Origin of the sequence: Microbulbifer sp. ALW1, assembly GCF_009903625.1 — a bacterium.
Classification (GTDB): domain Bacteria; phylum Pseudomonadota; class Gammaproteobacteria; order Pseudomonadales; family Cellvibrionaceae; genus Microbulbifer.
The window spans coordinates 2,272,501-2,330,171 of sequence record NZ_CP047569.1 but is presented as its reverse complement, the minus strand read 5'-3'; the positions used below and the strand labels follow the sequence as shown (position 1 = coordinate 2,330,171).

General features: G+C 55.0%; 51 protein-coding genes, 1 tRNA gene, 2 rRNA genes and 1 pseudogene (1 of these 55 running past the window's edge). 11 read left to right on the top strand and 44 right to left on the bottom strand.

Going from position 1 to position 57,671, the window contains the following annotated elements:
* Positions 1-228: 228 nt before the first annotated feature.
* The gene (locus GRX76_RS09630) at positions 229-1,170 is read left to right on the top strand and encodes an IS110 family transposase (protein WP_160153117.1); all 942 of its coding nucleotides are present in this window, start codon (positions 229-231) and stop codon (positions 1,168-1,170) included.
* 40 nt (positions 1,171-1,210) lie between these two features.
* Here GRX76_RS09630 and GRX76_RS09625 read toward each other — a convergent pair whose 3' ends face one another.
* The 7 genes from GRX76_RS09625 to GRX76_RS09595 all read right to left on the bottom strand — a co-directional run bounded on the left by GRX76_RS09625 (position 1,211) and on the right by GRX76_RS09595 (position 5,149).
* On the bottom strand, positions 1,211-1,510 hold the full coding sequence (locus GRX76_RS09625; RefSeq protein WP_160153116.1) for a hypothetical protein: 300 nt from the start codon (positions 1,508-1,510) through the stop codon (positions 1,211-1,213).
* 161 nt (positions 1,511-1,671) lie between these two features.
* Positions 1,672-2,169 (bottom strand): hypothetical protein, encoded by a 498-nt coding sequence (locus GRX76_RS09620; protein WP_236250617.1) that lies wholly within the window; start codon positions 2,167-2,169, stop codon positions 1,672-1,674.
* A gap of 131 nt (positions 2,170-2,300) precedes the next feature.
* Entirely contained in the window at positions 2,301-2,744 is a 444-nt protein-coding gene (locus tag GRX76_RS09615) for a hypothetical protein (RefSeq protein ID WP_160153114.1), read from the bottom strand.
* A gap of 223 nt (positions 2,745-2,967) precedes the next feature.
* A complete protein-coding gene (locus GRX76_RS09610; RefSeq protein ID WP_160153113.1) occupies positions 2,968-3,411 on the bottom strand; it encodes a hypothetical protein in 444 nt (147 codons plus the stop codon).
* A gap of 133 nt (positions 3,412-3,544) precedes the next feature.
* Entirely contained in the window at positions 3,545-3,988 is a 444-nt protein-coding gene (locus GRX76_RS09605) for a hypothetical protein (protein ID WP_160153112.1), read from the bottom strand.
* Positions 3,989-4,101: 113 nt separating this feature from the next.
* The gene (locus tag GRX76_RS09600) at positions 4,102-4,569 is read right to left on the bottom strand and encodes a hypothetical protein (protein WP_160153111.1); all 468 of its coding nucleotides are present in this window, start codon (positions 4,567-4,569) and stop codon (positions 4,102-4,104) included.
* 121 nt (positions 4,570-4,690) lie between these two features.
* A complete protein-coding gene (locus GRX76_RS09595; RefSeq protein ID WP_160153110.1) occupies positions 4,691-5,149 on the bottom strand; it encodes a hypothetical protein in 459 nt (152 codons plus the stop codon).
* A gap of 333 nt (positions 5,150-5,482) precedes the next feature.
* Here GRX76_RS09595 and GRX76_RS09590 point away from each other — a divergent pair, with 333 nt between their 5' ends.
* Positions 5,483-6,433 carry an IS110 family transposase gene (locus GRX76_RS09590; protein ID WP_160153109.1) on the top strand — a complete coding sequence of 317 codons (951 nt, stop codon included), beginning with the start codon at positions 5,483-5,485 and terminating at the stop codon, positions 6,431-6,433.
* 596 nt (positions 6,434-7,029) lie between these two features.
* Here GRX76_RS09590 and GRX76_RS09585 read toward each other — a convergent pair.
* The 5 genes from GRX76_RS09585 to GRX76_RS09565 all read right to left on the bottom strand — a co-directional run bounded on the left by GRX76_RS09585 (position 7,030) and on the right by GRX76_RS09565 (position 10,736).
* Positions 7,030-7,797, bottom strand: coding sequence for a hypothetical protein (locus GRX76_RS09585; protein WP_160153108.1), 768 nt, complete (start codon positions 7,795-7,797; stop codon positions 7,030-7,032).
* Between the two features lie 137 nt (positions 7,798-7,934).
* Entirely contained in the window at positions 7,935-8,396 is a 462-nt protein-coding gene (locus GRX76_RS09580; RefSeq protein WP_160153107.1) for a hypothetical protein, read from the bottom strand.
* 144 nt (positions 8,397-8,540) lie between these two features.
* Positions 8,541-8,825 carry a hypothetical protein gene (locus GRX76_RS09575; protein WP_160153106.1) on the bottom strand — a complete coding sequence of 95 codons (285 nt, stop codon included), beginning with the start codon at positions 8,823-8,825 and terminating at the stop codon, positions 8,541-8,543.
* A 917-nt stretch (positions 8,826-9,742) separates the two neighbouring features.
* Positions 9,743-10,126, bottom strand: a complete 384-nt coding sequence (locus GRX76_RS09570; RefSeq protein WP_160153105.1) for a hypothetical protein — start codon at positions 10,124-10,126, stop codon at positions 9,743-9,745.
* Between the two features lie 166 nt (positions 10,127-10,292).
* Entirely contained in the window at positions 10,293-10,736 is a 444-nt protein-coding gene (locus GRX76_RS09565) for a hypothetical protein (RefSeq protein ID WP_160153104.1), read from the bottom strand.
* A 360-nt stretch (positions 10,737-11,096) separates the two neighbouring features.
* Between GRX76_RS09565 and GRX76_RS09560 the strand changes: the two genes are divergently transcribed.
* The gene (locus tag GRX76_RS09560) at positions 11,097-12,077 is read left to right on the top strand and encodes an integron integrase (RefSeq protein WP_160153103.1); all 981 of its coding nucleotides are present in this window, start codon (positions 11,097-11,099) and stop codon (positions 12,075-12,077) included.
* A gap of 57 nt (positions 12,078-12,134) precedes the next feature.
* Here the strand turns inward: GRX76_RS09560 and groL are convergent, their stop codons facing one another.
* The 3 genes and pseudogenes from groL to GRX76_RS19440 form a co-directional block, all read right to left on the bottom strand.
* Positions 12,135-13,775 carry a chaperonin GroEL gene (gene groL / locus GRX76_RS09555; RefSeq protein ID WP_160153102.1) on the bottom strand — a complete coding sequence of 547 codons (1,641 nt, stop codon included), beginning with the start codon at positions 13,773-13,775 and terminating at the stop codon, positions 12,135-12,137.
* Positions 13,776-13,834: 59 nt separating this feature from the next.
* Complete coding sequence (gene groES / locus GRX76_RS09550) at positions 13,835-14,128, bottom strand: co-chaperone GroES (RefSeq protein ID WP_160153101.1); 294 nt, start codon at positions 14,126-14,128, stop codon at positions 13,835-13,837.
* Positions 14,129-14,595: 467 nt separating this feature from the next.
* Positions 14,596-14,932, bottom strand: a pseudogene (locus GRX76_RS19440) (FxsA family protein); the annotation flags it as partial.
* A gap of 189 nt (positions 14,933-15,121) precedes the next feature.
* On the opposite strand from GRX76_RS19440, the gene cfa reads away from it, so the two are divergent.
* Positions 15,122-16,264 (top strand): cyclopropane fatty acyl phospholipid synthase, encoded by a 1,143-nt coding sequence (cfa, locus tag GRX76_RS09540; RefSeq protein ID WP_201276949.1) that lies wholly within the window; start codon positions 15,122-15,124, stop codon positions 16,262-16,264.
* Positions 16,265-16,327: 63 nt separating this feature from the next.
* On the opposite strand, the gene GRX76_RS09535 is transcribed toward cfa, so the two are convergent.
* Together GRX76_RS09535 and GRX76_RS09530 are read right to left on the bottom strand one after the other, a co-directional pair.
* On the bottom strand, positions 16,328-17,089 hold the full coding sequence (locus GRX76_RS09535; protein ID WP_160153099.1) for an SDR family oxidoreductase: 762 nt from the start codon (positions 17,087-17,089) through the stop codon (positions 16,328-16,330).
* 56 nt (positions 17,090-17,145) lie between these two features.
* Positions 17,146-18,210 (bottom strand): DUF481 domain-containing protein, encoded by a 1,065-nt coding sequence (locus GRX76_RS09530; protein ID WP_236250616.1) that lies wholly within the window; start codon positions 18,208-18,210, stop codon positions 17,146-17,148.
* Positions 18,211-18,344: 134 nt separating this feature from the next.
* On the opposite strand from GRX76_RS09530, the gene GRX76_RS09525 reads away from it, so the two are divergent.
* Positions 18,345-18,635, top strand: a complete 291-nt coding sequence (locus GRX76_RS09525; protein WP_201276986.1) for an MGMT family protein — start codon at positions 18,345-18,347, stop codon at positions 18,633-18,635.
* 107 nt (positions 18,636-18,742) lie between these two features.
* Here the strand turns inward: GRX76_RS09525 and GRX76_RS09520 are convergent, their stop codons facing one another.
* The 7 genes from GRX76_RS09520 to GRX76_RS09490 all read right to left on the bottom strand — a co-directional run bounded on the left by GRX76_RS09520 (position 18,743) and on the right by GRX76_RS09490 (position 28,992).
* Complete coding sequence (locus GRX76_RS09520) at positions 18,743-20,104, bottom strand: MFS transporter (RefSeq protein WP_160153097.1); 1,362 nt, start codon at positions 20,102-20,104, stop codon at positions 18,743-18,745.
* A 69-nt stretch (positions 20,105-20,173) separates the two neighbouring features.
* Complete coding sequence (locus tag GRX76_RS09515; RefSeq protein ID WP_160153096.1) at positions 20,174-20,704, bottom strand: YbhB/YbcL family Raf kinase inhibitor-like protein; 531 nt, start codon at positions 20,702-20,704, stop codon at positions 20,174-20,176.
* A 173-nt stretch (positions 20,705-20,877) separates the two neighbouring features.
* On the bottom strand, positions 20,878-21,762 hold the full coding sequence (locus GRX76_RS09510; RefSeq protein WP_236250640.1) for a threonine/serine dehydratase: 885 nt from the start codon (positions 21,760-21,762) through the stop codon (positions 20,878-20,880).
* 138 nt (positions 21,763-21,900) lie between these two features.
* Complete coding sequence (gene ampE / locus GRX76_RS09505; protein WP_160153094.1) at positions 21,901-22,821, bottom strand: regulatory signaling modulator protein AmpE; 921 nt, start codon at positions 22,819-22,821, stop codon at positions 21,901-21,903.
* A gap of 92 nt (positions 22,822-22,913) precedes the next feature.
* Entirely contained in the window at positions 22,914-23,489 is a 576-nt protein-coding gene (gene ampD, locus GRX76_RS09500) for a 1,6-anhydro-N-acetylmuramyl-L-alanine amidase AmpD (protein ID WP_160153093.1), read from the bottom strand.
* A gap of 237 nt (positions 23,490-23,726) precedes the next feature.
* On the bottom strand, positions 23,727-26,105 hold the full coding sequence (locus GRX76_RS09495; protein ID WP_160153092.1) for a DUF1631 domain-containing protein: 2,379 nt from the start codon (positions 26,103-26,105) through the stop codon (positions 23,727-23,729).
* Between the two features lie 565 nt (positions 26,106-26,670).
* A complete protein-coding gene (locus GRX76_RS09490) occupies positions 26,671-28,992 on the bottom strand; it encodes a DUF1631 domain-containing protein (protein WP_160153091.1) in 2,322 nt (773 codons plus the stop codon).
* Between the two features lie 413 nt (positions 28,993-29,405).
* Between GRX76_RS09490 and nadC the strand changes: the two genes are divergently transcribed.
* Complete coding sequence (gene nadC / locus GRX76_RS09485; protein ID WP_160153090.1) at positions 29,406-30,263, top strand: carboxylating nicotinate-nucleotide diphosphorylase; 858 nt, start codon at positions 29,406-29,408, stop codon at positions 30,261-30,263.
* Between the two features lie 51 nt (positions 30,264-30,314).
* Here the strand turns inward: nadC and GRX76_RS09480 are convergent, their stop codons facing one another.
* The 14 genes from GRX76_RS09480 to GRX76_RS09415 form a co-directional block, all read right to left on the bottom strand.
* Positions 30,315-31,433 carry a glycosyltransferase family 2 protein gene (locus GRX76_RS09480; protein ID WP_160153089.1) on the bottom strand — a complete coding sequence of 373 codons (1,119 nt, stop codon included), beginning with the start codon at positions 31,431-31,433 and terminating at the stop codon, positions 30,315-30,317.
* On the bottom strand, positions 31,421-31,837 hold the full coding sequence (locus GRX76_RS09475; RefSeq protein WP_160153088.1) for a GtrA family protein: 417 nt from the start codon (positions 31,835-31,837) through the stop codon (positions 31,421-31,423). The genes GRX76_RS09480 and GRX76_RS09475 overlap by 13 nt, the downstream gene beginning before the upstream one ends.
* Positions 31,824-33,356, bottom strand: a complete 1,533-nt coding sequence (locus GRX76_RS09470; RefSeq protein ID WP_236250615.1) for a hypothetical protein — start codon at positions 33,354-33,356, stop codon at positions 31,824-31,826. Before GRX76_RS09470 ends, GRX76_RS09475 begins: the two co-directional genes overlap by 14 nt.
* Before the next feature lie 38 nt (positions 33,357-33,394).
* Complete coding sequence (locus GRX76_RS09465) at positions 33,395-34,882, bottom strand: isoprenylcysteine carboxylmethyltransferase family protein (RefSeq protein WP_236250614.1); 1,488 nt, start codon at positions 34,880-34,882, stop codon at positions 33,395-33,397.
* Positions 34,883-35,065: 183 nt separating this feature from the next.
* A complete protein-coding gene (locus tag GRX76_RS09460) occupies positions 35,066-35,959 on the bottom strand; it encodes a sulfite exporter TauE/SafE family protein (RefSeq protein ID WP_160153087.1) in 894 nt (297 codons plus the stop codon).
* Positions 35,959-36,216 (bottom strand): cbb3-type cytochrome oxidase assembly protein CcoS, encoded by a 258-nt coding sequence (ccoS, locus tag GRX76_RS09455; protein ID WP_160153086.1) that lies wholly within the window; start codon positions 36,214-36,216, stop codon positions 35,959-35,961. The genes GRX76_RS09460 and ccoS overlap by 1 nt, the downstream gene beginning before the upstream one ends.
* A 56-nt stretch (positions 36,217-36,272) precedes the next feature.
* Entirely contained in the window at positions 36,273-38,792 is a 2,520-nt protein-coding gene (locus GRX76_RS09450) for a heavy metal translocating P-type ATPase (protein ID WP_160153085.1), read from the bottom strand.
* A gap of 5 nt (positions 38,793-38,797) precedes the next feature.
* On the bottom strand, positions 38,798-39,328 hold the full coding sequence (locus GRX76_RS09445; RefSeq protein WP_236250613.1) for a FixH family protein: 531 nt from the start codon (positions 39,326-39,328) through the stop codon (positions 38,798-38,800).
* A 71-nt stretch (positions 39,329-39,399) separates the two neighbouring features.
* Complete coding sequence (ccoG, locus tag GRX76_RS09440) at positions 39,400-40,815, bottom strand: cytochrome c oxidase accessory protein CcoG (RefSeq protein ID WP_160153084.1); 1,416 nt, start codon at positions 40,813-40,815, stop codon at positions 39,400-39,402.
* 170 nt (positions 40,816-40,985) lie between these two features.
* Positions 40,986-41,894 (bottom strand): cytochrome-c oxidase, cbb3-type subunit III, encoded by a 909-nt coding sequence (gene ccoP / locus GRX76_RS09435; protein WP_201276948.1) that lies wholly within the window; start codon positions 41,892-41,894, stop codon positions 40,986-40,988.
* A complete protein-coding gene (locus GRX76_RS09430) occupies positions 41,891-42,115 on the bottom strand; it encodes a cbb3-type cytochrome c oxidase subunit 3 (protein ID WP_160153083.1) in 225 nt (74 codons plus the stop codon). Before GRX76_RS09430 ends, ccoP begins: the two co-directional genes overlap by 4 nt.
* A 13-nt stretch (positions 42,116-42,128) precedes the next feature.
* Positions 42,129-42,746: a cytochrome-c oxidase, cbb3-type subunit II gene (gene ccoO / locus GRX76_RS09425; protein WP_160153082.1), complete on the bottom strand. Its 618-nt coding sequence runs from the start codon at positions 42,744-42,746 to the stop codon at positions 42,129-42,131.
* Positions 42,747-42,758: 12 nt separating this feature from the next.
* Entirely contained in the window at positions 42,759-44,219 is a 1,461-nt protein-coding gene (gene ccoN, locus GRX76_RS09420; RefSeq protein WP_160153081.1) for a cytochrome-c oxidase, cbb3-type subunit I, read from the bottom strand.
* Between the two features lie 145 nt (positions 44,220-44,364).
* A complete protein-coding gene (locus GRX76_RS09415; protein WP_160153080.1) occupies positions 44,365-45,585 on the bottom strand; it encodes an argininosuccinate synthase in 1,221 nt (406 codons plus the stop codon).
* A gap of 360 nt (positions 45,586-45,945) precedes the next feature.
* Between GRX76_RS09415 and pyrC the strand changes: the two genes are divergently transcribed.
* The 4 genes from pyrC (at position 45,946) to GRX76_RS09395 (ending at position 49,216) form a co-directional block, all read left to right on the top strand.
* Complete coding sequence (gene pyrC, locus GRX76_RS09410; RefSeq protein WP_236250639.1) at positions 45,946-46,974, top strand: dihydroorotase; 1,029 nt, start codon at positions 45,946-45,948, stop codon at positions 46,972-46,974.
* A gap of 99 nt (positions 46,975-47,073) precedes the next feature.
* The gene (rnt, locus tag GRX76_RS09405) at positions 47,074-47,739 is read left to right on the top strand and encodes a ribonuclease T (protein ID WP_160153078.1); all 666 of its coding nucleotides are present in this window, start codon (positions 47,074-47,076) and stop codon (positions 47,737-47,739) included.
* Positions 47,740-47,845: 106 nt separating this feature from the next.
* Complete coding sequence (locus GRX76_RS09400) at positions 47,846-48,796, top strand: PHB depolymerase family esterase (protein WP_160153077.1); 951 nt, start codon at positions 47,846-47,848, stop codon at positions 48,794-48,796.
* Positions 48,797-49,018: 222 nt separating this feature from the next.
* Entirely contained in the window at positions 49,019-49,216 is a 198-nt protein-coding gene (locus tag GRX76_RS09395; protein WP_160153076.1) for a hypothetical protein, read from the top strand.
* A 239-nt stretch (positions 49,217-49,455) separates the two neighbouring features.
* Here GRX76_RS09395 and secF read toward each other — a convergent pair whose 3' ends face one another.
* The 4 genes from secF to queA all read right to left on the bottom strand — a co-directional run bounded on the left by secF (position 49,456) and on the right by queA (position 54,736).
* Positions 49,456-50,457, bottom strand: coding sequence for a protein translocase subunit SecF (gene secF, locus GRX76_RS09390; RefSeq protein WP_160153075.1), 1,002 nt, complete (start codon positions 50,455-50,457; stop codon positions 49,456-49,458).
* A gap of 10 nt (positions 50,458-50,467) precedes the next feature.
* Positions 50,468-52,336: a protein translocase subunit SecD gene (gene secD, locus GRX76_RS09385; protein WP_160153074.1), complete on the bottom strand. Its 1,869-nt coding sequence runs from the start codon at positions 52,334-52,336 to the stop codon at positions 50,468-50,470.
* A 167-nt stretch (positions 52,337-52,503) separates the two neighbouring features.
* The gene (gene tgt, locus GRX76_RS09380) at positions 52,504-53,637 is read right to left on the bottom strand and encodes a tRNA guanosine(34) transglycosylase Tgt (RefSeq protein ID WP_160153073.1); all 1,134 of its coding nucleotides are present in this window, start codon (positions 53,635-53,637) and stop codon (positions 52,504-52,506) included.
* 43 nt (positions 53,638-53,680) lie between these two features.
* Positions 53,681-54,736: a tRNA preQ1(34) S-adenosylmethionine ribosyltransferase-isomerase QueA gene (gene queA / locus GRX76_RS09375; RefSeq protein ID WP_160153072.1), complete on the bottom strand. Its 1,056-nt coding sequence runs from the start codon at positions 54,734-54,736 to the stop codon at positions 53,681-53,683.
* Positions 54,737-54,876: 140 nt separating this feature from the next.
* On the opposite strand from queA, the gene GRX76_RS09370 reads away from it, so the two are divergent.
* A tRNA-Leu gene (locus GRX76_RS09370) sits at positions 54,877-54,963 on the top strand.
* A gap of 454 nt (positions 54,964-55,417) precedes the next feature.
* Here the strand turns inward: GRX76_RS09370 and rrf are convergent.
* Together rrf and GRX76_RS09360 are read right to left on the bottom strand one after the other, a co-directional pair.
* Positions 55,418-55,533 (bottom strand): 5S ribosomal RNA (gene rrf, locus GRX76_RS09365).
* A gap of 221 nt (positions 55,534-55,754) precedes the next feature.
* Positions 55,755-57,671 (bottom strand): 23S ribosomal RNA (locus tag GRX76_RS09360) (it continues 964 nt past the right edge of the window).

The following is a 57,671-nucleotide window of genomic DNA, read 5'->3' as shown; positions in this document are numbered from 1 at the left end:
CTTGTATGGTTGTTCTTGTCTCATTTCGGCGTTGTACGCTCTTCTCGCTAACGGGTAAATTGAGACCCACCTTCGGCGGCCACCGAAGGCCTTGTTTATCACAGTTCGCTGCCCGGCCGGTTCATAAAGACCGATAACAAGTATGAACGTGACAAACACTCACTAGGCATAACTCGAATAGTCATGTGGGCCTCGAGCCCGAATAGCAAGGCGGAGATAGCTTATCTTATGGAATATAAAGAGATCAATGTCGGTATCGATACCAGCAGCAACCAACTCGATTTCTATGTGAGACCCACTGGCCAATTCTTTAGCGTCAATAACGATAGAGACGGTATTAAACAGGCTGTAGATAAAATACTGGCACTCAAACCCACTAGAGTATTGATTGAATCTACTGGACGACTGGAAATGGATTTTGTGTGCGCTGCCGATAAGCGAGGGCTGCCCATCGTTGTCTGCAACCCTTCGCAAATTCGGAACTTTGCAAAGTCATCAGGACGGATCGCTAAAACCGACAAGCTAGATGCCATGGATATTGCCCATTTTGGCGAGGCCATGAAACCAGCGCTAACAGTAATAAAGCCGGAAAAGCTGCGAGAAATCAGTGACTTACTTGCCGTCCGTAGCCAGTGTCTTGAGATGAGTACTATGCAGAAGAATCGTCTCAAGAGAATGCCGAAGTCAGTCCACGATCCTATCCGAAAAATCCTTACCGCGATCAAGAGCGAACTACTTAAAATCGACAAGCAACTCGACAAGTTAATCAGCAGCGTAACGGAGTGGAAGGAAAAGCGAGATTTGCTGCTAAGTGCGAAAGGTGTAGGCAACGTCCTGGCTTACACACTCATGAGCGAGCTTCCTGAACTTGGAAAACTTAATCGTAAGGAAATAGCTGCGCTTGTTGGTATCGCACCGATGAACCGCGACAGCGGGCGCTTTCAGGGGAAGCGGTTCATTCGGGGCGGGCGTCACCGTGTTAGAACGGTTCTATTTGTTTCGATGATGTCTGCGATCCAATGTCACCCAAAGCTGAAACCAATGTACGAGCGTATGGTTGCCGCTGGGAAACCAAAGAAAGTCGCTATCGTCGCGTGTATGCGCAAGCAACTCACAATCCTCAATACCATGGTTAAGAACAACACTCATTGGGATGAAAAAATGGCTTAATCACTTGACGGAGAACCATAGTCACTTGTTATGTGTGGCACTACGCATAGCGTGTTTTAAGATACTTGGCTAGAGCACCGATGGGAACCAAAATGGCTGACCAAATAACACTAAGCGCGAGAATTACCACTACGCCAGAGCCAGCTCCACCTTCGAGTTCAACGTTCATTAAAAACGCTGTAACTAAAGCCAGAATAAAACAAGCGACTGTCATTCTATACGGTGGGAGCTTATAAGCATCCGGCAACCACAAATATGCACATAGCCAAATTACAAGGCTAGGAGATAAAGCTACGCAAAGTAGAAGAAGCACAATCAAAACGTATAGAAAAATTTCCATGCTCTACTCTTGCCCTTACTTACACATAACGCCGCCGGCAGGGGCAGCTTACCTTGTGCGCCTTTTGCGCAAAAATGGGAGTGAAGCGACCTGCGCAAAAGGTGCACAAGGTAAGCTGTCCCGCGGAGGGCCACAGGCCCGTAGCAAATTGTACGGCCTTGTTAGGTGCACTTTTTGGTACTAAGCCAAACCATAGCACTATAAGTAGGCTGGTTGCCGCTATTACGAATAGTAAACTTCTCGAAGCTGGCCGATATGATGCGCTCGCACCTCGATTTGAGGGATGCGTTAATTCGCGTGACCAAGCTTGTAGACATCAAGGCCTCTTGAAACGCTGCGCGTAAAGCGACCACCTTAGGGTTGTGCATATTTCCAGCCGACGCTAAGGCTTCATTGTGAAGTTCTGGATATTTTGATGCTAAGAAATCATGCAGCTCATTTTGTATTTTAACATCCTCCACCGACGGAAATGTTCGAAAGTGCTTTAGCCAAACATCATCAGGAACAAGAGCGATTGCTTCTGACAGTGAGCCCTTCCCCTCATTGGTATCAGAAACCGTAGCCCAGCCATGCTCGCTAATGTATTTGCTCCAGCCAGTACTTTCACCGAATAGTGCAGGTGAAAAAATAAGGCTTAAGAGTAATACGAAGATTCTCATATGTACGAGCACCTAACGCCGCGCACAGGGGCGGCTTACTTTATGCGCGTTTTGCGCGAAAATGGGAGCGCAGCGACTAGCGCAAGACGTACATAAAGTAAGCCGTCCCTCTGCTGCGCTTTGTTAAGCCTTCATTCCCAGAGCTCTAGAAAGCTCTTACGAAGCTCTGCGTGTTCCTGCTCTGACATATTGGAAATTGCCAATCCTTTATTACATCTATTTTGAATAAGGTATTCTTGCCAGCTAGGTGGAGCCCCCGGAAGCCTTTCTTCTGGTTGTGGCCGTACAAAGTGGACCAGCTTAAGCGTAAAGTAACTAAACTCTTCTTCTTCACGCAAAATTTTGAAAGACTGCCAAAAGTGCAAATGGCCAAACAAAACAGAGATCATTAAAAATAACGAAACGAACGGTACAAACCGTAAGCTTTTTGAGAATACACCGATCAAAAGCTCAACAAACGACCAAATTAAGAGCAACAAGAATACTAGAGAATACATCCAAAATGGATTCAAGGTGTCATGGCGATAGTCCCATACATCTTCGAGGCTCCAACATTCAAATGGAGTCACTGTCATATAAATATGGGATCGAAAAAATATTAGAACTGCCGTAACTGACAGCACTAGTACCATGACTCTCCAACAGTTTGATTCTACGTATCTCATTCTTCTAGTGGCTTAACGCCGCCAGCAGGGGCAGCTTACCTTATGCGCGTATTGCGCGAAAATGAGAGCGCAGCGACCCGCGCAATACGCGCATAAGGTAAGCTGTCCCGCGGAGGGCCGAAGGCCCGGAGCTTTACTGCCTGGCATTGTTATGTGCGCGCTTAGGGAGGAGATCTGAAAGCTGGTATAAATGTGGCAATGGACCACAAGTAATTGGCTCCCCATTTTTTGGCGAATATTCGTACTTTATTGAGACCTGCGCCTTTTTAAGAAACTCTTCGCTTATATAAATGTGTGAAATCTTGTACTTACTTATATCTATGCCGCTGAAGTCTTCTTCCGCAGGTCTTATCTGTAAATCTGCCGAAATATAGTTTTCGCTCTCATCTTCAACGTTCAATATTATGTACGAAACTGGAACCCCATTGTATTCACTCGGATAGTAGATGGTTACACCCTCTTCAAAAGAATTTTGCCATCTGTCCATTAAAACTTTAGGGCCGATCTGGTCTTCATCATCACAACCAACTGCCAACGGTACGTTGACCAGAACTAAGAATAAGAGGAGGAATCTCATTTTTATCTGCTCACATAACGCCGTGCGCAGCGGCGGCTTACTTTATGCGTTTTTTGCGCGAAGATAGGAGCGAAGCGACTGCGCAAAAAATGCAAAAAGTAAGCCGTCAGCCTGCCGCACCTTGTTATGCATTTCATACTGCGCTCCGTGGCTTCCACACAGCAATTAGCCAAAACACGAAAAACACACCTGCAGAAAGCAATGAACCCGAAACAGAATTCCAGAAGTTAAGAACATAGCCGGCTTTGGTAACGTTTCCATCCTCCACGATCTGCGTCTGTGAATGATATAGCTCATCATAGCCACTGGCACTGAAAGTAGAGAAACCGAAGTACAATATGAGACACACAAAGAACATTACCACCGGATAATGCCACCCTTTGGTAAGGCAAAAAGTCTTCAGAATCACGTGCGAAACAGCAGCCGTGAAAAAGAACACGGTAAATGCAAAAAAAGTATTGATAACCACCCATTTGGAGAATGCGGAATGGCTAAGATACGGCAGCGACCATACAGCTACCAATATCCAAGGGCAAAAAATCATTCCAGCAATAGACCGATAACTTTCAGTTTTCATATGCATAACGCCGCAATCAGACGCGGCTTACTTTGTGTGCTTTTTGCACGAAAATGGGAGCGCAGCGACCGTGCAAAAAGTGCACAAAGTAAGACGTCGGCTGCATTGCTTTGTTAAGCGGGGTCTGGCTCCTCACCCTTTTTTAGGAAGTGGTTTACTATTGAAGGACCATATTGATGGTAAAGATCCATAGCCTTACGAGTTACATACCGGACTAGAAAATAGGAAATAATAATCCCTGGAATAATTACCCACCAATTGAAGTTGTATTGGTCCGGGTTTCTGAAAATATGCACTACTGAACCAAGCCCTAATCCGCCTAGCGCGCCTCCCACCATGAGCGAAAATAGGCCAAGCGCTCCATAGATTGCTCCTGATACCCACCCTATAGCTCCAAACACCACGAAAAAGGCTAAACCAGCGAGAGCACCAACGGTTCCGCCACCCAAGATATCGGCGAACATTTGGAAAAATGATTTTTTCTCTACACCAAACGTAAGAATTATCTGAAGGCAGACCCACGTCGATGCACCAAGCACCGAGTACCTTACGATTTTTTCTGCGATTTTCTTTTGGTTCATTCTTATACTCGCTTAACGCCGCAATCAGGCGCGGCTTACTTTGTGTGCTTTTTGCACAAAAATGGGAGCGCAGCGACCGTGCAAAAAGTGCATAAAGTAAGACGTCGGCTGCATTGCATTGTTAGGCAGCGGGACCTTCCGCCACCACCTCTACCTCTTTGTAGCAAGAATCTTCGATGCTCTTATAGTTGAGAACGTTCTCACAGAAAGCTTTGTTTTCATTGTTACAAAATAAATCTAACGGCTCTAGCTGGATGAAATGACCAAATGACTCTCCATTCTCAGTAATGCGTATTCCCATATAAGGCGGCAGATCTGTAATTTCACTGTGATACCAAGATGCAGTTATGGAAATTTTATAATTTTCAGTCTTTGGAAAAAATTGGCCATAGCAACTAGGTACTACTAATCGTTTCCCAGCGATAGAAAATGAATGTTTCTCTAAATCTAAGACTGCAGGCTGATACTTTTCTGGCAACCCGACAAGCTGATTTCCTCGCAATTCAATGAGTCTATCTTGATGCGCCCAGGAAGAGCTATAAGCCGACATGAATAAAAGTATATAAAGTATTTTTTTCATTCTCACTGCCTAACGCCCGCAACAGGGGCGACCAATGCTATGCACATTTTGTGCGAAACTGGGAGCGCAGCGAGCTGCACAAAATGTGCATAGCGTTGGGCGTCCCGCGCAGGCCCGAAGGGCCGTAGCATACTGCTTGCGCTTGTATGGCCTAATTCCCCAAATATTCGGTAAGGTGAGACCCGTAACTTACCGTCATAAGTTACCGGCCTGGCAGCCCGATGAGCGATTGGTCAAAAGACCGTTAACAAGCGTGGGCGCCGGGCCGACCCGATTTGCAAACTCGAACAGTCGAATGGGCCTCGAGCCCGAATTTAGCAAGGAAGAGTCATCATGACAAACCAAAAGCTAACGAAGTCCAGGGTTAATGTCGGTGTCGATGTTGGAAAGTGGAGTTTGGATATCTGCATCCACGAGAAGGAGCTGGTATGGCAGGTGGAGAACACGCCAGAAGGCATCCGATCACTAATGAATCGCCTTTCACGATATCACGTTGAACGAATCGTTATGGAAGCGACCGGCAGATATGAATTCGCACTGGCGGAAGCGGCCTATGATAAGGGCTTACCGGTATGTATAGCTAAGCCGACCTCTGTCAGGAAGTATGCTGGCGCTATAGAGCAACTCGCAAAGACGGATCGCATTGACGCTCAGGTAATTGCGGAGTATGCGGCGGTAATCAAGCCCCGCGTGACGCCAGAAAAAAGTAAGAATCTTATAGCTATCAAAGACTTACTCGCCAGGCGTCGTCAAATACTGAGTCTTCGAACTCAAGAAATCAATCGTCGACACATTATGGACGGTGGGATCAAGCGCTCCTGTCGTCGACTGATAAAGTGCTTTGATGCTGAGATTGTCTGGGTCGAAAAAAGGCTTGAGAAGCTTGTAGAAACAGAGTCCGAATGGTCAGAGAAGCGAGAGATTCTAGAGTCAGCACCTGGTGTTGGGAAAACGCTTGCGTTCACCCTGTTAGCCGATATGCCAGAACTTGGCAGTTTGACGAACAAGCAGGCCTCTGCGCTCGTCGGAGTAGCAGCGATCAATCGTGATAGCGGAAAGATGCGCGGGAAACGACGGATTCAGGGAGGACGAGCCTCGGTCCGCACAACGCTTTATATGGCGACACTGAGTGCAACTCAATGCAACCCTGCGATCAAGGCTTTCTACAAAAATCTCGTAGCCCAAGGGAAGCACAAGAAAGTTGCTTTGACCGCCTGTATGCGAAAATTTATTACTATCCTGAATGCGATGATTCGAGAAAAACAAGCGTGGTGTGCAACTTAAATTTGGGGTGGTTGACACCACAGTCGCTTGTTAGGGCGGTTCACACCTTGGACTTCACAAACAGTAATATACATGATGCAAAGCATGTTATTAGAAATAGAAATGGATAAACAACTGCGCCAAACATTAGCGGCGCCCCAATTAAGCTCAGCATGCTAGTTTGCTCCCCAACTTTACCAAAAATCAAATAAATTGGAGCAAGGACCAGACCAGTTAACAACAATGAAAGGCCAGGAATCAAAAGAGAATTATAAAAAACCCAAATATACGAAACCCACCGACTAGAACTAAATATGAACGGACCAAGATAGAACCCACATAAACCCGCGAATATTGTAGCCAATATGTACCACTGTGGTTCGAAGCGAGCCACCATCAATCCAGAAAAAATCGCAGCTGCGGAATAAGTCACGGCACTTATAATTTTTATCCGTGTTTTTTCTTCCACATGGTTGTGAATCACTTTTTAGCCCTAACGCCGCAATCAGACGCGGCTTACTTTGTGTGCTTTTTGCACGAAAATGGGAGCGCAGCGACCGTGCAAAAAGCACACAAAGTAAGACGTCGGCTGCATTGCTTTGTTATATGCAGAACTATCAGTGCTCTCTGGCTTTTATTATTTCTCCAAGGGCCTTTAACGTTGGAGTTGATTCTTTTATTGCTTTCTGCACTTCTTTGTATGAAGCAATGGCTGAGCCAAAGGTTGGCGCCTGCTCCTCATGGCTAAGTGAAAAGAAGCTTGACCCAGTAGATGTAGCTTTTGCCACCTGTCCAGAAACGCTTTTGCTTCTCTCTAAGAGACTAGCCTGAACGACATTCTGTATATCTTCTCCACAGGAAGACTTTAGCTTTTGGGTAACCTGATGTATTTCCGTGTATATTTTTTCAGCAAACTTTTCAACCTCGTCAGGTGACGGGATGTAACCTTTATGGATCACCTTATTCCTAAATTCAATGATGTCCATATTGATTTGGTAGTTTACGCCAAACTCCATTAAATAAAGATATAGAAAGGCGCCAAGCTGTCGTTCTGACTGCCTAGAAACTTGCTTAAATGTCTTTGCCAATTCATCTTTATCAACTTTTTGTTTTGAGCAGAAGACGCTAATTACGAACTCAAAAAATCTTTCGTATGCGGATGAGAAAGTAGACGAAGCCTCTAGTGTATAACCTGCAAGTAATGCGTTAACAGCTGACTCAAGTAGAATTTCGAACTTTTGACTTTGTAACATCAAAGCACATTTGTGCCCTCTCCCACATTCGAAATGAGCCACAGGCTCATCATAATAATCTGCGAGAATTGGTTCGAATGATGGGTGCCCTAACTCTTTTTGACACTCCATACACATGGTAAAAATTTTCATATTTACTCTCTACTTACTAGGGCATATAACGCCGCGCTCAGCCGCAGCTAACTTTGTGCACATTTTGCGCGAAAATTGGGAGCGACAGCGACCGCGCAAAAGGTGCACAAAGTTAGCTGTCGGTCTGCAGCGCCTTGTTAAGGCAGTTTTCCAAAGTGGCTAAGTAAATGCTTGATCTTAGCCCCAGAATAGACATCAACCCGGCTAGACATTTCCTGGAGATCTTCGAGGCTCCGCGTTCTCGGGCCTACAGGAATTAACTCGCGACAAAAGGTTAACTCACTGTAACCGAACAAGAAAAAAACGTAGCTTTCGCCCAAGGTTACCCCTTCAAAGAGAGAGTCAAAACCGGTAGTTAAAGTAACACTTTTTTCCTTAATTCCTTTGAATGAGTGGTTTACCGCCACTTCTAATTTTGTTTCATTTCCATATTTTTTATTTGGGTCATAGACACCAGAAACAACTTGGCCCAGAAAAACATCTGTTGCTAGGTCTGCATGCGCTCCGATTTCCTGGTTGTATTTATTCTCATTATTGCATTCCCATGCAGTTGCATAGATTGAGAACAAGAGAAGAGCTAACCCTATTACTTTATTCATGGTTTGCCTTAACGCCCGCAACAGGGGCGACCAACGCTATGCACATTTTGTGCGAAACTGGGAGCGCAGCGACCCGCACAAAATGTGCATAGCGTTGGGCGTCCCGCGGAGGCCCGAAGGGCCGTAGCATACTGCTTGCGATTGTTAAGCATGTTCTTGCTCTATCGCTTGCTCTAGGGAATGTACGGCTGAGCTAACCGACGGGTGCCTACGAACCCAAAACTCACCCAAATACTCGCTTATTGATCTACTTGCGAGTAACGCTTCCATAGCTTTGCCTGTACGAGCCTGTAAAAGCTCATGAGCCAGATCCATTACGCCTTCGCTTTGCTCCGCTTGGGGAGTGCCAGCCTCTTCGTTCCATTCTTTTTGAATTGCTGAGATTAGCTTTCCCGCTGCCTTTTCTGAGTCAGATTTTTCTCTGGGCATGTTCTGATGCTTAACGCTGCTAGCAGGGGCGGCCGACGCGTAGCGTTGGACGTCCAGCCCAACCCCGAAGGGGATGGGCGAGCCTGCCTAGCCTGGTTATGGCTGACGCGCTCCGGACCAACTACTAGCACTTTGCCAGCCACGGCTTGGCTGGCCACTGCCCGAAAATTACAAGGAAAGAATATCGCACTTTCCCCAACCTATTTTTATCTTACCGGCACGCCACAACTCTGCAGCGGACTGCCCTCTTCTATCGAACCCGAGCGAACACTCTAGGAACGAAGCTGCTTGAATGTGCCATGGCACGAAGCCAAATACTGGACACAAAAACTGTGCGTAAAAGCTTGAGACGCACAGATACTAATTTTTACCGACCGGCACCATAACGCCGCGCTCAGGGGCGGCTTACTTTGTGCGCTTGATTGCGCAAAAATGGGAGCGAAGCGACCGCGCAATAAAGTGCACAAAGTAAGCCGTCGCCCTGCAGCGCCTTGTTATGGTATGCCGCACTCCGCGCTCGCTTTCCGGCACTTTGCCAGCCACGACTTGGCTGGCCACCGCCCATTTGAAAGTGGAAAGAATACCGTACTTTCCCCAACCTATAATTATCTTACCGGCACGCGACAATACTGCAGCGGACTACCCTATTCTACCGAACCAGAGCGAACACTCTAGGAACGAAACTGCTTGAATGTGTCCTGGCAAAACGCGAAATGCTGTATGCCAAAATAATGCGCAAACCTTGCAGCACCACAAAAACCTATTTTTACCGACCGGCACCATAACGCCGCCAGCAGGGGCAGCTTACCTTGAGCGCGTTTTGCGCAAAAATGGGAGCGCAGCGACCCGCGCAAAGCGTGCACAAGGTAAGCTGTCCCGCGGAGGGCCGAAGGCCCGCAGCATCCTGCCTGGCTTTGTTAACTGTTGCCTGGCAACAGGTCGTAGCGCCGAAATAGAGCATAAATGGCATAGGCCAAAAGTACGTAAACTGAACCTATTACAACACTAGTCGGAACAGCGAAGAGTGCTACCACCGCAAGAAATTTTAACCCTTCAACTGCGCCTGCATCCATAGCCGCTAAAAATGGAAACACCACCAATACAACGCTTAGAAAAACAATTGGTGCAAAACTGACCAGAACCATCATGCGAACATCTGGCTGGAACCAAATGTAAGTTCCATAGGCAACTGCAAATGGCACATAAAGCCAAACCCATAAATCCTGGAAGTGCTCCAATGGAATTAAAGCCGAAATTACCGGCATTAAAAAAACCGTGAACAAGTACAGAGCTTTTTTCATGCTTACAGTTAACGCCCACAGCAGGGGCGGCTTACTTTGTGCGCATTTTGCGCGAAACTGGGAGCGAAGCGACCCGCGCAAAAGGTGCACAAGGTAAGACGTCCCGCGGAAGCCCGGAGGGCTGTAGCAAACTGCCTGTGATTGTTATGGCTAATTGGCACGAAACCTACTCACTACCGTCTTTTATTAGCTTGGAAAGCACCAACTCACGTGTATCGAGACACAAAGCACTTCCGGTAGTTATCACCCCATTGCCGTTTAATTTTACCGATGGCCGCGGTTTTACATTTAGAAATACCCGAGAATTTTCTATGTATTCCTTTGAGACACACATAGATAGAAGCACATTACCGAAGCCTGGACGCTCCAACTCTGGGGCGAATTGAGCTACTACTTTATTGTTTTCATCAATAATATTTAAGTACGCAGAATCAATATATCGATTTTTATTCTCTACAAATTCACTGAGAAGTATCTGAAAGGATGTACAAGTTTGCCCCTGATGCTGATATACCTTTACATCTCGCACAAAAATTTCCGCGTCAGACTCTTCACATGCAAAGCTCTGATTTGCAAAGACAGCAAAAATCCCCAGCAGTATGTTTTTCATTATTCTCTCTATGAACCTGGCCTTAACCATAACATTTTAATCCTAGCCTCCAAGGCTACTATTCTTTGATTCTTATTCCTAGCGCCTTTTAACACCATAGTTGATCAAAATCCTAGTTAATTCAACGGTTTAGGGCCATTAATATCATTTAGCCCGCGACCATAAATCGCTCTGCTCGACCACTATCTTCAGCTCCCACAAAATACACAACTTATTGATTTTTCTATCTTTTTAGTCTTTTTCGACTGGGTCAGACGGAATAGTGGTCGGCATGCTGAAAATACAGGTTGATTCTTAGTCAAGTTTTGCCAAAATACTGTATAAAAATACACTCCTTGTCTTTGTGCAAAGGATTGCAGAATGGACGATATACCAACTCCCCTACCGGCCCGCCCAACTCGATTTATGGATCGATTCCGAGCGTTCATGCGTTCACGTCACATGGCGTACAAAACGGAGAAGACCTACTGTTTTTGGGTAAAGGACTTTATCCGGTTTCACAAGATGCAGCGCCCTGATGAGATGGGGACGAAGCATGTAGATGAGTGGCTGGGTTATTTGGCGAATCGCCGTGCAGTTTCTATCAACACTCAAAAGACGGCACTCAATGCGGTGGTCTTTTTATACAAGCAGTTTTTGAGTATCGACCTTGGTGATCTCCAGTTCGAGCGAACCAGTAAAGGGAAAAGACTACCCGTAGTGTTTACTCATGAAGAAGCGGTCGCTGTATTAGGGGAAATGCGGGGACATCATAAACTTGCCGCCAGCCTGATGTATGGTTCTGGCTTGCGGGTGATGGAAACGGTCAGGCTACGCGTACAGGATGTGGACTTTGGCCATCAATGCCTGTTTGTGCGTGAAAGCAAAGGCGAAAAATGGCGGCGAACCTTATTACCAAATTCACTTTTGCAGCCACTGAAAACCCAGGTGGAGTTTGCGCTGGCATTGCACCGACGCGATCTGGAAGAGGGTTTTGGAGAGGTATATTTACCGGGTGCCCTTGCCAAGAAATATCCGCGTGCTGCAACCAGTCCTGGCTGGCAGTACGTATTTCCTGCCCCAGAGAGAGCTACAGACCCCCGCAGCGGGGTAATTCGTCGTCATCACATTGGTGAGCAGCAAGTTCGCAGAGCAGTGGCAAATGCTCTGAGACTCACAGGCATCCGTAAGAAAGCCAGTTGCCATACATTTCGTCACTCTTTTGCCACCAACTTGCTGTCCAAAGGCACAGATATACGCAACATTCAGGAGCTATTGGGGCATAGTGACGTCAACACCACAATGATTTACACCCACGTAATCGGTGTGCATGAACGCGGTGTCGTCAGTCCGCTGGACTGAACCAATAAAAAACCCCGCATAAGCGGGGTTTTTTATTGGTTTGGCTGCAAGGCCGGCTTACATCATGCCGCCCATACCACCCATACCGCCCATGCCGCCCATATCAGGCATTGCAGGCTTGTCTTCAGGGATGTCAGCAACCATGGCTTCGGTGGTGATCATCAGGCCGGCGATAGAGGCAGCCGCTTGCAGTGCAGAGCGGGTTACCTTGGCCGGATCGAGGATACCCATTTCCAGCATATCACCGTATACACCGGTACCAGCGTTGTAGCCGAAGTTGCCTTCGCCCTGCTTCACCTTATCGACAACAACAGAGGCTTCGTCACCAGCATTGGTTACGATCTGACGCAGCGGCATTTCCATAGCGCGCAGCGCAGCAGCGATACCGTGGTTCTGGTCTTCGTTGTCGCCTTGAACAGAGATCGCCTGGATAGCGCGAACCAGAGCGGTACCGCCGCCAGGAACAACACCCTCTTCTACTGCAGCGCGGGTTGCGTGCAGGGCGTCTTCAACGCGGGCTTTCTTCTCTTTCATTTCGACTTCGGTGGCAGCGCCAACCTTGATCACCGCAACACCACCAGCCAGCTTGGCTACGCGCTCTTGCAGTTTCTCTTTGTCGTAATCGGAAGAAGATTCTTCGATCTGGGCACGGATTTGCTTCACACGTGCTTCGATGTCGCCAACATTGCCGGCGCCGTCAACGATCACGGTGTTTTCTTTGGACAGGGTTACGCGCTTGGCGGTGCCCAGGTGCTCCAGAGTGGCGCTTTCCAGCTCCAGACCAACTTCTTCAGAAATCACAGTGCCGCCGGTCAGGATGGCGATGTCTTGCAGCATGGCTTTGCGACGGTCGCCGAAGCCCGGTGCTTTCACCGCGGCAACTTTAACGATACCGCGCATGCTGTTTACAACCAGCGTCGCCAGCGCTTCGCCTTCTACGTCTTCAGCGATGATCAGCAGCGGCTTGGAAGCCTTGGCTACTTGCTCCAGCAGCGGCAGCAGGTCGCGGATGTTGGAGATTTTCTTGTCAACCAGCAGGATGAACGGGCTGTCCAGCTCGGCAGTCATGTTTTCCTGGTTGGTGATGAAGTAAGGAGACAGGTAGCCGCGGTCGAACTGCATACCTTCTACCACGTCCAGCTCGTTCTCGAGACCGGAACCTTCCTCAACGGTGATTACACCTTCTTTGCCCACTTTTTCCATCGCTTCCGCGATGATGGTGCCTACGTGCTCGTCGCTGTTGGCGGAGATGGTACCTACCTGGGCGATGGACTTGCTGTCTTCACAGGGAGTGGCCAGGCTGGCGATGTGCTCAACGGCCGCCGCAACGGCTTTGTCGATACCGCGCTTCAGGTCCATCGGGTTGAAGCCTGCAGCTACGGACTTGAGACCTTCGGTCACAATGGCTTGGGCCAGTACGGTAGCGGTAGTGGTGCCGTCACCAGCGGTGTCGGAGGCTTTGGAAGCAACTTCCTTCACCATCTGCGCGCCCATGTTTTCGAACTTGTCTTTCAGTTCGATTTCTTTGGCTACGGATACACCGTCTTTGGTTACGGTAGGCGCGCCGAAGGACTTGTCCAGTACCACGTTGCGGCCTTTCGGGCCCAGGGTGGTTTTTACGGCGTCAGCCAGGATGTTTACGCCGTTCAGCATTTTCTGGCGAGCGTCATCACCAAATTTAACGTCTTTTGCTGCCATGGTCTTAATTCCTCAATTCTGTTCGTGGTTGTCCGGTACCGGGGGCTATTTACCGAGTCTTAGCCTTCCAGTACGCCGTAGATGTCGCCTTCGCTCATGATGATCAGCTCTTCGCCGTCCACCTTGAGGGTGTTGCTGTCGGCATAACGGCCGAACACTACGGTGTCACCCACTTTTACAGACAGAGCGCGCACGTCGCCGTTATCCAGCAGCTTGCCTTCGCCTACCGCTACCACTTCGCCCTGGTTCGGCTTTTCTTTCGCGGCACCCGGCAGCACGATGCCACCGGCAGATTTGGCTTCTTCTTCCTTACGGCGTACGACGACGCGATCGTGCAAAGGACGAATTTTCATGGATTTGCTCTCCATTGAGTTATTTAGGGTTGCAATGTCAAGTGCCCTGGGCACGTTTGGCCCCGGGCAGGTCCGCCCCCTTTGGGGGGCAGGACAAAAACTTGGGGTGGAGCCTATCTGAGGGCTGGGAGGAGGATTTCAACAGTGGCAGAGAAAAAAAATGACGGGGCCCGGAAATCCGGGCAAAACGCAGGAGATACGCGTAATTTTTGATCAGATTTAGCGGGATTCATCCCGGTCATTGTGATCTTTGCCCTGATCTTTGCCCTGATCTTTGCCCTGATCTTCACGTTGATCTTTTCGCTGGTCTTCTCGTTGGTCTTCTCGTTGGTCTTCTCGTTGGTCTTCCCGTTGATAGTCCCCCTCGATCACGTCGTGAGAACCCTGCCCTCCCGGCCCATTGCTGGAGCCCGGGCCTGGCGGCGAGTATGGGCCGTAGCTGCTGCTCTGAACGACCACGATTCGACTGAGCAACTTGCCCAGTACCAGCTGCCGCAATCCAGGCACCAGGCAGGCGAAGCCGATCGCGTCGGTAATAAACCCCGGGGTCAGCAATAAAGCCCCGCCAACCGCAAGGAAAATCCCCTCCGCCATTTCCCGTGCGGGCATCTCCCCCGCCTGCATCTTCTGCTGGGCGCGCATAACGGTGGAAATTCCCTGATGGCGCAATAAAGCCAGGCCCACCACCGCCGTCAGCAACACCAGGCCGATGGTAGGCAGTGCCCCTATCTCCTGGCCGACGCTGATCAGCACCCACATTTCCAGAATCGGCATCACAATAAACAGGATCAACAATGGACGCATGGGGCTCTCCGCGGCTGAGAACAAGTCGGAATCCTGTGGCACAGGCGAACTTGGGCTTTTCCGATATGCTTAAGGGTCTAGTAGTCGACTTTCCTGGGGCGGGAATGGCCGTCATCAGGATACAGGCTCGCAGTTTAGCCACTGACCCTTGTGACGCGCAAATCGCCTCCAGCGACTATGGAGTCCACCATGGAAAGCGAAAGTAATCCAATGGCCCCAACGATCGACCGCCGCCGCCATTTTCTCGATGAGCTGTTCGCCCTGGCCGATATCCGGATTAACGGTGACAGGCCCTGGGACATGCAGCTTCACCGCAGCGCCGCACTGGATGAAATCGTTGCCAGGCACAGCCTCGGTCTCGGTGAGACCTATATGCGCGGCGACTGGAGCAGTCCAGCGCTGGACCAGTTTTTCCACAAGCTCCTGCGCGCCGACCTGCACAAAAAAGCCAAGCCTTTCCGCAATTTGTGGCGAATCGCCCGCGCCTATCTGGTCAATCTGCAAAGCCGCGGTCGCGCTTTCCAGGTCGGTGAGCAGCACTACGATCTCGGCAATGATTTCTACCAGGCAATGCTCGACAGCCGCATGACTTACAGCTGTGGCTACTGGCGAGAAGCACAGGATCTGGAAGACGCGCAGACAGCCAAACTGGACTTGATCTGCCGGAAACTGGGGTTACAACCCGGCATGCGCCTGCTGGATATCGGTTGTGGCTGGGGCAGTCTCCTCGGGTATGCAGCGGAGAAATACGGCGTCGAATGTGTCGGGGTCAGCGTTTCACGGGAACAGTGTCATTACATTGAGCAAACCTACGCCGAGCTCCCCATTGAGGTACACCTGCAGGACTACCGATCGCTCAACCGGCAATTTGACCGCGTTGCCAGCGTTGGTATGTTCGAGCATGTCGGTCGCAAGAATCACCGAGCCTTCATGCAGGTTGCCCGGCGTTGCCTGAACAAAGACGGATTGCTGCTGTTACACACCATTGGCAAAAATCAGCGTTTTTCCACCACCGATGCCTGGATCGATAAATATATCTTCCCCAATGGCGACCTGCCCTCTTCCGGGCAGATCTGCGACGGCGCGGAAGACCTTTTTATTGAGGAGGATCTGCACAACTTTGGCAGTGACTACGACAAAACCCTGATGGCCTGGCACCGGAATTTTGAAGCACGCTGGGACAACTTTGCAGATACCTTCGACCAGACGTTTTACCGCATGTGGCGCTATTACCTGCTGTCTTGCGCCGGCGCTTTTCGAGCGCGCCACATACAGCTCTGGCAGTGGATATTTTCCAACAAGCGGGAGGGTGGTGTGACCCGCGTTGTCTAGCGCTCAAAAACAAAAAAGGCGAGCCTGCAAGACTCGCCTTTTCAACTGACATCCAGTGTGCATTTACATGCGTGCACCGCCATCAATCTCGATCACGCGACCGGTCAGGTAGTCATTTTCAACAATGAACGACACGGTGCTCGCAATTTCATCCGGCTCGCCGATACGGCGCAGGGGCACCTGCTTGACCAGGCCTTCGAGAATTTCCGGTCGCATCTGCGCCACCATATCGGTGCCGATGAAACCGGGCGCAATGGCTGCTACCCGCACCCCATAGCGCGCCAACTCTCTTGCCCAGGTGACGGTCATGGTGGCGACACCCGCTTTCGACGCGGAATAGTTGGTCTGCCCCATATTCCCCGCGCGGGACACGCTGGAAATATTGACGATCACACCCCCATTTCCGCTTTCCGCCATAATCGCACCGGCAGCGCGAGTGCAGAGGAAAACACCGGTCAGGTTGACATCAATGACGGACTGCCACTGCGCCAGCGACATACGCTCGGTCACTTTGCCATCTTTTACCTTGAGCAACATGCCATCACGCATGATGCCGGCATTGTTCACCAGTACATCCAGTCCGCCAAAGTCCGCGGCGATGGCAGTAAAGCACTGGTCAACCGCCGCCTCGTCCGCGACATTGACCACATAGCTCCGCACCTCGGCATTATGAGCCTGGCACACCGTCACACTCTCATCCAGCCCCTGCTGGTTAACATCCAGCAACGCCAGGCGCGCACCGCGCTCTGCCAGATAAACCGCCATGGAACGGCCGAGTCCCTGCCCGGCGCCAGTAATGGCAATAATGCTATTTGCTACTTGCATGTGTACCTCAAAATTCAATCTTCATTGGCAACACGAGCCAATGAAAGCGTTACCCTTTACCAGGAATAGCCGACGCCAACGGTCATCTTGGTGTCTTCTTTTGCACTTTCGAGCGATGGGGTATTGTCGTACTGCCAAGCGTACTTCACTTCCATCAGAATGCCCTTCACCAGCGGTGTACGCACGCCAATTTCCGCATTGCTCTGGTAGTCCTCACTGCTATCCAGAGACTGCAGTAACTCCTGGTTGTAATAAACCTCCGGACCCAGGTCAAACTTGTAACGGAAATCCCAGGCCGTACGACCCGCGGCATAGCGCTTGCCAGATTTATCATTCAGGCTCGGGTCAATAAAGTCTTCCCGCAGGCTGTTCACACCACCCTGAATGGAAAAAGCAGATTTATCCGTATCGAAAAACAGATAACCGAGACCGAGACCCATCGTTGAGCTGAGGTCAATGTTCCGCGCTTCTTCATGCAGGAAAGCGCTGTTACCCGCGGCAAACCATTTCTCGGCAAAGATCCAGCGCAGATCGTAGCTGAGCCGGTACTTCTCCAGGTTGGTCACATCCGCACTGTTCTGATTCTGATACTGGGTACCGATCAGGTGATGGAAGTCACCATTGCGCACATCGAAATTGGCACTCACATCCCAGTCTTCACGCTCCCGGTTACCATCTTCGAAGACACCGGAAGCCGCCACGTTACCGCGAAAGATGATCGGGTCACCGACAAAGTTGATATAGGGTTCCGCGTGATCGATCGCCGGGAAATCCATCACCCAGCCCGAGCCTTCATCACAGTACAGTTCCCACTGCTGACGGCGGTGGCCGGCCAGTGCACAGGGCTCCTCGCGGCCGGCAATCTTCAGGTCTTTATCGGTTTCCAGAGACAGGATTTTGCTCTTTTCTACGGTAATATCGCCGAAGGTTTCGGACTTCCAAACCACGTGGTCACGCTCTACCACCACCAGCTCGCCGTGTACCCGGTCCCCATTGGTCAGGCTGAGAACACCGGCATCAGCCAGCGGCGCTACCAGTGCCGCTACTGCGAACAGCGCGTTTCGGGCAGGAGGTGCGGTAAAGCAGAAAGAGGAAAAGAGTCGGGATACAACAGAAAACACGAAACAACCTTTCGATAGCCTGGAGTTATTAATTAAAAGTGCGCAATAAGACCAAAAAAAATGGAAATAGTGCAACTTCAGGGCCTGATAAGGCGCAGGAGACCGTAACAGGCGGCCATGATGCCACAAGTCGCATCTGCCTTGCACTGGCACAGGTCCCGTCTGGGCGGGTAGTCACCTATGGTGGACTGGCGGAATTGGCCGGGCTACCGCGAGCGGCAAGGCTGGTGGGCCAGACATTGCGCAAGCTGCCCAAAGATACCCGCCTGCCCTGGCACCGGGTGCTGAACGCACAGGGCCGAATTTCATTGCCAGAACCCGGCGCCCAGCGGCAGATCCGGCGGCTTGAATCTGAGGGTATTGTGCTGATTAAAGGAAGAGTGGATCTGGGTCGCTATCGCTGGCCGCAGCCGGGAGAGCTCTGACGACCTCCACAAAGCAACCCCGCCAAAGCAGTCCCGACAAGCCCCCCGATAAACTGGGGCAATCGGAGCCCAACGGCGCCCCCGACAATTTGCCGGCCAAGGCACAATCAGGAAGTGGACGCAGCCCCTGCCTCCTCAGCCTCCTCCTTGCGGCTTCGCAACCACAGGTATACCGCCAGGATGATGGCTGGCAGCCCTAGTATCGCGGCATAGACAAAGAAGTGGGTATATCCCTGCGCATCGACCACAATACCGGAAAAACCGGCCACAATTTTCCCCGGCAACTTCATGATTGAGCTGAACAAGGCGTACTGTGTAGCGGTATAGGACTGATTCACCAGGCTCGAGAGGTAGGCAATAAAGACCGAGTTCGCAAGGCCACCACTAATGTTGTCGGCGCTAATGACAAATGCCAACCACATTTTGTCGGGTCCTTGCTGCGCCATATAGGCAAACAGGAGGTTGGTGACCGTGAGCATGCAGGCCCCCAGGATCAGCGGGCGCATGATTCCGTAACGGACCACCAACGCCCCGCCGAGAAAGGCGCCGGCGATGGTACAGAAGAAGCCAAATACCTTAGTAATCTGCGCGATATCGGTCTTGGAAAAGCCCAGATCCAGGTAGAAAGGATTGGCCATGATCCCCATGACGATATCGCTCAGAAGGTAAATACTGACAAAAAACAGCAGCAGTATCGAAAAGCGGCCGTTGCGCTGAAAAAATTCCAGGAAAGGACTGGCGACAGCGCGCACAAACCACTCTTTTACCCGGCTGTGTTGACCACTACCCAACACCTTCTCGACCCATTCGTGCTCGAACGTTTCGGCCTCCTCCTGCATCTTCCGGTGATCCGGCTCCTTGATGATGAATGTGGTAATAATGCCCACACACATGAGTGCCGCCATCGTGGTATAGGAAACGTACCAGTTGAGCTGGTCGGCAATCACCAGAGCACCGGCACCGGAGATAAGCACGGCCACCCGATAGCCGAACACATAATTCGCCGCCATGGCTCCCTGGAATTCCTGCTCTACCGCTTCAATCCGGTAGGCATCCACCACCACATCTTGTGATGCGGAGAAAAATGCGACCGCCAGTGAAACCAGTGCCACCTGCAGGATCGCCAGCTGCGGATTCAGATTCGCCATCCCGTAAAGCCCAATCGCCAGGCCTATTTGGGAAACCAACATCCAACTACGACGTTTACCCATCTTCCGGGTAAGCCAGGGGATCGGAACCGCATCGATAAAGGGAGCGATGACAAATTTGAACGCAAAAATGACCCCAACCCAGGCAAAAAAACCGATGGCGGTACGGCTGATACCGAAATCGCGCAGCCAGGCGGCAAGAGTGGAAAACACCAGGGCATAAGGCAGGCCGGAGGAAAACCCGAGGAAAAACATCGCCAACACCCGGGGCTTAAAGTACACCAGGAATGCTTCCAGCCAACCGACTTGTTGCTTCACCATCTAGAGCGATTCCTTATTGTCCGTTTTTGAGTGAGCGATTCTAAAAGAGCAGGACAGCAACGCCGCTTGTCAGCGGCCAAACTTCGCTTCCAGTGTTGCTTCCGCCAGTTTGCTGCTGTTGATGAGAGCAATGACCTCTGCAACCGAGCTGTTATCACCCAATGGCAATTGCTCGATATTGAGCGCATACACCTTGAACTGGTAGCGGTGGTCGCCATGACCTTCCGGTGGGCAGGCGCCACCGTATCCGGGACTGCCGAAGTCTGTGCGGCTCTGCGTAGCCTCGGGAATCAGGCCGGCCTTGAGCTCCCCAGCACCCTCGGGCAAATCGGTAACACCCGCTGGAATGTTGAATACAATCCAGTGCCACCAGCCGCCCTCTTTGGGCGCATCCGGGTCATGCATCACCAGCGCATAACTTCGGGTTCCTTCCGGTGCCCCCCGCCAGCTCAATTGCGGCGAAATGTTCTCACCGCCACAATCAGGGCCGGAGTAAAGCTGGGCCCGACGCAAGCGTTCGCCTTCGGCGATGGTCGTCGATGACAAGGTAAATTCACCTGCGACGACCAATCCCGAGCCCCCGAACAGCGCAATCATCATCAAGGCTTGCAAGAGTTTAGCAGTCCCATTACTGCGAATAAGCCCGCCTCTGAATCCGGATTTGATACTACTGAACATAGAGATAAATCCCTGGAGCTAAATCCTGGTGCTAAATACGGAGGTAAAGCCGGAGATAAACCCTCGAAGTAAGCCCCCCGGGCCGAGAGCGGTGCTCACCGCATAAGATCGCCAACGGTCGCCAGATCCATATTCCCGCCGGTCAGTACCAACACCACCCGCTTGTTTTTGAAGCGTGCCGGATGCGCCAGTACCGCCGCCAGGCTTACTGCGGCGGAAGGTTCCACCAGCTGCTTGGTACGACGCCAAATCAACTTCATCGCCGCCAGGATATCCGCCTCGGAAACCGTCACCACATCGTTTATGGTCCTGCGAATCAGGACAAAGTTCCGCAGGCCCAGAGTGGTACGCAGGCCATCGGCCATGGTATCCGGGCTCTGCTCCGTGACCCGCTGCCCGCTGCGAAACGAACGCTGGGCGTCATCTGCCCCCGCTGGTTCCGCACCCAGTACTTTGACTTCCGGCGCCAGCGCAGAAATGGCCAAGCCTACCCCCGCCAGCAGCCCGCCGCCGCCCACTGGCGCCACGACCAGATCCGGCGTAAAACCTTGCTCCCGGCACTGACCGATGATTTCCTGCGCGACCGTTCCCTGGCCAGCGATAATACGGCGGTCGTCGAACGGAGGTACCACGTGGGCCCCAGTGCGCGCCACTACATCGGCCAGGGTGCTTTCCCGCGCTTCCAGTGTCGGCGCACAATAAATGATATCCGCACCATAAGCCGCGACGGCCTCGCGCTTCGCGAGCGGGGCATTGTCCGGCATAACGACCGTACACTTCATCCCTCGCTCCGCCGCAGCCCAGGCTAGCGCCGCGCCATGATTACCTGAACTATGGGTCGCGACCAGCGAAGTGCCTGCCGGTAAAAGCGCAACCGCATTGGCAGCCCCGCGCGCCTTAAACGCGCCTACTTTTTGCAAGTGCTCACATTTAAAAAAGATTTCCGCGCCGGCCGCCGCATTAATAGCGCGACTGGTCATCAGGGGCGTACGATGTATTTTCCCCGTCAGCCGCTGCGCAGCGGCAAACACTTCCGCCGCTTCGGGAATATCGGCTACGACAGAAGTATTCGTGTCGGCATCGAAAGCTGGAATCTCTGACATCAATCAATACCACTCTCAGCTAACAAAAATCACGTAAAGCGCAATCACCGTCAACCACATCAGTAGCGCCCGGGATAACAGGCTTTGCAGCGCTTCCAGTTCCGCGCCACAGAGTCGCTGCCCCTCACTGACCGCCACTCCGGCGCTGCACTCGCTACTTTCAATACCGCCCAACGCGCCTTCGAGATAGTATTCGAGCACGTCCGCCGAACCGCTCTCTTTACAGGTCAGGTGCTCCCGCCAGGCCCGGTAGCAACCGGCAAAATTGCCCACGATCGCCAGCGTAAAGCCCAGTACCCGCACCGGGAGCCACTCAAGTAACCACAACCACTTTTGTGCCAGCTGGACATCAACCCCGACGGCAGCCACAGCCTCATCCGATTCCGCTGGGGACGGTGCAGCGGTTGTGTCCACATAGAGCTGACTCACCCGGTACAGCACGGCCCCGGGAACACCCAGTAGCAGGAACCAGAACAACACCGCGAACAGTCGCTCGAAGGCCCGGTAGGCTGCGGCGCGAAACACAATCCGGTGCAGAGACTGGGCGTCGCTGGGCGCCTCTTTCTGCACCCCTTTCAGCAGGGGCTCCGCTTCGATATAAGCGCCTTCCAGATCATTCCGGTACCAGGCGCGCAGATAGCTGGAAAGTGCATCGTTGAAGTTACCGCGACCAAAGCTATACAGCAGCAGTGGCACACTCACCAGTAACACCCCCAGACCACCGAGCATGGATTCAGCAAACGCCAGAACGACCGCCGCTAACAATACGGGCAGTAGGACAACAACACCGAACTCAAGTCCCTGCTTTTGGGCAAAGGTCTGCTGCCGCGCCACCGCCTGTCGCCAGCGCAAAAACCAGCCATCCCGATGGAGTGGGCCTCCAGAGCCCCAGACCTGCACCAGTCCCAATGCAAACAGCACAATCAAAAGCGCCATAGCACTCCCCAAATGTAGTTTTAATTTTCAAATAAACACAGGTAAACGCAGGTTTCGCCCTAATGCCTCACCTGACGCTCAAACCGCAGGTCTCAGACAAGTGGCGTATCGCCCGTCAATTGATCCAACTGCTCAAAATACAACGTCCAGTCAAATCCAGGCCCCGGATCCAGCTTGCGACCCGGGGCAATTTCCGAGTGACCGGTAATGCGCGATTTATCGATGGTCGGGTAGGCCTCCATGATCGCGACCGACACCTCCGCCAGTGACGCATATTGCGCGGGTGTATAAATATCGGTGTCCAAGCCTTCCAGCTCGATACCGATGGAGAAATCATTGCAGTTTTCCCGGCCACAAAACGTCGATTGCCCCGCATGCCAGGCGCGATCATCAAACGGGACATATTGCGTGACTCGTCCATTGCGATCGATCAACAGATGCGCAGAAACCTGCAGGGTGCCAATTTCCGAGAAATAAGGATGCGCATCTATATCCAGATGGCCGAGGAAAAACTCATCGATGTAGGAGCCGCCGTACTGCCCCGGCGGCAAGCTGATGCTGTGAATTACCAACAGGTCTATTTCTGCATTGTCCGGGCGACTATTGCAGTGCGGACTCGGCACCCGGCGAACACCGGACAACCAACCTGACTGGACCTGATATTTCACAAACGCGACTCCGCTGAGCTAAAGCAGAGGGTTATTCTATGGAAGCGACGAAGTAACTGCCAATAGCTGATACCCATTCCCGGCAACAAGGTGGGTATTCCCAAGCTTAGCTAAGAAAAACGAACGAAAAACAAACAAAAAAAACCGGGGAAGCCCCGGTTCTTTCGTGAATCGATCCCTCACAGCACACTTTGCCAGCGAAGCCGCCGCACGCTGCGCTGGCTAGTCCTGCGGGTATCACACGGTAATGGCTATTTTGCTCTCGCCGAAATTGCCCACCACATACTCGAGCGCTCGCTCAAACAGTGGCCCCTGCTCCAGCGGCAACAACTCTTCACTGCGCAGCGCGTGGGCCAGTTCCAGCCGGGAGTAGACGCCAACCTTGGCCCCCTGGCGATTAACAAACATGAACTGATCCAGGTCGCTGATGATCGCCGCAAGTCGACAGCGCACCGGCAACTTTTCCGGGTGACGCAGCAGAAACCAGCTGTCTTTCAGGTGGTACGTCTGCTGCCAGTGGCTGTCTCCCTGAGGTAGTGGCTGCAGCTTCTCTGACTTCGGCATCACGGCGGCGGTTACCACCTGTTGAATTTGCTCCACTTCAGGCAGCGCGGGCTGTGAGGCATACAGCTCGCGAGACTCATCTGCTGCCGTATCGACAACGTCGGTCACAGGCGCGGCGGTTGCTGCCACTTCCGCCTCGGGAATCGCCAGGACACTGTCCGCCTCCCGTCGCAACTCCTGAACCAGACGCTCACGAGTGCGACGCTCGCGTTCACACGCCACCCGCTCTCCGAGCTTCTGCCGCTCACGGTACAACACTTCCAATCCACCCAGTAGGCGCTGGCAGTCACCGTTACTCAAAGACAGGGATTGCGCCCCCTCTTCCAGTCGTTTTTTCAGTACCGGAAGCAGGCGCTGCATTTTAACGCTGCTTTCAGGCATAGGAGCCACCACGCTCCAGATCAGATCACGCGCGGTCAGTACGTGCTGGCGCCATACGCCGCTGTCAGTCCCCTCTTTCAGGCAGGTCCTGAAAAGCACGCTGCTCCACACGCGGTTCAACCACTCGTACACAATTTTTGGCAACTTCCGCTCAGCGGTAAGCGCATCAAATACCGCGGCTACCCGCGCCTTCGCCGCTTCCACGCGCGCAGTGCCCTGCGCCTCATCAATAGTCCGCCGTTCCATCACCGCGGCACGTTTGCGCTCCCGTACGGAAAATTCCCGGAACGTTTCCAGCAGGCGCACAAATACCGATTCATCTTCATTGTATTCCGCAAGCACACCTTCAACGATGGTGCAGACTTCACGATACAGCGGGTCGTTCAGGAAATTTTCCCCGGGCTGCCAGCCGATGGCCGCATCGGCCAGTTCATTCAGCAATCGCCGCGCGGGGTGCCCGCCCTTGCTGAAAAAGGCTTTGTCTGCCACCGCCAATTTCAGCATCGGCAACTGCAATCGGATCAACTGAACCTTGATGGGCTCAGCCAGGTTGCGATCCTCCAGCATGAAGGAAAACAGCATATCCACCAGCCGAATGACTTCACTGTCCAGCTCGTGCAGTGAAGCGCTCTGCTTGGCCGTAACCAGGCGCTCTTCCAGCATGCTGGACACATCAACCAGTTGCCCGGTTACCCCCGATTGGGCAGGCAGCGCCATTTGCAGCTGCCCCAGGTGTTGCAACAGAGTTGGCGTGGCCATGGGGGCAACCCCCATACCTGCGGGCATCAGCCCCGGTGCAAAGTGGCCGCCGGTGGTACCGCGATCCAATGGGTTGCCAGTCAATCCGCTGCCTGCAACCCCCGACATAGCGCCGGCATACCCCATACCCGCCTGAGGCGGCACCGCGGCCGAGGTCGCTGAGATCATCGGAGCATCGGAGCCGGCCAGCGACTCTTCGCCCAGCGCGCCAGACGGTGCACCTGGCACGCGATCAGCAGCCTGACTGGGCGAAATATTGCGGCCCTTGTGGTGGCGCAGCGGGTCCTCAATGGTCGGCAGCACACCCTGCTCAATCAGGAGGGCGTTACACGCCTCATACAACTCACCCAGCCGGCCCACCAGATGCTGTTCAAATTTCTTGAACACCGTCATGCGTACCCGCAGAGACACGTCCAGATCCGTCAGCACCTCTGCAAAGGCCGCGCACACGGTGCCCGGTCCGAGCGGCAGGTTTTCATCGTAAATTTTGTGCGGCAGCAGGGTATCCAGGCGCAGAGAAAGCGCGGCAATGGCTTCCGCATGATCCCGTTTGACATTGGAAATCATGGTGCGGATAACCACCTGCTGCTCCAGCTCATCATTATTGAGTAACGACAGGCTTTTCAGCGACGCGGGCGACTGGGTTGGATCTTCACCGGGGGCATCATTGCGCGGGGTGTGGAATCGGTCTTCAACGCCATCGCAAAAACCGTCGATCAAATCGCCAAGCTCAACCCGCAGTACTCGAATTGCCTGAAAAAGGCGATCCTGTTCCTCTTGCTGGTGTGCCTTTTCGGCCATGGCAAACAGCGAGTCATCAACTTGCGCAAAGACCTCTTGTGCGCGCGACTCCAGCCATTGTGCAGTTTTCTGATTAACAAGACTTACGGTCTTGGAAAGCTGCCGGGGCATGCTATTTCGGCTATCCGCTCGAAACCTGGTGCCGGTACTTGGGCCTGACTCACCGCCACCGCCAGTGATGACAAATAATTCGTTATTCTTTCTATCCATATCGTCCATGCTCACTCGAATATGCCCTCCTGGCAGCGGCTCAGAATGCACCTATCGCAGAGTCAGCCCCTCTTAATCTCAATACTCCGCAACAAAGTGCTTTCTTGGTTTGCTGGAATTTGGCGTTCGCCTCTCACCACAACAACCTCTACCCACCACTGCAATTCCATCAGCAACTGGCACTCGAACGCATACATCGGGAAATTCAGGCGCCATTTGGCAGGTAAGCCCAATAGAATTGGAACTATTTCTCAATATCCTGCAAACCTAAGCGACACGCAAGTGCCAAATAGGGCCAATTTTCGTGATTTTCCTTGAAAATAGCAGGGATTTAACAGCAAGACAGGAGAGTCATAGAGGGAAGTGTGGCGACCAAGGGAAAAGGCCGCCAGCGGTGTTCTGAGCGCAAGGTTTTGCTACAAAATCATGACACTGTGCAATTCGTCATCCGCCGGTTGCACAGAGTTTATTTCATTTCACCCCGGGACTTGCGCACGGTACCGATTACAGACTGCAGCGCCCGCTCAAACAACATGCCGTCATCCAGAGGCATCAACTGGGCATTGCGCAAGGCGTGTGCCAGCTCCAGGCGGGTAAATTCTGCCACCTTGGCGCCATTGCGATTAACAAAAATAAATTGATCAATATCCTTGATCACTGCCGCCAGGCGACAGCGGAACTGCTCTTCATCACCGCGCTTGAGTTCAAACCAGCTTCCCTGGGCCAGCCGGTAAGTCTGCTGCCAGTAAGAGTCAGACTCTGGCATGGCTTCAACACCGGCTTTCTCCTCAACGTGAAGCTCTGCCGCTGCAACCACCTGTTCCAGCTCTTCCATTTGTGGAAGCTCGACGACCACCGGCTCAACGACTTCAGGGGCTGCCACAGCGGCAACCTCTGGCGCCTCCTCTACAGGCGTCGCCAACGGGGTGTGCGTTTCGGTTTCTTTGCGCGCCTGCTCAAGGGCTTTCTGACTGCGCTCCTCGGCGATACGCTGCGCCAACGCGAAGCGCTCCCGGTAAACCTCTTTCAGGCCAGTGAACATGCGTCGCGCGTCAAATGTATTCAGGGAAACCACTTCGACGCCCGCTTTCAGACGCTCCTGCAGGGTCGGCAACAAACCCAGCAACTGTTTGCGGCTGTCCGGCATGGGCGCATGTACACTCCAGACCAGGTCGCGCGCGGTGCGTACATCGCGGCTCCAGCTCTCGCTGTCGGTACCCTCTTTGATGCAGGTCAGGAACAGCATATTGGCCCAGACTTTTTCCAACCACTCCGATACGACTGGCGGCAAATCCCGCTCGGCCATCAGGGCGTCCATCACCGCCGCCACGCGTGCGCGCGCCGCCTGGGTTTTCGCCTTGCCGTCGGCCTCGTCGACGATGCGCTGCTCAAGTCGCTCCGCGCGCTTGCGCTCCCGCTGGATAAATTCGCGGAAGGATTCCAGTAACAGGGAGAAAATATTGATATCGCGGTCGAACTCGGCCAGTACCCGGGCCACCACTTCGCTGATTTTCTTGAACAGCGGATCGGATTCGTAATTGTCTTTTGCCTGCCAACCGGTGCTGGCGTCCGCCAGTTCATTCAGCAGTTTGCGCGCGGGGTGGCCCCCCTTGCTGAAAAACGAGCGATCGCCAATCGCCACTTTCAGCAGGGGCAATTGCAGGCGTCCCAGCTGGGACTTGATCGGCTCAGCAAGATTGCGATCTTCCAGAATAAAGGAGAACAGCATTTCCACCAGCTTGATGACGTCGCTATCCATCTTCGCCAGCGCCGCTGATTGACGCACCTCCACGAGGCGCTCCTGCAGCAGGCTGTTCACATTCAACAGCTGGATTTCACCATCCGCGTAACTCTGGGGCACATGAGACTGCAGCGCACCCAGGTGAGAAAGCAGGTCCTGTGCGCCCATTGGCGCAACCCCGGAGCCCAGCGGCACCAGGCCATGGCCGCCGGAAACGCCGGCCGCGTGACCGGCACCGAGGTGTCCTTCGACGTACTGCCCAGCAGTCGGGCTGGCGGTACTGTGATACTGGCCCTGGCTGGGTACGCCCCCGGACAGCGGACGCGAGGCCGGCGCTACCGGGCGCTGACGTGCCGCTCTGCGCTGTTGTTTCAGGGAAGGCAGCACGCCCTGCTCTACAAACAGGTCATTGCACTGCTCGTACAGCTTGCCAAGATTCACCATCACCAGCTGCTCAAATTTTTTCAGCAGGGTGAGGCGAGCGCGAATATGCAGATCCAGGCCACGAGACGCTTCGACAAATGCATCGCAGATGCTGTCAGGACCCAGGGGATTGTTCTTGTCGTAGATTTTTACGGAAAGCAGGGTATTCAGGCGCAGGGAAATTTCGGTCAGCGGCTCAGCAAAGTCGCGCTTGGCACTGGCAACCATGGTGTCGATTGCTACCAGTTGCTCAAGGTCGTCGTTGTGCACCAGCGACAGGCTATCTGCCGAATAGGGATCATCCCCATCAATAGAGGACTCCCGTACGTGGAAAGCCTGGGCAACATTATCCGCAAACTGCTCCACCACTTTGCGCCGTTCTACACGCAACAGGCGCAGCGCCTGGAAGAGACCGTCCTGCTCATTCTGCCCATGCGCTTTTTCGGCCATGGCAAACAGGGAGTCATCCACTTTGGCAAACACCAACTTGGCCTGCTCTAGCAGCAGTGCCCGCGACCGGTCTCGCACCGCAACAACCGCTGCTGGCAGTTGAGAGCTTCGTTTCATCTCCCGCTGCTCACGCTGCGCACCTTGCATGGATACCACGTTGTTGGAATCTTTCATTGCCACATAGCCCTGGCCGGCGGCCTCGCGAGATCGCCGTATGATGCAACCGCAACGGCTCTGGGAAGCCGCCTGCGAACCTGATTGTATTTCTTTTATAAGTGCGCCTATATAGATATAGGTCGACCGCCGATTCTACGGACTTAGGCGCCAGTAGCACAACTGAGGCCGAAGTGGCACGGGCATTTTTGCGACCATTGTCACAGGGATCCTCCACTGGACCCGAGAAAAATGCGCTGATTTGCCTGATTGGCAGTGCCGAGAGGTGCCCTCGGCCGCACAGAAAGCCAATTCCAGCTGACACACGCCATTGATTTGCTAGTATTGGCGCCCCTGATTGAGCTCCCCGCCCTCAACTACGCGAGAACTACGTGAGAACTATGCGAGGAGCACCACACAAACCGAGATTTACCATGACGCCAGCCAGCACCCGCATCCCCAATTTGATTCAGGATATCGAGCGCGCCGTCGCGAATGCCCTGGCGGAAGATGTCGGTGACGGCGACATTACCGCTCAGCTGATCCCGGCAGAGCGCCAGGCCAGGGCGCGGGTAATTACCCGGGAAGACTGCGTCTTCTGCGGCAAAGCCTGGGTTGAAGAAGTGTTTCGCCAGCTGGATCCGGACATGACAATCCACTGGCTGGTTGAAGACGGGCAGCAGGTAACGGCAGACAGTACGCTGTTCGAACTGAGCGGCAATGCGAGATCCATCCTGACCGGTGAGCGCTGCGCACTCAATTTTGTGCAGACCCTGTCCGGTACCGCTTCCACCGCCGCCCGCTACGCCGCCCTGGCCGCAGGCACGGAAATCAAAATCCTAGACACCCGCAAAACCATTCCCGGCCTGCGTACTGCGCAGAAATACGCGGTGCTTTGCGGCGGCTGCAAAAATCACCGCATCGGTCTCTACGACGCCTTCCTGATCAAGGAAAACCATATTGCCGCAGCCGGTGGTATTGCCAATGCCATCGCGCAGGCCCACAAAATCAAACCCGGTGCGCTGGTAGAAGTGGAAGTGGAGAGCCTGGAGGAACTGCAACAGGCACTGGACGCCAATGCCGACGTCATCATGCTGGATGAGTTCACCGATGAGCAGACCGCAGAGGCACTCGAACTTGCCCGCGGTCGCGCAAAAATCGAGATCTCCGGCAGTGTGGATAGCGAGCGACTTGCACAATTGTCCGGGCTGGCAGTGGACTACATTTCATCCGGCAGCCTGACCAAGCACTTGCGGGCGATCGACCTGTCATTGCGCCTGCTGTCCGAATAACGCCAGCCAAGCCACTCTCGCCAGCCGACCGGTAAAATCCGGGGCAGCGGCTCAATCCGCAAGCTGCCCCGAAACCTTCGATTGCCGCATTTCTGTCGTATCTGCGCTCGTCTTACCGCCCGCAATGCGCCCGCCCCTTGCCTGCAACTCACCAGTCTCGCCACCGACTACCTCGCGCAAATGGAAGCGGGGACGCCGCTTGACCTCTTCATAAATTTTCCCGAGATACTCGCCAATCACCCCCAGGCAGAGTAACTGCACGCTGCCAATAAACAGCACCGGCACCATGATCGAGGCCCAACCCGGCACCACGCTGTCGGAAAACATTTTTACGATCAGTACCCAGGCGATCAACCCCAGGGAAACCCCACCGGAAATCAGCCCCAGCAATGTAATTGCCCGCAGCGGGGCAATGGAAAACGCGGTTACCCCCTTCCAGGCCAGGGACAGCATACGCCGCAGTGGATACTTACTCTCCCCTGCCAGGCGGGGCCTGCGTGCATAGGCAACAGAGGCTGAACGGAAACCCAGCTCCCGCACCATGCCACGTAAAAACAGATTGGTTTCCGGATATTGCAGCAAGGTATCCACCGCGCGGCGCGACATCAGGCGAAAATCCGCATGGTTGAACACCAAATCCACGCCCAGGCTCTGCATAACGCGGTAATAGCCTTCCGCCGTCATACGCTTGAACCAGGTATCGCTGTCGCGCTGGTTGCGCACCCCGTAAACCACCTCATTGCCCTCGCAATAGGCCGCGATCATCGGGGCAATATTCTCAGGACCATCCTGCAGGTCTGCGTCGATACTCACCACCATATCTTCTACGGTATGAGCGAGCCCGGCGTAAAGTGCATTCTGATGGCCGCGATTGCGTGAAAGCGCCAGCGAGACAATACGTGCATTGTCGCGGGCGAGTTGCTCCAGCATTGGCCAGGTGGCATCGCGACTGCCGTCGTCCACAAAATAGATTTTGGATAAATGCCCAATGTGCCCCTCGCGCTCCAACCTATTCAGCGTCTCCAACAGTTCGGCTACCGTATCTGCCAACACCGCTTCTTCGTTGTAACAGGGCACGACGATGGCCAGCGTGGGCGCTCCTCCAGCAGAACCTCCCGAGGCCAACGGTTCGTTATCGGTGTGCGCTGGTTGCGTGTTTACGAATTCCATTGCGGCTCCCGGTAAATCCAGAATTGATGCAGGAGAAAATTGCCGATAAGCGTCACCAGGGTGGCACAAACCTGTGCCAGCAAATACGGCAGTATCGACAGGGTCAGGGAGAAAATCAGGGTATTCATGGCAAGCCCGATAACAGCCACCAACACAAACCTGGGCAGTGCTTCGCGGTGGCGAGCGCGGCCAGCGAAGGTGAGGTAAAAGTTCAGCCAGTAATTCACCGCCGCCGACAGCAAAAAGGCCAAAACAGAGGACGGCACCTCGGCGACACCAATAAACTCCACCAGCGCCACCAACAACAAGTATTGCACCCCCGTTGCCACACCGCCCACCGCGGCAAACCGACCGGCGCGGCCGAGCAGCGGTTTTAAAAACGCTGGAGTATCAGGCAGTCGCATCGTGATTTTCCCGTTGGGGCAATGACGTTTGCGTATCCCGGGACAAGGCCGACGAAGCCGTTGACGGCGCAGATGAAATAGTCGATGTAAGGAAAGCGGGCAACCCCTGCTCGATCTCCGACGCTTGCTGGTCGCGGCCTGCTCGCCGGCGACGCACCACCGCAGCCAGCAGTATCACCTGTACCAACAATAACCCCTCAGCCGGTTTGCGGTAACGCCCTTCATTGACCGCAATGGGCAACAGCCCCTGCACCAGAATCCAGGTCATCAGCAGCACACTGAATAATCGCGCGCCCTGCATTCTCCGCCAGTAAAGTGCGGAGGCAATCAACAGCAAAAACGTCAGCGGTGCCCATATCCAGCGGCTGTGGTGATTCACGGTTTCCAGCCAGCGTTCGCGGTTGTTGTCCGGCCAGGAGGAACCAAAAAATAGATACACCAGGTTTTCTTTGGTCAGCGCCAGATAGCGCTCTGCGGTCAGTGGATAATTGGCCAGGGCCTTGTGCCAATCTTCCGCACCCTTTTCGATATGAATACGCGCGTGCACCTGACCGTCGCGGGCCGTCGTCCAGTCGCTCAGGGGGGCCAGCGGCTTTTCCCCGGTGGAGGGAGACCCAAACCAGTAATTCCACTGCGCCCCTTCGCGGCTGTAATGCACATGGATCTCACGCTTCCCGGAGCGCAGATACAGTGCAACCAGTTGCCCGATCCCGTGAGGAGAAACCATGCTCATGGCGGCATAGCTGCGATACGCCAGAGGCCCCATTACCAGCCCGAGTATTAGCAGGCTGAAACCGGCCTTCGCTATTTTCTGTGGCTGCACCAGCCACAACCAGCTTGTCACCACCGCTGCCAGCGGAATCGCTATCCCCCGGGTCAATCCCGCCAGCATCCAAAGTGCCACCATCAGCAAAAAGCTGGCCAGTGTCTGCTTGCGCCGGCAACGCCAGCTGGCATACAGCGCCGCTCCCAGCAGAGGCAGCAGTAAGGTTTCCTGCATGAAATAGCTGTAAATCGCGATCCAACCCGGCAGCAGGGAGATAGCAGCCCATACCGCTGTCGCCTGCAGACGACCAGGCAGAAGTTCACGGGCAAACCGGTACCAGACCCAGGGTGTCAGGCAGGCAAGCAGAGCGGTATACAGAGCAACCAGAAAGGGTTCACCAAGGGTCAATTTGGCCAATACACCGATATACACCTGATACATCACCGGGTCGGTCATGGTCATGGGGTCCCGGCGCAAGGTTTCGGTGCCCTGCTCCCAGTGCCGCTGGGGGTCACTCCAGATATGGTCCATCGGGTTAAAGGTGAAGATGTGTTCCACCCGCAGCCAGATGCCCAGTGCAATCAGCAGGTACAGGCCCGCATAAGCCCACCAGCGGCGGTCGATACGATATGCGCCGGGCGGTATCCAGGCCATCATGACCTCGCAGATACGGGCCCTATCCCAGCCGTTGATTTCAGACTTGGCACGCTGCCACCAGTAACCCGGCAGCAGCCGATGACTCCCCCAACCCATGTCACACTACCTCTTTATTTTTGATTTTTTTGTAGCTGTCAGGCGCCGGCCGAGCCGGCCTCAGCCTGATGAGCAGGCGCCGCTGGCGAAGTTGCCGGGGGCTTGCCGGCCGCCTCACTGGGAGAGTGGAACAGGCGACCATTGCCGAACCGCAGCACCGGGAACCAACGCCCAAGGAACGCAAACAGACCCCGCTCGGCAATGTAATTGGCGTAAGCCACATAGGTCGGATCCCAGGACAGGTGCCGCTCCTCGGTGCGCGCGCGCATGAAGTAAATGAAGTTCACCATCAATAGCAGCAATGAGTGGCGCAGGGCCTCCGGCACCGTGGCACTCACCATGAACGGCATGGAGATCATCCACCAGGACAGGTTTTTACTGATATAGGCCGGGTGCTTGGTATAGCGGTAAGGGCCATTGGTCAGAATACCGCGGTGAGTCAGGTTTGAGAAACGAATGCCGAACGGAATGCTGGCCCAGACATATATCGCGATCAACAGCAGGATGCCGCTGCCCCAGATGCCATACACCAGCGGCGTGTCCCAGAACCAGTAACCCCAGGCTGGGGCATCGTCGTACTTGAGATAGGTACCGGAAAACAGGCTCCAGAACGGCTGGTAACCAATCAACGCCACGCCCCACCCGAGAAAGCTGGGTTCGGCAGTACGGATATGCGCGTCGAACAGTCGCAGTGTGCATACGTAACCCACGGTGACGAACAGCAGGTCGATGTAAAACAGGAAGTTGAACGTGAAGTCGAATACCGCCTTGAAGCTGCCCAACAAGCGGGCAAAGTCGAAGTTCAACAGGGTATTCAGGTTATTGCCCAGGTAGACAAACATCAGTGGCAGGAAGAACAGCTTCACCAGCCAGCCGAGGTAGAGCTGACCAATCGCCTTGCCGGACACACCTTCGCGCTGCCCGAGGATCCAGCGCCCCAGTTGCCAGTAACTGTCTTTGGGTTGCGCCATGGCGCCATCGAGCAGGTAAAAATACGGGACTGCCAGCAGCATCCACCAGGGCAAGACGGCGCGCACCACGGAAAAGTAGTTGTCGTAGAAGGAACCGTGATACTCCGGGAACAGCCAGTAAACGAACGCCACTGAGCCCACACTCACATAGAAACCCAGCAGTTTTACTGCCGTTCTGGGCATGCTGTGATTTGCCCGGCGAAAGTCCAGCCCCGCAGAGGGGTTGCGATAGGGCTTGAGGAAGAACCACTCAAGCACAATGATGGGTAGCGCCAGCGCCACGGCAACCACCACCAGGGACTGGGTTTTGACGTCCAGATCCCGGCCGAATTCCCGCAGCCAGTAAACCGCGGCCAGGGAAACTGCCAGTGCGACCAAATTGATCCAGATACTGGTAGGCGCGCTCGGGCAGGCGGGAGCCTGGAGTGCATTCGAGGTGGGAGCGCCCTTGTCATGGCGATGATCGCCACTCTGGCTGCGACCCTGGCTGCTACCCTGACCGCTATTGCGGACAGACTTGTGTCTTACACCGGTTTTGTTTTTTATTTTTTTCATCGTTAATCCAACTGGCACTCACAATGGCACACCGCATTGCCGCGTGATACGGCAGCAGGGCCCTCTTCGCGACCAGGAGGTACCAACCAAAGTGGCCAGACCACAGGTCATAATTGCGCCAGTTTACCCAGTTCCTGCGCCCATCGCCACGGTCGCGGTCAGGGCAGTGCCCGGGGAAGGAAGTCAGTCGCCAGGCGCGCTGCCGGTATTCTCACTTTCACCGCCGCTGGTGCCGATATCCGGAGCATCATGCGTGCTACTTGAGTGACCGTGATGGTGTTCGCCAGGCTGAGCCTCATGGCTGTGCGCCTCAGGTTCTGGAGACTCGCTTTGGGTACCGTGATGCATATGTTGATGACTACCATGCCCGGTTTCGTGCCCCGCCTCATGCCCAGACGCATGCGCCCCATGTCCATGGCCCAGAGCACCCCACAGGGTCCAGAGCCCAAACAGCAAAACCAGCAACGCCATCAACAGTCGCACTCCCGGCTTCTGCACCAGGGTTCTGAGGCGGGCCGCGGCAACACCAGTGGCCATAACCGCAGGCACAGTCCCGAGTCCGAAGGCGAGCATGGCCAGTGCAGCCTGGTAGCTATTGCCCTGAGCCAGTGCGAAAGCCAAAGCGCTGTAAACCAGGCCACAGGGTAGCCACCCCCAGAGCGCTCCCAGTGCCACGGCCTGGGGAGTGGAGTTGACTGGCAGCAACTGTCGGGACAATGGTTGTACCAGCTTCCAGAGCAGTGAACCGCCCCGCTCCAGCCACACCAAACCGCGCCACCAATCCGCCAGGTAAAGGGCCATGGCAATCAACATCAACCCAGCGAGGACTCGCAAGGGCGCCAGCCCGGCCGCAATATCCGTCGCCAGATAGGCGCCCAGAGTACCCACCAATAGCCCCATCAGGGTATAGCTGGCGACGCGCCCGGTAGAGTATCCCAGCAGGCGGGGCCAGGCGGTCCGCTGCCCGGGTACCGCAAGACCCAGCGCACCGGAAATACCACCGCACATACCGATACAGTGACTGCTACCAAAAAAACCAATCGCTAGGGCTGCGCCCAGGTAGCTCCAGTCCACCATCACGACTGCTCCGGAGAGTCTTGCGCAGGGGCTTTCGCACGTTCAGCTTGCGGGGCCGAAGGCGTTAGTGGTGGAGCGGGATTGCGCGGTGGAGTGGGATTGTGCGGGCGTTTGGGCTCATCATCATCGAAGAGTATCCGGCGCCCTTCGGTTTCCAGGTCATCGTACTGACCACTATTGACCGCCCAGAAAAACAGCTTCACCGCGATGGCGACAAAGACAACAACAATGGGGACCAGTAGAAAAATACTGTCCACGACTTACCTCAATAAGATTAAAAGCGTTTCGCGGCCATCGCCTTTACGATGGCGGGCTAGCCCTGCGGCTGCCAGCGCGACAAACGCAGCGCGTTGACCACCACAATCAGTGAACTCAGCGACATGCCAATCGCGGCGGCCCAGGGAGGCACCAGTCCGAGGAACGCCAGTGGCAACGCCAGGGCGTTATACGCTATGGCCCAGGTCAGGTTCTGGCGAATAATTGTGCGACACTTGCGTGCCAATGCAAAGGCTCTTGGCAAAGCCCGCAGGTCACCCTGCAATAAAATGGCGTCCGCACGGGATTGCGCCAGGTCCGCCGCCGACATCATCGCCACCGACACGTCGGCCCCAGACAGTACCGGCACATCGTTGATACCGTCCCCCACCATCAGCAGTCGTTCGCCACGACCCTGTAGCTGCTGCAGGTGCGACAGTTTTTCTTCCGGAGAAGCGCCAGCGCGATAATGGTCAATACCAGTAAGCGTTGCCAGGCGCGGCACTTCTGCGGATTGATCACCGCTCAGCAGTTCCGTTGCCAATCCTCCAGCCTGTAGCTGGGCGACCGACGCCGGGGCACTGGGGCGCATTTCATCGCCCAACCCCAGCCAGGCGATCGCCCCCGCAGAATCCCCCAACAGCAGCCACTGCCCCTCCCCTTTCGGGGTTTCAGGCAGCACCGCGCCTTGCGGGTCGGCCGCGCACTCCTCCAGCACAAAATCCGCCCGCCCCAGCCGGTAAGGTATCTGGTTAAAGACCCCGGCCACGCCGCATCCGGTAACGGAGCGCAACTCCTGCGCCACACGATTGCCACGCCAGGAACGGAAAGCCCGCGCCAGCGGGTGGTTGTTCTTGGCTTCCAGGCCAGCCGCGATATCCCTGACATCCTCCTCAGTCCAGCCGGGGCGCAGCAGCTGAATACTGCGCAATCGCGGCTCCCCTTCGGTAAGGGTTCCGGTTTTGTCAAAGATGACCCGGGTAAGCTGGGGCAAGGTTTCCAGCACATGCCCACGAGCCACCAGCAACCCCAGCTGCTGCAAGCGTAAGGTTGCTGCCGCCAGCGCCGCGGGCGTAGCCAGTGACAGGGCACAGGGACAGGTCACCACCAACACCGACAGGGCAATCCAGAAGGCGCGATCCGGCGCCTGCTGCCACCAGAAGACAAAAGCGGCGACGGCAATACACAAGACGGCGGCAATAAAACGCCCCGCTATACGGTCTGCCAACGCTACCTGTGTCGGCTTGTCCAGTTGCGCCCGCTCTACCAGCTTTTCGATCGCAGACAGGCGGGTGCTTTTACCCGCGGCAGTAATCCGCACGGTGAGTGAGGAATCACCATTGACACTTCCGGCAAACACCTGACTGCCAGCCGATTTCTGCTGTAGTGCGGACTCCCCGGTGAGTATGGACTCATCCACCCCGCTGGCACCCTCAACCACCATGCCATCCGCGGGCACCGTATCGCCGGGGCGCAGCAGTATCCGGTCTCCCGCGACAAGAGCGGTCACCGGAACCGAGTCCACCGCGCCGCTGCCCGCGTGCAAACGCAGCGCGGCCAGGGGCAACAATTGCGCTAAGCCGCCACTGGCCAGGCCCGCCCGGTGGCGCGCACGCATCTCGACCGATCGCCCCAGCAATAAAAAGAAGGTGAACATGGACACCGACTCGAAATAAACCTCGCCGGTCTCGAATACGGTGGCGTAGACACTGGCACCGTAAGCCAGGCCGATCGCCAGCGAGACAGGTACATCCATGACCAGTTGGCCGCTGCGCAGAGCGCGCCAGGCAGCGGCAAAAAACGGCTGCGCGGCATAGCAAACCACCGGCGTTGCGACGATCAGGGATACCCAGCGGAAAAACTGCTCAAACTGGCTGTCGATGCCCTTGCTCGCCCCGAAATACAGCGCGATGGCGAACATCATTACCTGCATGGTACCCAGACCCGCGACACCAAGGCGACGCATAGCCGCACGGCGTTCCTGCAATATCAGGCGCTCGCCGTTGGCAGCCGTGGCGGGTGCCGGGCGGTAACCGATACTGGCAAGGGCTGCAAACAACTGACTGACGGCGATCAATGCCGGGTTGAATACCACCTGCGCGCGGTGGGTACTGGCATTGACCGAAACCCGCTCCACCCCCGGGAGTGCCAGCAGGTGTTTTTCGATCAACCAAACGCAGGCGGCGCAGGTAATGCCGCCGACGAGCAAACTGGCAATGCGCAGAGGAGAATCGGCAGAATGGGAGGACGGCAAGGCGTCGAAATCGCGCACAAACTCACCCTGCACTTCAGGTAGATCGTAAGCGCTCCAGTTGCCGCTTGGGGAAGAGTCCTGTTGTGCCGTAGTGTCCGGACGCTCACTGTTCTGTTCGCGGTAGCGATAGAAGTTATCAAGGCCACCGGCAACAATCGCGCCCGCCACTGCCTCACAGCCGGGACAGCACATGGGGCGCTCGCGGCCATCGATCAAAACGGAGTAGTGGCTCCCCTCGGCGACAGGCAGGCCGCAGTGATAACAACCCGCTGGAGGAATTGAGGGTGTGGAATTCGCAGAGGCACTGGCAAGCTGTTCGGTCATCGGACTCACTGCTCGACGGGCTTCAGGGGCACTCCGTTGCCAAGTTCAAAGTTGATTTCACCGCGGAGGCGCCACTGGGCATCCCGGAATTGCTCCGGATCCAACTCTGGCAACAATTGCAGGTACCAGCGGTGCTGCAACGGCGCCTGCACCCTGCCTTGGTAACGCCCAATCGACACCTGCTCCAGCACGATATGCTCATCCAGGTCGGCTTCGACCGGATGACTCAGGGTCAACAACAGCTTTTCCGGATACTCGATCTGGCCGCGCAGATCCAGGGAAACCACCTTGTCGGCCGGTGAAAACAACACCATGGCAGCCAGGTTCAGCGCTCTAGCGCGCTGATCCTGCTCCGCACTGAAGTGGTACATGCGACTGTCTTTGTAGTATGTGTCACTCACCACATCGTCGCTGTAACGCACCGCAATGGAAACCATAACCGCCGAAACAATCACGACCAGAATAAGTGGCGCCATCACCGCCCAAAACCAAGGTTCGCGGTACCAGGGCGCCGGCGCCCGCTCTACGTTATCCACTCTCTGTCGCTCTCGCTTATCAACCACTATTTATCTACTCGGCGCGCGGATAGCACGCATTTACTCTGGACCTACTTGGGACCGATAAATACCGTTTTGTGCCGATCTTCCAGTTCCGGGGCGTCTTTGGCCTGAATAACAATCACGATATCGTGCTTGGTATCTTTCAACTGCTCCCGGGGCACACTGACCCGAATTGGCACGGAATATACCTCACCCGGGCTTACCGGAATCCCCCGCTGCATACGCAGCGAGTAGTCATAACCGGCCTTCCCTTCGATCCGCACGCTAAACTCATGCGGTTTCTGATCCATATTGTTGATTTTGACGGTATAGACGTTCTGGACCATCCCCTGGGAAATGCGATACATCCTCGCACCGCGATCCCGCAGTACCTCAGCCTGGACCGGGGAGCGGGTGACGACCTGCTGCGCGAACAGCCCAGCCATCAGCAACAGCACCAGACCGTACCCAAACAATCTGGGGCGTGCAAAATTAGTCTTGCCGGTCTCCAGTTCATCTTCAGAAGTGAAGCGGATCAACCCCTTGGGGTATTCCATTTTGTCCATGACGCTGTTGCAGGCATCCACACACAAGCCACAGTTGATGCACTCGTATTGCATGCCATCACGGATATCGATATCGACGGGGCAAACCTGGACACACCAGTAGCAGTCAATACAGTCGCCCATGCCCTGGGCTTTGTAATCGATGCCTTTTTTTCGCGGGCCGCGCGCTTCACCGCGCTGGGCGTCATAGTAAACCGCGAGGGTGTCCTTGTCGTACATCACCGACTGGAAGCGCGCATAGGGGCACATGTACTTGCACACCTGCTCGCGCAAAAAGCCCGCGTTCATGTAGGTCGCAAAGGTAAAAAAGGCGACCCAGAATGCACCCTGCGGATGGGCCTTTAAGGTAGCCAGATCCACTACCAGGTCGCGGATGCCGTAAAAATACCCGACAAATGCCAGGGCGGTGGCAAGGGAAATCAGCAACCAGATGGCGTGGGTACCGGTCTTGCGCAGTACCTTTTCCGCACTCCAGGGGGCCGCATCCAGCTTCATGCGCTTGCTGCGATCACCCTCACACACCCGCTCGGCCCAGATAAACATCAGGGTCCAGACCGTCTGCGGGCAAGTAAAACCGCACCATACTCGCCCCAACCAGGTAGTCACCGCAAACAGCGCAAAGGCCGCAATGATCAATAACCAGGCGAGCAGGAAACCGTCCTGAGGGCCGAAGGTGGTCCAGAGAATATGAAACTGGCGCGCGGGGAGGTCAAAATGTACCGCCTGATGCCCATCGATATTGAGCCAGGGGATAAAGAAAAACGCCAGCAGCAGCGGCAAGCCCGTGTACTTGCGAATACGGGTGAAAACACCGCGAATATGGCGGATATAAACTTTGTCATCAGACTCGTAGAGCATGCGATAGCGGACTTCACCATCGCCATCCTGCTCTTCCCGGGTGGGTATTCTATCGCTCACAAAACCTCGCTTCCCGACATTAAGCGGTTCGGGCGTGACTGCAGTTGATGCAATGAGGCTTGTTCTTCTTCCCTGCGGTGCCCTTCCCGGCGAATTGAGTGGTGGCACCCGGCAATCGCTTGCCGGTGATCAACCACCACTCAACGCTACTTTCTATTCAGCGCAAATCCTTACTGCTGAACTTCATCCTGACGAGACAGGCTGTAGACATAGGCTGCGACCAGACGAATTTTGTCTTCGCGCAGTTTTTCTTTCTGAGCCGGCATGTGGTTGCTACGGCCACCGCGAATGGTGTGCTGGATTTCCTCGCGGGTACCACCATAGAGCCAGATATTGTCGGTCAGGTTCGGCGCACCCAGCGCTTGATTACCTTTGCCGTCCGCGCCGTGACAAGCCATACACACAGTACCGAAGACCTGCTTGCCCTGCTCTGCCATCGCCGCATCATGCTCCAGTCCATTCATTGCCAGAACGTATTCCGCAGCATTTTTCACGCCCTCTTCACCGATAATCGGGCCTTGCGGAGGCATCAGGCCCTGACGGCCGTTATGCAGAGTTTCGAGGATCTTCTCCGGAGTACCGCCATAAAGCCAGTCGCTGTCGGTCAGATTCGGGAAGCCGTAATTGCCACCACCGTCCGCGCCATGACAAACCGAGCAGTTGTTGGCAAAAATCCGCGCACCCATTTTCAGGGCCTCACGACTTTCAGCAATTTTCTCCAGCGGCATGTCTACGTACTGGCCGAAAGACTCTTTGAATTCTGCCTGGGCCTTGGCCTGATCGGCTTTCAGTGCACCCACGGAGGTCCAGCCAGCGACCCCTTTGAAGTTACCCATACCCGGGTAAATCACCAGGTAAATGGCGGAGAACACCAGCGTCAGCACGAACAACAGGAACCACCACTTGGGCAGTGGGTTGTCGTACTCCTCAATGCCATCGTACACATGGCCTGTGGTGCGGTTTTCCGGATCGTCCTGGTCGTTTACCGCAACTTTGCGGTTTGCGAAAAGAACCCAAGTTACCAATCCAAGATTGGCGAGGGTGAGCACAATTACCCAAACACTCCAAAATGTACTCATTTGTCCTGCCCCTGTTCCTGTTTCTCACCGGCCGCATCGCCGGTACTGGTTTCGCTCTTGTGAGCGGCCTTGTCAGAAGTTTGTTGTTCATCCGCGAACGGCAGCTTGGCATCTTCCTCAAAGCGCTGTTTGCGCTTTGGGGAAAAGGCCCACCAGCAGATAGCAAGGAACGCCAGGGCCCCGAGTACTACTGCAATCTGCCGCAGAATATTGATATCCACTGGTTACCCCCGATTAGCGTTTCTGCTGTACCAGGATACCCAGCTGCTGCAGGTAAGCGACCAGCGCATCGATTTCGGTGACCCGACCACCGACGAACGGCTTGCCTGCATTGGCAATATCTTCATCGGTATACGGCACCCCGACAGAGCGCAGCGCTCGCATCTTTCTCGCGGTGTGTTCACCGGTTACCACATTGTCAAACAGCCAGGGGTAAGACGGCATGATGGATTCCGGGACCACATTGCGGGGATCATAAAGGTGTGCGCGGTGCCACTCGTCCGAGTAACGACCACCCACGCGCGCCAGATCCGGACCGGTCCGCTTGGAGCCCCACAGGAATGGGTGCTCATATACGTGCTCTTGAGCCATGGAGTAGTGGCCGTAGCGCTCTACTTCCGCGCGCAGCGGACGCACCATTTGCGTATGGCAAACGTGGCAGCCTTCGCGGATGTAGATGTCGCGACCTTCCAACTCAACCGCGCCAAGCGGCTTCAGACCGGCAAGTGGCTCGTTATTGTTGGTGGTAAAAAACTGGGGAACAATTTCCACCAGGGCACCAAAGCTGATCGCGATGACGGTCAGCACGATCATCAGCCCGATGTTCTTTTCAACAATGTCATGATTCTTCACGATCGATTCCCCTTATACATTCTTCGCGACGGGCAGGTTTTCGTCGTGACGCACTTCAGACTCTTTCGGCTCGTCGGTAATGGTGCGGAACACGTTGTACGCCATCAGGAACATACCGGTCAGGAAGAAAGCACCACCCAGCCAACGTACGATGTAGCCCGGATGACTCGCGATCACGCTTTCCACGAAGCTATAAGTCAGGGTGCCGTCGGCGTTAAAGGCGCGCCACATCAGACCCTGGGTAATACCGTTCACCCACATGGCGGCGATGTAGAGCACAGTACCGACAGTAGCCAGCCAGAAGTGCGCATTGATCAGGCTCACGCTGTACATCTGCTTGCGATTCCACAGCACCGGAACCAGGTGGTACAGGGCACCAATGGAGATCATCGCAACCCAACCCAGGGCGCCGGAGTGTACGTGGCCCACAGTCCAGTCGGTATTGTGTGACAGAGCATTTACGGTCTTGATGGACATCATCGGGCCTTCAAAGGTAGACATACCGTAGAAGGACAGAGACACCACCAGGAAGCGCAGGGTCGGGTCGGTGCGCAGTTTGTGCCAGGCACCGGACAGGGTCATGATGCCGTTGATCATGCCGCCCCAGGAAGGTGCCAGCAGAATCACGGACATGATCATCGCCAGGCTCTGGGTCCAGTCCGGCAGCGCGGAGTAATGCAGGTGGTGACCACCGGCCCATACGTAGATGGAGATCAGCGCCCAGAAGTGCACGATGGACAGCTGGTAAGAATAAACCGGGCGGCCCGCCTGCTTGGGCACGAAGTAATACATGATGCCGAGGAAGGCGGCCGTCAGGAAGAAGCCTACCGCGTTGTGTCCGTACCACCACTGGATCATCGCATCCTTGGTACCGGAATAGATGGAGTAGGACTTGAACAGGGAAACCGGAACTTCCAGGTTGTTGACGATATGCAGCGCCGCAATGGTGATGATGTAGGCGCCAAAGAACCAGTTGGCTACATAAATGTGCGAGGTTCTACGCTTGGCGATAGTACCGAAAAACACTATTGCGTAAGCGACCCAAACCAGAGCGATCAGAATATCAATCGGCCATTCCAGCTCGGCGTACTCCTTACTGGAGGTGTAACCCAGCGGCAGAGTAATCGCAGCCGCCAGAATCACTACCTGCCAACCCCAGAAGGTGAACGGGATCAGCCAGCCACCCCACAGGCGGGTTTGACAGGTCCGCTGCACGACATAATAAGAAGTCGCAAACAGCACGCTGCCGCCAAACGCAAAAATTACCGCGTTGGTATGCAATGGACGCAGACGACCAAAGTGCGTAAAGGGCTGCCAGATATCGTTGAGGGCTGGCCACGCCAACTGTGCGGCGATCAATACGCCGACACCCATTCCAACAATGCCCCAGACCACCGACATGATGGTGAACTGGCGCACAATGTTGTAGTCATAGTCCGGCAACTTGCCGGCCTCTGCCACCGTTGTCGTCATTGTGTAACTTCCGTTGCTTTTTAAGATTCGTTTCCGTCAAACGCGAGGGAACTCGCCATTAAAGTAGCGGCTATACCCCTTCACGGTAGACCGGGCGGGCACAGAAACGACGATTTAAACGCTTCAATCGCCGCTTCTGGCTGATTTAGATCAAGTCTCTGCCTTTACCTGCGGCAATTCGCAGCCGCAGGGCATTCAATTTGATGAAACCTTCGGCATCTTTCTGGTTATAGGCGCCGGCATCGTCTTCAAAGGTGGCAATGCGCTCATCAAACAGACTGTCTTCAGAACGACGGCCCACTGCAGTGACGCTGCCTTTGTACAGTTTCAGGCGTACTTCACCGTTGACGACCGACTGCGACTCGTCGATGGCGGCCTGCAGCATGCGGCGCTCGGGAGACCACCAGTAGCCGTTGTAAATGAGTTTCGCGTAGCGCGGCATCAGCTCATCTTTGAGGTGCGCTACTTCGCGATCCAGAGTGATGGACTCGATGGCGCGGTGTGCCTTCATCAGAATGGTGCCGCCGGGGGTTTCGTAGCAGCCGCGGGACTTCATACCCACATAGCGGTTTTCCACGATATCCAGGCGACCAATACCATTGGCGCCACCCAGTTTGTTGAGTTTTTCCAGCAGGGTTGCCGGGCTCAGGCGCTCGCCGTCGATAGCAACCGGGTCGCCCTTTTCAAACTGCAGAGTGATATAGGTAGGCGCATCCGGTGCCGCCTCCGGGCTGACACTCCAGCGCCACATATCCTCTTCCGCTTCGGCCCACGGCTCTTCGAGCACACCGCCTTCATAGGAGATATGAAGCAGGTTTGCGTCCATGGAGTAAGGCGACTTTTTCTTTTTGTTGGAAAAATCGACCGGGATCTTGTGCTGCTCGCAGTACTGCATGAGCTTTTCGCGGGAATTCAGGTCCCACTCGCGCCAGGGGGCGATAACCTGAATACCCGGCTTCAGTGCGTAGGCACCCAGCTCGAAGCGCACCTGGTCGTTACCTTTACCGGTAGCACCGTGGGAAATGGCATCGGCACCGGTCTCGTTGGCGATTTCGATCAGGCGCTTGGCAATGAGCGGGCGGGCGATGGAAGTACCGAGCAGGTACTCACCCTCGTAGATGGTGTTGGCGCGGAACATCGGGAACACGTAATCCCGTACAAACTCCTCACGCAGGTCATCAATGTAGATTTCTTTGACACCCAACGCTTCCGCCTTGGCGCGCGCGGGCTCCACCTCTTCGCCCTGACCGATATCGGCAGTAAAGGTAACCACCTCACATCCGTAGGTGTCCTGTAGCCAGCGCACGATCACCGAGGTGTCGAGCCCGCCAGAATACGCCAATACCACCTTATCGATCTTGCTCATTACTATCCTCTGTATAGTGGCCCCTGCTGGAGGGGGAAGCCAACATCCACAGATACACGCAGGCCCACAGGGGCGGTGCACCGGTGAAAATCTTGTTCTGGGGGATTTATTTTTGGATGTGTGCCCAGGAATAGCGGATAGCCCGCTTTTTTCGGGGCGCGATTGTAGCGCCTAGAAACGTCTACGACTAGCACCAGAAATGGGGTCGTCAGGTTGGCTACTAAGCAACCAGCAACCCTTGTTTACTTTATATTCAATCTGTCGATCTATGAGGCGTTTGCCGCAGTTTTCGCAATTTTTTGGCGCTTCGGGTAGCATCGGCGCCGCGTTCAATCCGGGAGGAGATATTCGGTGGAGTCCTTGCAGCAAATTACCCTGCGTGCGCCTGACGACTGGCACATTCATTTACGCGATGGCGCAGCCCTGCCACGCACGGTTGGCGACGCCGCCAAGCAGTTTCGTCGCGCCATCATTATGCCCAACCTGGTACCACCAGTGGTGACGGCGCAAGAGGCCCTAGCCTACAAATCCCGTATTGAGGCGGCAGTGCCTGAGGGCGGCAACTTTACCCCGCTGATGGTGATCTACCTGACCGACAACACCACCCCCGAAATGGTGCAGCAGGCACACGCCGCCGGGGTCGTCGCAGCCAAGCTCTACCCTGCTGGCGCCACCACCAATTCCGATTCCGGTGTTACCGATATCCGCAACATCTATCCCGCACTGGAAGCCATGCAGTCCTGCGGTATGAAGCTGCTGCTGCACGGAGAGGTCACCACCAGCGATATCGACATTTTCGATCGCGAGCGGGTATTCATTGAGAATATCCTTGGCCCGGTAGTGAATGACTTCCCCACCCTGAAAATAGTGCTCGAACATATCACCACCGCCCAGGCCGCCGAATTTGTCGGTAAGGCCCGTGACGGGGTGGCCGCCACCATTACCGCGCACCACTTGCTGTACAATCGCAACCATATGCTGGTGGGCGGCATCCGCCCCCACTATTACTGCCTGCCCATCCTGAAGCGCGGCTTTCACCAGAATGCCCTGATCGAAGCAGCCACCAGCGGCAGCCCGAAGTTTTTCCTCGGCACCGACTCCGCCCCCCACGCACAGGGTAAAAAGGAAGCCGCATGCGGCTGTGCAGGCTGCTATACCGCCTTCAGCGCTATGGAGCTTTACGCGGAAGCCTTTGAGCGCGCCGGCAAACTGGAAAGACTGGAAGGCTTTGCCAGCGAATTTGGCCCCGATTTTTACGGGCTGCCACGCAATAGCGACACCATCACCCTGGTGCGGGAACCCTGGACACTGCCCAGCGGCCTGCCCATGGGATCGGAATCCCTGATTCCCCTGGCCGCCGGCGAAACCCTGAACTGGCGCCTCGCCTGACACCGGTACAGAAATCCCAAGGGGCTAGCGACCTAGCGACTATGGAATAGCCCCTGCTCATAACCCGACCGATTTAACGACTGACTTTCAGGAAACCCCGTGACACCAGCAGAAGAGCCCACCGGCCCCAAAAGTCCTTTAGCACAGCGATTTCGCGGCTTCCTGCCCGTCGTGCTCGACCTGGAGACTGGCGGCTTTAACGCGCGCACCGATGCCCTGCTGGAAGTTTCGGCGGTGATCCTGAATATGGACGACGAGGGCACCCTCTACCCGGAGGAAACCCACAGCTTCCATATCGAGCCCTTCGAAGGCGCCAATATTGAGCAGTCGGCGCTGGACTTTATCGGCATTGACCTGGAGTCCCCGGAACGTGACGCCTGGCCGGAAGAAATTGCACTGCCGGAAATGTTCCGCCAGATCCGCCGCGCCATCAAAAACCACAGCTGCACCCGGGCCATCATGGTGGCCCACAATGCCCACTTCGACCTGGGTTTCATCAATGCGGCCGTGGAGCGCTGTGGCGTGAAGCGCAACCCCTTCCACCCCTTCTCCTGCATGGACACCGCTACCCTTGCCGGCCTCGCTTATGGCCAGACCGTTCTGGCCAAAGCCTGCCAGGTTGCGGGCATCCCCTTCGATAACAGCAGTGCCCACTCCGCGGAATACGATGCGGAGAAGACGGCCGAGCTGTTCTGCGGCATCGTCAACCGTTGGCGCGACCTTGGCGGCTGGCCACTACCAGCCCCGGAAAACCCCGCCAGTTAAACCGATTTTCCCCGACCGGGACCTTTTGCGACCTTGGTCGCATAGGCACTGCTATTCCGCCCCGCTAGGCTGGGGCGACGTCCAATAAAAATCAGCGGGGAAAGCGATGCTTCAATTCAATCCGCGCGGAATCCTCCGCGCCTCACTCGTACTGTCGTTCGGGCTGTCCCTGGTCGTAGGCACGACCGCAGCCGGCGCCGGCAGTTGGCAACACAACGTTTCCGTTGGCGGCTTCGACAAGGTCCACATCTACACCCCAGATACCAGCTCCCCCATTGGCGATGGCAAGTCACTACTGGTGGTCTTGCACGGGTGCACCCAATCTATCGACGCGTATCTCTCTGCCAACCTCGAAGTCGCGGCCGACGAATTCGGTATGGTAGTCGCAGTACCCGATGCGATGAACAAGGCAGGCTACAACTGCTGGGCTTACTGGCAGGACGATAGATCCCGTACCGCTGGCGACTACAAGAACCTGATCAGCCTGGCGCACTCAATGAGCGGTGACAGCGACCGGGGCATCGACCCCAATCAGGTCTATATTGCCGGGCTTTCGTCTGGCGCGGTCTTCGCCAACACCGCGGCCTGTATCGCCCCGGACGTTTTCGCCGGCATGGGTGTCAGCGCCGGACCCAGCATAGGCACCAGCCCCGCCGGAGCCATTCGCAGTTGCGAAAAGGCAGATGTTGCCAGTCGCTGCAACAGCTATGCGGGAAGCTATGCCAGCCACTTCAAGACCCAAGTGGCATCCATCGCCCATGGCACTAACGACAACGTGGTCGATGACTGCTACAACACCCAGAATGCTGAGGGTATGGCGGGCGTCTACGGGGTGGAGCGGGTCACTGACACCAAAACGCTCAGTGAGGGCGAGCGCACGGCAACGGAAACCCTGTGGCGGGACGGCCGCGTTTCCATGCTATGGCTAGACGGTGTCGATCACTCCTGGTCTGGCGGCGAAGGGGCCAGTGGTAGCTATATCAACAATGCGGACATCAATTACGCCCGCTATCTGGCGCAGTACTTCATCGCTCACAACCAGCGCGTCGAGCGCTGAGCCCAGGGCGCTCCCGGCCCAACCCACCGGGGCCACATGCGAAGCCCCTCTCAACCGGCAAGTCCCAACCCGCAAATCCCAACCCGCAAACGCCTGATTTTTCAGGCTTTTGCGGTCGCTCCCGGGCACCGCCAGTTACCCCGGGAACGGCCAGTCCGTACGGGTGATTTTTTGCACAACTTGTGGTAATATCTGCCGTTCATACATAAATTGGACTGAATTGTGGCTAAAAAAGCATCCAGCACAAGCAAGCGCGGTAAGGAAACTGTTTCTCCTGAGTCACGTGAATCAATCGAAGCACAGGTTCAGGCTTTCCTCCAAAACGGCGGGAAAATCGAGCAGGTACCCAAAGGGGTAAGCGGCCAGACAAACACTTCCGGTCCCAAGCACATCACGCTCGGCAAAAAACCTCGCGCCTGATACCGCTCGTCGCGGCAGCGAGCTGCCGCCGCGCCCTTTCCTCTCCTCGCGGCCTTTCAGGCCCCAGGCCCCGCTTCACGACTTGTCTACCGCACAAGCAACGGGCTTTATACTCGTACTTCACCGCCCCCCGGTTATGCCCCTTTTTTCGCGCTTTTTCTGGTGCTTTCCCCAGGCATAAAAAAAGCGGGGAAACCCCCGCTTCTTAGTGAATGTATCCTAGCTAATGCACTATGCCCTTATGGCATCTCATCCTGCTCCGCACCTTCCTTCACCGGCGGCATCAGGTCCTCTTTGGTCGTATTCATTGCCATCAGAATATTGGCGGCAACGTACACCGATGAGAAAGTACCGATCACAACACCCACAATCAGTGCCAGGGAGAAGTTATGGATCAGCTCTCCGCCAAAGAACTGCAACGCCCAGAGTACCAGCAAGGTGGTAAATGAGGTCATGAAGGTACGACTCAGGGTCTGACTCATGGAAATATTGATGATTTCTGCGGGCTCGGCCTGACGCACCTTACGGAAATTCTCCCGCACCCGGTCATAAACCACGATGGTGTCGTTGATCGAGTAGCCGATAACCGCCAATACGGCAGCCAGTACTGTCAGGTCGAAATCCAGGCGGAAGATGGCAAAGAAGCCAAGAACAATGATCACGTCGTGGATCAGGGCCACCACAGCGCCAACTGCGAACTTGTACTGGAACCGCAGAGCGACGTAAGCCATCACTACCGCCAGGGCAAACAGCATGCCCAGTCCGCCATCGTCACGCAGCTCTTCACCAATCTGCGGGCCAACCATTTCGACGCGGCGCAGGTCAATTCGACCATCGCTATGCTGGCGCAAAGCGCTTACTACTTCATCACCAATGGAGTCGGTCGCCTCAGCGTCGCGGGCATTTTGCTTTGCCTGCTTCTCCGCGACTTCCGGGGGCAGCTTGATCAACAGCTCGCTGTCGGAGCCAAACCGGACCACCGCGGCACCGCTGAAGCCCGCTTGCTCCAACTGACTGCGTACATCTTCTATCTTCGGGGCCTTTTCATAGCCCACTTCGATCTGGGTACCACCGGTGAAATCCAGCCCCAGCTTGAGGCCGTTCATTCCCAGAGCCACGATCGATGCAATGACCAGCAGCAGTGAGACTGCCGCTGCCAGCTTGCGCCAGCGCATAAAATCGTACACGCGCTTGCCCATATATTCGGTGATTCTGCCGTTTTCTTCTTTGGTATTACTCATCACCGTCCCCTTAAATCCAGAGTTTCTGTACGCGGCGACCGCCGTAGAACAAATTGATCAATGCCCGGGTTCCCATGATTGCACTGAACATGGAGGTCAAAATCCCGATCGAAAGTGTTACGGCGAAGCCCTGCACGGGGCCGGAGCCAATCGCGTACAGGATCACCGCCACAATCAGCGTGGTGATGTTCGCATCCACAATCGCACTGTAGGCGTTGTCGAAGCCGGCACTGATCGCAGACTGCGGCGATAGCCCGTTGCGCAACTCTTCCCTTATTCGGGAGAAGATGAGCACGTTGGCATCCACCGCCATACCAATGGTCAGCACCATACCGGCGATACCGGGAAGCGTCAGCGTAGCCCCCAGAATGGACATTACCGCGACCAGCAATACCAGGTTGACCGCCAGCGCAATATTCGCCGCCAAGCCAAACACGCGGTAGAAGATCAGCATACACAGCACAACAGCCAGCAGGCCGATCTGTACAGAGGTCACACCAACCTTGATGTTGTCGGCCCCCAGCGATGGTCCGATGACCCGCTCTTCCACGAAGTACATGGGCGCCGCCAGGGCACCAGAGCGAAGCAACAGGGCCAGCTCCTGGGCTTCAGCGGGGCTACCGAGGCCGGTGGTACGGAACTGGCGCCCCAGGGGGCTCTGAACCGTCGCCAGGCTGATGATTTTCTTGTCGTCGGTGCGCTTCTGGACAATCACTTCGTTGCCTTCCGCATCCACCTGTTTTTCGGGAGTGAAACGGCTCTCGACAAACAGGGTACCCATACGGCGGCCAACGTTTTTCCAGGTTGCCCGGTGCATCATTTCACCGCCCCGGGAATCCAGGGTGATATTCACCTGGGGGAAACCACTCTCGTCGTAGCCAACCCGCGCATCGGTTACGCGCTCGCCGGAAATAATGATCTTGCGTTCCAGCCAGGCACCGCCATAGGCCGCGCGTTCCTGCTCATCGCGATACTCGAAGTACTCTTTATTGGTCACCAGCGCATCGGGCTTGGCTTCCATACGGTACTCCAGGTTTGCGGTCTTACCGATAATCCGCTTGGCTTCCGCTGTGTCCTGCACACCAGGCAGCTCAACCACAATTCGATTGCGGCCCTGGCGCTGGACAATGGGCTCAGCCACACCCAGCTCATTCACCCGGTTGCGCAGGGTAGTCAGGTTCTGGGTAACGGCGTAATCTTCCAGCTGCTTGATTTCCTGCTCAGATAAAGTGGCACGAATCTCAAGGTTGCTGCCGCTGCCAGCTTCGGTCAGTTGCAGGGTTGGGAATTCCTTGCGCAACGTCCGCAGGCCCAGGCTGCGAAGGTCTTCACTGCGGAAACGGGCTACGATTTCGCGGTCGTCTTCCAGCTCGACACTGCGGTAACGCGCTTTGGCCCCGCGCAGCTTGGTTTTAACGTCAGAAACATAGCCTTCCATATTGGTCTTAACGATGGAGTTGGTGTCCACTTCCATCAGGAAGTGCACACCACCAGCCAGGTCCAGACCGAGTTTCATGGGGCTAGCCCCCAGATCGGAAAGCCACGCCGGTGTGGTCGGCGCCAGGTTCAGGGCCACCACGTAGTCGCCATGCCCCAGGAATTCCTGAATAGCACGCTTGGCTGGCAGCTGCTCTTCCATTGACTTCAGTCGCAACAGCACTGACTTGTCCTGGACCTCGCCCCCGAAATAGGAAATGCCAGCCTCATCCAACGCTTTTTGCGCCTTGTTGAGCACGTTTTGATCGACCTTAAGAAGGCTGGACTGACCGGAAATCTGCACCGCAGGGTCGGGGCGATAAAGGTTAGGTGCCGCATACAGCAGCCCCAGTCCGGCAATAATCAGGATCAGGAGATATTTCCAGAGGGGATAGCGATTCATGCTTTTCTCATTGTTTGACCGGCCCGCCTGGCGAGCGCATTTTATTGCAATAACTGACCATATGCGGGCGGCACATACCGATTGCAAGCCGAAGCAGAGCCGCCGGTCAGAATTGGGAGCTGATTATACGGGGATAGGAAGTTGGCACAAATCCACACTCCCTCCACTTACCCCAGAGGAGGAACTTCCCGCCCCAGTCCCTTATAGAAAGTCTCGACGTACGCATCCAGCTTGTGTTCCGAGATAGCATCGCGCAGATTCTGCATCAGCCGCTGATAGTGACGCAGGTTGTGAATCGTATTCAGTTGGGAGCCGAGGATCTCGCCGCACTTGTCCAGGTGGTGTAAATAGCTGCGCGAGAAGTTTTCGCAGGTATAGCAATCACACCCCTCCTCCAACGGTCCGGTATCGTGGCGATGCTTGGCGTTGCGGATCTTCACCACTCCGGAAAATGTGAACAGGTGGCCATTGCGGGCATTGCGGGTGGGCATCACGCAGTCAAACATATCGACGCCCCGGCGCACCGCCTCCACGATGTCCTCCGGCTTGCCCACACCCATCAGGTAGCGCGGTTTATCTGCCGGCATTTTGTAGGCAAGGTGATCGAGCACCTTGATCATTTCGTCTTTGGGTTCACCGACCGACAGGCCGCCGATCGCGTAGCCATCAAACTCCAGCTCGGTCAGCCCGGCTAGGGAAACATCACGCAACTCCGGATACATACCTCCCTGCACGATGCCGAACAGCGCCGAAGGGCTATCCCCGTGTGCGTCTTTGGAGCGCTTGGCCCAGCGCAGTGAAAGCTCCATGGACTTGCGCGCTTCGTCCGGAGTGGCGGGATAAGGCGTGCACTCATCGAAAATCATCACGACATCGGAACCCAGATCCTTTTGGACCTGCATGGACTCTTCCGGGCCCACAAATACCGGACTGCCATCTACCGGAGACTTGAAGGATACCCCTTCCTCACTGATCTTCCGCATTTGCCCCAGACTGAACACCTGGAAGCCACCGGAGTCTGTAAGGATCGGACCCTGCCACTGCATAAAATCATGTAGATCCCCATGGGCTTTAATCACCTCCGTGCCGGGGCGCAGCATCAGGTGGAATGTGTTGCCCAAAATAATATGCGCACCAATTGCCTCCACATCCCGCGGTAGCATTCCCTTTACCGTGCCATAAGTACCTACTGGCATGAATGCCGGGGTTTCTACCACTCCGCGAGGAAACTGCAGCCGCCCGCGACGAGCCTTGCCATCCGTCGTATCCAGCTCAAACTTCATAAAACACTGGCGGCTCACGATGACCTCCTCAATAGAATTTTTTGTGTATTTAGCTTGCGGGTCACGCGCGCCCCACTTCACTCGGATCCACCGCTGGATTCCGCTCAATCAACATCGCATCGCCATAGCTGAAGAATCGGTACTTCTGATCAACCGCGTCTTTGTACGCCTGCATAGTGTTGCCGTAACCAGCAAATGCGCTGACCAGCATCAGCAAGGTCGATTCAGGAAGGTGGAAGTTGGTAATCAGGCGATCAACCACTTTGAATTCATAACCAGGGTAAATGAAGATATCTGTTTCACCCTGTGTAGGTATCAGTTCACCCGAGCGGGCGGCGCTTTCCAGTGCACGTACACTTGTAGTACCCACAGCGATAACCCGACCTCCGCGGGCTTTGCAGTCTGCAACAGCGGTGCAGACGTCCTCGGACACATCCAGAATTTCCGTATGCATCTTGTGAGTGTGGATATCATCTACCCGCACAGGCTGAAAAGTCCCCGCTCCCACATGAAGGGTTACAAAGGTCGTCTCAACGCCCTGTGCCTTTAGCCCTTCAATCATCGCTTCGTCGAAGTGCAGTCCGGCCGTGGGCGCGGCCACTGCGCCGGCATTGCGACTGTACACGGTCTGGTAGCGCTCTTTATCGGCATCATCATCCGCGCGGTCGATATAGGGAGGCAGCGGCATATGCCCAAGCGTTTCCAGAATTTCGAGTACACCGGGCTCGGGAAACAGCAACTCAAAAAGCGCATCGTGACGCGCAGTCATTTGCAGTGCCAGATCATTCTCCAAAAGAATTTCACTGCCCGGTTTGGGTGACTTACTTGAGCGGATATGCGCCAGGGCACGTCGCTCATCGAGCACCCGCTCAATCAGAATTTCGAGCTTTCCACCACTGGCCTTCCGGGCGAAAAGACGCGCTGGAATGACCCGGGTATCATTGAAGACCAGCAGGTCCCCTGGCTGTATCAGCCCAGGCAAGTCAGCAAACTGTCGATGGCTGACCTCCCCACTAGCCCCATCGAGGCACAGCAATCGGCTACCACGGCGCTCAGCAGTTGGCGCTTTGGCAATGAGCGATTCTGGCAAATCAAAATGAAAGTCCTGGCGTTGCATTACATCAGTCTAGGTGCTTATTGATTGGCCGCGAAGAGTAACGGAAACCGCTCCCGCCGCCAAATCCTGTTGACCGCCACTCGCGCATCGCTATAATCATCGTCCTCTCGGAGCCGAGCTGAAAGCCGGTTACCGACAATGCCAGAGTGGTGAAATTGGTAGACACAGGGGATTCAAAATCCCCCGCCCTTAAAAGCGTGCCGGTTCGAGTCCGGCCTCTGGTACCAAACAAAAAAGCCCTGATTGCGCGAGCAATCAGGGCTTTTTTGTTTGGCACTTGAAGTCGGCGAGCACCGGCACTCGGTTCGACCAACCGCGCCAGCGGTTGGGACGCCGAAGGCGCCCGCAGGGGCACATTGGCAAAGCCAATGTGATCAGTCCGGCCTCGGACAGCTGACAGTGGGGTTGCGCAGTAGCTTTCGCTGTTCGGAAGTTTCGAAAAAGCTAATTGAGCGGAGCTTTATTGAAATGCGGTGCCTACTGGAGGAACGATGACCTGCAGTGGGTGTCGAGCGGTGCTCGCCATCGCTGCGCGACGCCTTCGGCGCCCCAAGCTTTGCACCTGCGGTGCATTGCTTGTCACATGGCAGCGCTTTGCACTGCGAGGTAGCGGGAGAAGTTCATCGAATCCTAAATAAAAAAAGGGCCACCCGATTGGGTGGCCCTTTCTTTTATTTAGAAACCTGACGATGACCTACTCTCACATGGGGAATCCCCACACTACCATCGGCGATGTTGCGTTTCACTTCTGAGTTCGGCAAGGGATCAGGTGGTTCCACAACTCTATTGTCGTCAGGCAAACTGGCTTGGGTTGGCTCGGTCTTATGGGCTCGTTGCCCTGCGCTGCCTGTTATCGCTGTTTGCCTCGGTCATTCTGGTGACCGGCGATAACCCCAAATAAGTCGGTAAAACACTCTGTAGTAATACACCGCAAGTCGATCAATCGAACGTTGCGTCTCTCGGCTCACAATCCGCTGATCATCTCGATCAGTCAATCGTTAGTAACCATCTCTGTTGTATGGTCAAGCCGCACGGGCAATTAGTACTGGTTAGCTCAACGCCTCACAACGCTTCCACACCCAGCCTATCAACGTGGTAGTCTTCCACGGCCCTTTAGGACTCTCAAGGAGTCAGGGAAATCTCATCTTGAAGGAGGCTTCCCGCTTAGATGCTTTCAGCGGTTATCCCGTCCGAACATAGCTACCGGGCAATGCCACTGGCGTGACAACCCGAACACCAGAGGTTCGTTCACTCCGGTCCTCTCGTACTAGGAGCAACTCTTCTCAAATTTCCAACGCCCACGGCAGATAGGGACCGAACTGTCTCACGACGTTCTAAACCCAGCTCGCGTACCACTTTAAATGGCGAACAGCCATACCCTTGGGACCGGCTTCAGCCCCAGGATGTGATGAGCCGACATCGAGGTGCCAAACACCGCCGTCGATGTGAACTCTTGGGCGGTATCAGCCTGTTATCCCCGGAGTACCTTTTATCCGTTGAGCGATGGCCCTTCCATACAGAACCACCGGATCACTATGACCTACTTTCGTACCTGCTCGTCATGTCTGACTCGCAGTCAAGCGCACTTATACCATTATGCTCATTGCATGATTTCCGACCATGCTGAGTGCACCTTCGTACTCCTCCGTTACTCTTTGGGAGGAGACCGCCCCAGTCAAACTACCCACCATACACTGTCCTCGATCCGGATAACGGACCAGAGTTAGAACCTCAAACATACCAGGGTGGTATTTCAAGGATGGCTCCACAATGACTGGCGTCACTGCTTCAAAGCCTCCCACCTATCCTACACAAGTAGGCTCAAAGTTCAGTGCAAAGCTGTAGTAAAGGTTCACGGGGTCTTTCCGTCTAGCCGCGGGTACACTGCATCTTAACAGCGATTTCAATTTCACTGAGTCTCTGGTGGAGACAGCTTGGCCATCGTTACGCCATTCGTGCAGGTCGGAACTTACCCGACAAGGAATTTCGCTACCTTAGGACCGTTATAGTTACGGCCGCCGTTTACCGGGGCTTCGATCAAGAGCTTCGCTTACGCTAACCCCATCAATTAACCTTCCGGCACCGGGCAGGCGTCACACCCTATACGTCCACTTACGTGTTTGCAGAGTGCTATGTTTTTAATAAACAGTCGCAGCCAACTGGTCACTTCGACCGCCAACAGCTTACGGAGCAAGTCCGATCACCGTCAGCGGCGTACCTTCTCCCGAAGTTACGGTACCATTTTGCCTAGTTCCTTCACCAGAGTTCTCTCAAGCGCCTTGGTATTCTCTACCTGACCACCTGTGTCGGTTTAGAGTACGGTTCACAATTGCCTGAAGCTTAGAAGTTTTTCCTGGAAGCAGGGCATCAACCACTTCGTCTTACAAGTAAGACTCGTCATCAGCTCTCAGCTTTAGGGACCCGGATTTGCCTAAGTCCCCAGCCTACTACCTTAAACATGGACAACCAATCGCCATGCTGGCCTAGCCTTCTCCGTCACTCCATCGCAGCAATTGCAAGTACAGGAATATTAACCCGTTTCCCATCGACTACGGCTTTCGCCCTCGCCTTAGGGGCCGACTAACCCTGTCCCGATTAGCGTTGGACAGGAACCCTTGGTCTTCCGGCGGGGAGGTTTTTCACCCCCCTTGTCGTTACTCATGTCAGCATTCGCACTTGTGATACCTCCAGCAGACCTCACAGTCCACCTTCAGCGGCTTACACAACGCTCCTCTACCATGCTCATAAGAGCATCCGCAGCTTCGGTTATCAGTTTGAGCCCCGGTATATCTTCCGCGCGGGCCGACTCGACTAGTGAGCTATTACGCTTTCTTTAAAGGATGGCTGCTTCTAAGCCAACCTCCTAGCTGTCTGGGCCTTCCCACATCGTTTCCCACTTAACTGATATTTGGGACCTTAGCTGGCGGTCTGGGTT

Coding starts and splice junctions, on each gene's coding strand:
- GRX76_RS09630 (WP_160153117.1), top strand. CDS start 229: ATGGAATATAAAGAGATCAATGTCGGTATCGATACCAGCAGCAACCAA.
- GRX76_RS09625 (WP_160153116.1), bottom strand. CDS start 1,510: ATGGAAATTTTTCTATACGTTTTGATTGTGCTTCTTCTACTTTGCGTA.
- GRX76_RS09620 (WP_236250617.1), bottom strand. CDS start 2,169: ATGAGAATCTTCGTATTACTCTTAAGCCTTATTTTTTCACCTGCACTA.
- GRX76_RS09615 (WP_160153114.1), bottom strand. CDS start 2,744: ATGACAGTGACTCCATTTGAATGTTGGAGCCTCGAAGATGTATGGGAC.
- GRX76_RS09610 (WP_160153113.1), bottom strand. CDS start 3,411: ATGAGATTCCTCCTCTTATTCTTAGTTCTGGTCAACGTACCGTTGGCA.
- GRX76_RS09605 (WP_160153112.1), bottom strand. CDS start 3,988: ATGAAAACTGAAAGTTATCGGTCTATTGCTGGAATGATTTTTTGCCCT.
- GRX76_RS09600 (WP_160153111.1), bottom strand. CDS start 4,569: ATGAACCAAAAGAAAATCGCAGAAAAAATCGTAAGGTACTCGGTGCTT.
- GRX76_RS09595 (WP_160153110.1), bottom strand. CDS start 5,149: ATGAAAAAAATACTTTATATACTTTTATTCATGTCGGCTTATAGCTCT.
- GRX76_RS09590 (WP_160153109.1), top strand. CDS start 5,483: ATGACAAACCAAAAGCTAACGAAGTCCAGGGTTAATGTCGGTGTCGAT.
- GRX76_RS09585 (WP_160153108.1), bottom strand. CDS start 7,797: ATGAAAATTTTTACCATGTGTATGGAGTGTCAAAAAGAGTTAGGGCAC.
- GRX76_RS09580 (WP_160153107.1), bottom strand. CDS start 8,396: ATGAATAAAGTAATAGGGTTAGCTCTTCTCTTGTTCTCAATCTATGCA.
- GRX76_RS09575 (WP_160153106.1), bottom strand. CDS start 8,825: ATGCCCAGAGAAAAATCTGACTCAGAAAAGGCAGCGGGAAAGCTAATC.
- GRX76_RS09570 (WP_160153105.1), bottom strand. CDS start 10,126: ATGAAAAAAGCTCTGTACTTGTTCACGGTTTTTTTAATGCCGGTAATT.
- GRX76_RS09565 (WP_160153104.1), bottom strand. CDS start 10,736: ATGAAAAACATACTGCTGGGGATTTTTGCTGTCTTTGCAAATCAGAGC.
- GRX76_RS09560 (WP_160153103.1), top strand. CDS start 11,097: ATGGACGATATACCAACTCCCCTACCGGCCCGCCCAACTCGATTTATG.
- groL (WP_160153102.1), bottom strand. CDS start 13,775: ATGGCAGCAAAAGACGTTAAATTTGGTGATGACGCTCGCCAGAAAATG.
- groES (WP_160153101.1), bottom strand. CDS start 14,128: ATGAAAATTCGTCCTTTGCACGATCGCGTCGTCGTACGCCGTAAGGAA.
- cfa (WP_201276949.1), top strand. CDS start 15,122: ATGGAAAGCGAAAGTAATCCAATGGCCCCAACGATCGACCGCCGCCGC.
- GRX76_RS09535 (WP_160153099.1), bottom strand. CDS start 17,089: ATGCAAGTAGCAAATAGCATTATTGCCATTACTGGCGCCGGGCAGGGA.
- GRX76_RS09520 (WP_160153097.1), bottom strand. CDS start 20,104: ATGGTGAAGCAACAAGTCGGTTGGCTGGAAGCATTCCTGGTGTACTTT.
- GRX76_RS09515 (WP_160153096.1), bottom strand. CDS start 20,704: ATGATGATTGCGCTGTTCGGGGGCTCGGGATTGGTCGTCGCAGGTGAA.
- GRX76_RS09510 (WP_236250640.1), bottom strand. CDS start 21,762: ATGACCAGTCGCGCTATTAATGCGGCGGCCGGCGCGGAAATCTTTTTT.
- ampE (WP_160153094.1), bottom strand. CDS start 22,821: ATGGCGCTTTTGATTGTGCTGTTTGCATTGGGACTGGTGCAGGTCTGG.
- GRX76_RS09495 (WP_160153092.1), bottom strand. CDS start 26,105: ATGCCCCGGCAGCTTTCCAAGACCGTAAGTCTTGTTAATCAGAAAACT.
- GRX76_RS09490 (WP_160153091.1), bottom strand. CDS start 28,992: ATGAAAGATTCCAACAACGTGGTATCCATGCAAGGTGCGCAGCGTGAG.
- nadC (WP_160153090.1), top strand. CDS start 29,406: ATGACGCCAGCCAGCACCCGCATCCCCAATTTGATTCAGGATATCGAG.
- GRX76_RS09480 (WP_160153089.1), bottom strand. CDS start 31,433: ATGGAATTCGTAAACACGCAACCAGCGCACACCGATAACGAACCGTTG.
- GRX76_RS09475 (WP_160153088.1), bottom strand. CDS start 31,837: ATGCGACTGCCTGATACTCCAGCGTTTTTAAAACCGCTGCTCGGCCGC.
- GRX76_RS09470 (WP_236250615.1), bottom strand. CDS start 33,356: ATGGGTTGGGGGAGTCATCGGCTGCTGCCGGGTTACTGGTGGCAGCGT.
- GRX76_RS09465 (WP_236250614.1), bottom strand. CDS start 34,882: ATGAAAAAAATAAAAAACAAAACCGGTGTAAGACACAAGTCTGTCCGC.
- GRX76_RS09460 (WP_160153087.1), bottom strand. CDS start 35,959: ATGGTGGACTGGAGCTACCTGGGCGCAGCCCTAGCGATTGGTTTTTTT.
- GRX76_RS09450 (WP_160153085.1), bottom strand. CDS start 38,792: ATGACCGAACAGCTTGCCAGTGCCTCTGCGAATTCCACACCCTCAATT.
- ccoP (WP_201276948.1), bottom strand. CDS start 41,894: ATGAGTACATTTTGGAGTGTTTGGGTAATTGTGCTCACCCTCGCCAAT.
- ccoN (WP_160153081.1), bottom strand. CDS start 44,219: ATGACGACAACGGTGGCAGAGGCCGGCAAGTTGCCGGACTATGACTAC.
- GRX76_RS09415 (WP_160153080.1), bottom strand. CDS start 45,585: ATGAGCAAGATCGATAAGGTGGTATTGGCGTATTCTGGCGGGCTCGAC.
- GRX76_RS09400 (WP_160153077.1), top strand. CDS start 47,846: ATGCTTCAATTCAATCCGCGCGGAATCCTCCGCGCCTCACTCGTACTG.
- secF (WP_160153075.1), bottom strand. CDS start 50,457: ATGAGTAATACCAAAGAAGAAAACGGCAGAATCACCGAATATATGGGC.
- secD (WP_160153074.1), bottom strand. CDS start 52,336: ATGAATCGCTATCCCCTCTGGAAATATCTCCTGATCCTGATTATTGCC.
- queA (WP_160153072.1), bottom strand. CDS start 54,736: ATGCAACGCCAGGACTTTCATTTTGATTTGCCAGAATCGCTCATTGCC.